At 61.0% G+C, this 57,671-nt stretch carries 51 protein-coding genes (1 of these 51 running past the window's edge); 35 read left to right on the forward strand and 16 right to left on the reverse strand.

Features of this window, described 5'->3' with window-relative positions; genetic code table 11:
* Nucleotides 1-84 precede the first annotated feature (84 nt).
* The 8 genes from FTE24_RS10500 to FTE24_RS10530 all read left to right on the forward strand — a co-directional run bounded on the left by FTE24_RS10500 (nt 85) and on the right by FTE24_RS10530 (nt 10,459).
* On the forward strand, nt 85-1,404 hold the full coding sequence (locus FTE24_RS10500) for a glycoside hydrolase family 125 protein (RefSeq protein WP_150233324.1): 1,320 nt from the start codon (nt 85-87) through the stop codon (nt 1,402-1,404).
* Nucleotides 1,401-4,757 (forward strand): beta-galactosidase, encoded by a 3,357-nt coding sequence (locus FTE24_RS10505; protein ID WP_150233326.1) that lies wholly within the window; start codon nt 1,401-1,403, stop codon nt 4,755-4,757. Before FTE24_RS10500 ends, FTE24_RS10505 begins: the two co-directional genes overlap by 4 nt.
* A gap of 321 nt (nt 4,758-5,078) precedes the next feature.
* A complete protein-coding gene (locus tag FTE24_RS10510) occupies nt 5,079-6,008 on the forward strand; it encodes a hypothetical protein (protein ID WP_150233327.1) in 930 nt (309 codons plus the stop codon).
* Between the two features lie 184 nt (nt 6,009-6,192).
* A complete protein-coding gene (locus FTE24_RS10515) occupies nt 6,193-6,717 on the forward strand; it encodes a hypothetical protein (RefSeq protein ID WP_150233329.1) in 525 nt (174 codons plus the stop codon).
* 62 nt (nt 6,718-6,779) lie between these two features.
* Entirely contained in the window at nt 6,780-7,352 is a 573-nt protein-coding gene (locus FTE24_RS10520) for an SUKH-4 family immunity protein (protein WP_150233331.1), read from the forward strand.
* Nucleotides 7,353-7,551: 199 nt separating this feature from the next.
* A complete protein-coding gene (locus FTE24_RS23010; protein ID WP_202111821.1) occupies nt 7,552-8,367 on the forward strand; it encodes a hypothetical protein in 816 nt (271 codons plus the stop codon).
* Between the two features lie 235 nt (nt 8,368-8,602).
* Nucleotides 8,603-9,895: an amino acid permease gene (locus FTE24_RS10525; RefSeq protein WP_150233570.1), complete on the forward strand. Its 1,293-nt coding sequence runs from the start codon at nt 8,603-8,605 to the stop codon at nt 9,893-9,895.
* Nucleotides 9,896-9,898: 3 nt separating this feature from the next.
* Nucleotides 9,899-10,459 carry a hypothetical protein gene (locus tag FTE24_RS10530; RefSeq protein WP_150233335.1) on the forward strand — a complete coding sequence of 187 codons (561 nt, stop codon included), beginning with the start codon at nt 9,899-9,901 and terminating at the stop codon, nt 10,457-10,459.
* Between the two features lie 141 nt (nt 10,460-10,600).
* On the opposite strand, the gene FTE24_RS10535 is transcribed toward FTE24_RS10530, so the two are convergent.
* The 7 genes from FTE24_RS10535 to FTE24_RS10565 form a co-directional block, all read right to left on the reverse strand.
* Complete coding sequence (locus FTE24_RS10535; RefSeq protein ID WP_150233337.1) at nt 10,601-11,482, reverse strand: hypothetical protein; 882 nt, start codon at nt 11,480-11,482, stop codon at nt 10,601-10,603.
* Between the two features lie 42 nt (nt 11,483-11,524).
* The gene (locus FTE24_RS10540) at nt 11,525-11,836 is read right to left on the reverse strand and encodes a type II toxin-antitoxin system VapC family toxin (RefSeq protein ID WP_160441721.1); all 312 of its coding nucleotides are present in this window, start codon (nt 11,834-11,836) and stop codon (nt 11,525-11,527) included.
* The gene (locus tag FTE24_RS10545) at nt 11,833-12,114 is read right to left on the reverse strand and encodes a hypothetical protein (RefSeq protein ID WP_141446567.1); all 282 of its coding nucleotides are present in this window, start codon (nt 12,112-12,114) and stop codon (nt 11,833-11,835) included. The genes FTE24_RS10540 and FTE24_RS10545 overlap by 4 nt, the downstream gene beginning before the upstream one ends.
* Before the next feature lie 127 nt (nt 12,115-12,241).
* Nucleotides 12,242-13,480 (reverse strand): MFS transporter, encoded by a 1,239-nt coding sequence (locus FTE24_RS10550; protein WP_150233342.1) that lies wholly within the window; start codon nt 13,478-13,480, stop codon nt 12,242-12,244.
* 284 nt (nt 13,481-13,764) lie between these two features.
* A complete protein-coding gene (locus FTE24_RS10555) occupies nt 13,765-14,208 on the reverse strand; it encodes an AAA family ATPase (RefSeq protein ID WP_150233344.1) in 444 nt (147 codons plus the stop codon).
* 2 nt (nt 14,209-14,210) lie between these two features.
* A complete protein-coding gene (locus FTE24_RS10560) occupies nt 14,211-14,954 on the reverse strand; it encodes a tRNA(His) guanylyltransferase Thg1 family protein (protein ID WP_150233346.1) in 744 nt (247 codons plus the stop codon).
* A gap of 169 nt (nt 14,955-15,123) precedes the next feature.
* The gene (locus FTE24_RS10565; protein ID WP_150233572.1) at nt 15,124-16,305 is read right to left on the reverse strand and encodes an amidohydrolase; all 1,182 of its coding nucleotides are present in this window, start codon (nt 16,303-16,305) and stop codon (nt 15,124-15,126) included.
* Nucleotides 16,306-16,565: 260 nt separating this feature from the next.
* Between FTE24_RS10565 and FTE24_RS10570 the strand changes: the two genes are divergently transcribed.
* From FTE24_RS10570 to FTE24_RS10590, 5 genes are all read left to right on the forward strand, one after another.
* A complete protein-coding gene (locus FTE24_RS10570) occupies nt 16,566-18,251 on the forward strand; it encodes a methyl-accepting chemotaxis protein (RefSeq protein ID WP_160441723.1) in 1,686 nt (561 codons plus the stop codon).
* A 356-nt stretch (nt 18,252-18,607) separates the two neighbouring features.
* Entirely contained in the window at nt 18,608-20,014 is a 1,407-nt protein-coding gene (locus FTE24_RS10575) for a methyl-accepting chemotaxis protein (protein WP_150233350.1), read from the forward strand.
* A 214-nt stretch (nt 20,015-20,228) separates the two neighbouring features.
* The gene (gene fabV, locus FTE24_RS10580) at nt 20,229-21,440 is read left to right on the forward strand and encodes an enoyl-ACP reductase FabV (RefSeq protein WP_150233352.1); all 1,212 of its coding nucleotides are present in this window, start codon (nt 20,229-20,231) and stop codon (nt 21,438-21,440) included.
* Between the two features lie 156 nt (nt 21,441-21,596).
* Nucleotides 21,597-21,980 (forward strand): hypothetical protein, encoded by a 384-nt coding sequence (locus FTE24_RS10585; RefSeq protein ID WP_150233354.1) that lies wholly within the window; start codon nt 21,597-21,599, stop codon nt 21,978-21,980.
* A 159-nt stretch (nt 21,981-22,139) separates the two neighbouring features.
* Nucleotides 22,140-23,633: an MFS transporter gene (locus tag FTE24_RS10590; protein ID WP_150233356.1), complete on the forward strand. Its 1,494-nt coding sequence runs from the start codon at nt 22,140-22,142 to the stop codon at nt 23,631-23,633.
* A 370-nt stretch (nt 23,634-24,003) separates the two neighbouring features.
* Here the strand turns inward: FTE24_RS10590 and FTE24_RS10595 are convergent, their stop codons facing one another.
* Complete coding sequence (locus FTE24_RS10595; protein WP_415663186.1) at nt 24,004-24,753, reverse strand: hypothetical protein; 750 nt, start codon at nt 24,751-24,753, stop codon at nt 24,004-24,006.
* 266 nt (nt 24,754-25,019) lie between these two features.
* Between FTE24_RS10595 and FTE24_RS10600 the strand changes: the two genes are divergently transcribed.
* The 5 genes from FTE24_RS10600 (at nt 25,020) to FTE24_RS10620 (ending at nt 30,397) form a co-directional block, all read left to right on the forward strand.
* Nucleotides 25,020-26,558 (forward strand): sensor histidine kinase, encoded by a 1,539-nt coding sequence (locus tag FTE24_RS10600; protein WP_150233358.1) that lies wholly within the window; start codon nt 25,020-25,022, stop codon nt 26,556-26,558.
* 6 nt (nt 26,559-26,564) lie between these two features.
* A complete protein-coding gene (locus FTE24_RS10605; RefSeq protein WP_150233360.1) occupies nt 26,565-27,266 on the forward strand; it encodes a response regulator transcription factor in 702 nt (233 codons plus the stop codon).
* 384 nt (nt 27,267-27,650) lie between these two features.
* A complete protein-coding gene (locus FTE24_RS10610; protein WP_150233362.1) occupies nt 27,651-28,568 on the forward strand; it encodes a hypothetical protein in 918 nt (305 codons plus the stop codon).
* A 12-nt stretch (nt 28,569-28,580) separates the two neighbouring features.
* Complete coding sequence (locus FTE24_RS10615) at nt 28,581-29,306, forward strand: ABC transporter ATP-binding protein (protein ID WP_141446555.1); 726 nt, start codon at nt 28,581-28,583, stop codon at nt 29,304-29,306.
* Nucleotides 29,303-30,397: an ABC transporter permease gene (locus tag FTE24_RS10620; RefSeq protein WP_160441724.1), complete on the forward strand. Its 1,095-nt coding sequence runs from the start codon at nt 29,303-29,305 to the stop codon at nt 30,395-30,397. The genes FTE24_RS10615 and FTE24_RS10620 overlap by 4 nt, the downstream gene beginning before the upstream one ends.
* Before the next feature lie 74 nt (nt 30,398-30,471).
* On the opposite strand, the gene FTE24_RS10625 is transcribed toward FTE24_RS10620, so the two are convergent.
* The 4 genes from FTE24_RS10625 to FTE24_RS10640 all read right to left on the reverse strand — a co-directional run bounded on the left by FTE24_RS10625 (nt 30,472) and on the right by FTE24_RS10640 (nt 34,104).
* The gene (locus FTE24_RS10625) at nt 30,472-31,005 is read right to left on the reverse strand and encodes a hypothetical protein (RefSeq protein ID WP_150233366.1); all 534 of its coding nucleotides are present in this window, start codon (nt 31,003-31,005) and stop codon (nt 30,472-30,474) included.
* A gap of 249 nt (nt 31,006-31,254) precedes the next feature.
* A complete protein-coding gene (locus FTE24_RS10630) occupies nt 31,255-32,487 on the reverse strand; it encodes an MFS transporter (protein ID WP_415663191.1) in 1,233 nt (410 codons plus the stop codon).
* Nucleotides 32,488-32,618: 131 nt separating this feature from the next.
* Nucleotides 32,619-33,128: an ArsR/SmtB family transcription factor gene (locus FTE24_RS10635; RefSeq protein ID WP_237401720.1), complete on the reverse strand. Its 510-nt coding sequence runs from the start codon at nt 33,126-33,128 to the stop codon at nt 32,619-32,621.
* A gap of 220 nt (nt 33,129-33,348) precedes the next feature.
* On the reverse strand, nt 33,349-34,104 hold the full coding sequence (locus FTE24_RS10640) for a ZIP family metal transporter (RefSeq protein WP_150233370.1): 756 nt from the start codon (nt 34,102-34,104) through the stop codon (nt 33,349-33,351).
* A gap of 196 nt (nt 34,105-34,300) precedes the next feature.
* Here FTE24_RS10640 and FTE24_RS10645 point away from each other — a divergent pair, with 196 nt between their 5' ends.
* The 3 genes from FTE24_RS10645 to FTE24_RS10655 all read left to right on the forward strand — a co-directional run bounded on the left by FTE24_RS10645 (nt 34,301) and on the right by FTE24_RS10655 (nt 36,519).
* Complete coding sequence (locus tag FTE24_RS10645; protein ID WP_150233372.1) at nt 34,301-35,635, forward strand: VWA domain-containing protein; 1,335 nt, start codon at nt 34,301-34,303, stop codon at nt 35,633-35,635.
* 61 nt (nt 35,636-35,696) lie between these two features.
* Nucleotides 35,697-35,960: a hypothetical protein gene (locus FTE24_RS10650; protein WP_141446550.1), complete on the forward strand. Its 264-nt coding sequence runs from the start codon at nt 35,697-35,699 to the stop codon at nt 35,958-35,960.
* A 112-nt stretch (nt 35,961-36,072) separates the two neighbouring features.
* Entirely contained in the window at nt 36,073-36,519 is a 447-nt protein-coding gene (locus FTE24_RS10655; protein ID WP_150233374.1) for a hypothetical protein, read from the forward strand.
* 230 nt (nt 36,520-36,749) lie between these two features.
* On the opposite strand, the gene FTE24_RS10660 is transcribed toward FTE24_RS10655, so the two are convergent.
* Nucleotides 36,750-37,475: a metallophosphoesterase family protein gene (locus FTE24_RS10660; protein WP_150233376.1), complete on the reverse strand. Its 726-nt coding sequence runs from the start codon at nt 37,473-37,475 to the stop codon at nt 36,750-36,752.
* A 198-nt stretch (nt 37,476-37,673) separates the two neighbouring features.
* Between FTE24_RS10660 and FTE24_RS10665 the strand changes: the two genes are divergently transcribed.
* Both FTE24_RS10665 and FTE24_RS10670 read left to right on the forward strand, forming a co-directional pair.
* Complete coding sequence (locus tag FTE24_RS10665; protein WP_150233378.1) at nt 37,674-38,309, forward strand: TetR/AcrR family transcriptional regulator; 636 nt, start codon at nt 37,674-37,676, stop codon at nt 38,307-38,309.
* Between the two features lie 13 nt (nt 38,310-38,322).
* The gene (locus tag FTE24_RS10670) at nt 38,323-38,838 is read left to right on the forward strand and encodes a DUF4188 domain-containing protein (RefSeq protein ID WP_150233380.1); all 516 of its coding nucleotides are present in this window, start codon (nt 38,323-38,325) and stop codon (nt 38,836-38,838) included.
* A 169-nt stretch (nt 38,839-39,007) separates the two neighbouring features.
* Here FTE24_RS10670 and FTE24_RS10675 read toward each other — a convergent pair whose 3' ends face one another.
* Nucleotides 39,008-40,009 (reverse strand): ABC transporter substrate-binding protein, encoded by a 1,002-nt coding sequence (locus tag FTE24_RS10675; RefSeq protein ID WP_150233382.1) that lies wholly within the window; start codon nt 40,007-40,009, stop codon nt 39,008-39,010.
* Between the two features lie 326 nt (nt 40,010-40,335).
* Between FTE24_RS10675 and FTE24_RS10680 the strand changes: the two genes are divergently transcribed.
* From FTE24_RS10680 to FTE24_RS10715, 8 genes are all read left to right on the forward strand, one after another.
* Nucleotides 40,336-41,715, forward strand: a complete 1,380-nt coding sequence (locus FTE24_RS10680; protein WP_150233384.1) for a sodium-dependent transporter — start codon at nt 40,336-40,338, stop codon at nt 41,713-41,715.
* 205 nt (nt 41,716-41,920) lie between these two features.
* Nucleotides 41,921-43,006: a multiple monosaccharide ABC transporter substrate-binding protein gene (gene chvE, locus FTE24_RS10685; RefSeq protein ID WP_150233578.1), complete on the forward strand. Its 1,086-nt coding sequence runs from the start codon at nt 41,921-41,923 to the stop codon at nt 43,004-43,006.
* A gap of 19 nt (nt 43,007-43,025) precedes the next feature.
* Entirely contained in the window at nt 43,026-44,585 is a 1,560-nt protein-coding gene (gene mmsA, locus FTE24_RS10690; protein WP_150233386.1) for a multiple monosaccharide ABC transporter ATP-binding protein, read from the forward strand.
* Nucleotides 44,560-45,723 (forward strand): multiple monosaccharide ABC transporter permease, encoded by a 1,164-nt coding sequence (mmsB, locus tag FTE24_RS10695; protein WP_150233387.1) that lies wholly within the window; start codon nt 44,560-44,562, stop codon nt 45,721-45,723. Before mmsA ends, mmsB begins: the two co-directional genes overlap by 26 nt.
* 211 nt (nt 45,724-45,934) lie before the next feature.
* Nucleotides 45,935-46,945 carry a substrate-binding domain-containing protein gene (locus FTE24_RS10700; RefSeq protein WP_150233389.1) on the forward strand — a complete coding sequence of 337 codons (1,011 nt, stop codon included), beginning with the start codon at nt 45,935-45,937 and terminating at the stop codon, nt 46,943-46,945.
* Nucleotides 46,935-48,815, forward strand: coding sequence for a cache domain-containing sensor histidine kinase (locus tag FTE24_RS10705; protein WP_150233391.1), 1,881 nt, complete (start codon nt 46,935-46,937; stop codon nt 48,813-48,815). Before FTE24_RS10700 ends, FTE24_RS10705 begins: the two co-directional genes overlap by 11 nt.
* Nucleotides 48,812-50,041, forward strand: a complete 1,230-nt coding sequence (locus FTE24_RS10710) for a response regulator (RefSeq protein WP_150233393.1) — start codon at nt 48,812-48,814, stop codon at nt 50,039-50,041. Before FTE24_RS10705 ends, FTE24_RS10710 begins: the two co-directional genes overlap by 4 nt.
* 147 nt (nt 50,042-50,188) lie before the next feature.
* Nucleotides 50,189-50,620 (forward strand): DUF6526 family protein, encoded by a 432-nt coding sequence (locus tag FTE24_RS10715; protein ID WP_150233395.1) that lies wholly within the window; start codon nt 50,189-50,191, stop codon nt 50,618-50,620.
* A 223-nt stretch (nt 50,621-50,843) separates the two neighbouring features.
* Here the strand turns inward: FTE24_RS10715 and gdhA are convergent, their stop codons facing one another.
* Nucleotides 50,844-52,220, reverse strand: coding sequence for an NADP-specific glutamate dehydrogenase (gdhA, locus tag FTE24_RS10720; RefSeq protein WP_150233397.1), 1,377 nt, complete (start codon nt 52,218-52,220; stop codon nt 50,844-50,846).
* 176 nt (nt 52,221-52,396) lie between these two features.
* Complete coding sequence (locus FTE24_RS10725; protein WP_150233399.1) at nt 52,397-53,383, reverse strand: diaminopimelate dehydrogenase; 987 nt, start codon at nt 53,381-53,383, stop codon at nt 52,397-52,399.
* A 380-nt stretch (nt 53,384-53,763) separates the two neighbouring features.
* Between FTE24_RS10725 and FTE24_RS10730 the strand changes: the two genes are divergently transcribed.
* The 4 genes from FTE24_RS10730 to FTE24_RS10745 all read left to right on the forward strand — a co-directional run.
* Entirely contained in the window at nt 53,764-54,474 is a 711-nt protein-coding gene (locus FTE24_RS10730) for a response regulator (protein ID WP_150233401.1), read from the forward strand.
* Entirely contained in the window at nt 54,471-55,991 is a 1,521-nt protein-coding gene (locus tag FTE24_RS10735; RefSeq protein WP_150233403.1) for a sensor histidine kinase, read from the forward strand. Before FTE24_RS10730 ends, FTE24_RS10735 begins: the two co-directional genes overlap by 4 nt.
* Nucleotides 55,988-56,980, forward strand: a complete 993-nt coding sequence (locus FTE24_RS10740; RefSeq protein WP_150233405.1) for a PepSY domain-containing protein — start codon at nt 55,988-55,990, stop codon at nt 56,978-56,980. Before FTE24_RS10735 ends, FTE24_RS10740 begins: the two co-directional genes overlap by 4 nt.
* A 206-nt stretch (nt 56,981-57,186) precedes the next feature.
* Nucleotides 57,187-57,671, forward strand: the 5' portion of a protein-coding gene (locus FTE24_RS10745) for a PepSY domain-containing protein (RefSeq protein ID WP_150233407.1). 217 nt of this gene lie beyond the right edge of the window; the window shows 485 of its 702 coding nt (coding positions 1-485); the start codon lies at nt 57,187-57,189; the stop codon falls past the right edge of the window.

Raw genomic sequence — 57,671 nt, forward strand, 5'->3', positions numbered from 1 at the left:
AAAGCAGCAGGCAAATCGCACAAACAAACGAACACGCAAATCGCACGAGCACCTTCAATCTTTTCCCAAAAAGGAGCGATTCTCTTGGAACAATTCAGACTTCCCAAAATCCCGATGCCCAAATTCGAACTGCCGCAGGCGGTGCAGGCCGTGCTGGACGAGGCGGACAAAGAGCTGGCGCACCGTCCCAAGCTGCTGCAGCTGTTCAAGAACTGTTTTCCGAACACGCTGGAGACGACGACCAAGCTGATGGACGACGGGACGACGTTCGTGATCACCGGCGATATTCCGGCCAGTTGGCTGCGGGACTCGGTTGAGCAGGTGGTGCATTACATTCCTTTTGCCAAAGAAGACAAGGATCTTCAGCGGATTATCGGCGGGCTGATCAAGCGCCATGTGCAGTACGTGCGGATCGATCCTTATGCCAACGCGTTCAACGAATCAGCCAACGATTGGCACTGGAACAAAAACGACGGCACCGAGATGTCCCCGTGGGTGTGGGAGCGCAAGTTCGAGATCGACTCGCTCTGTTTCGTCGTGCGTCTGGCTTACCTTTATTGGAAGGAAACGGAATTGACAGACATTTTCGACGAAGATTTCCGTACGGCAATGGAAGAGATCGTCAAGGTGTTCCGCACCGAGCAGTATCATATGGAGCAGTCTCCGTACCGCTTCGGCCGCGATAACGGCATTGCGCACGACACGCTGCAAAACAAAGGGCTCGGCATGCCGGTCAACTACACGGGCATGGTCTGGTCGGGCTTCCGTTCAAGCGACGACGCGTGCGATTTCCATTACAACATCCCGGGCAACATGTTCGCGGTCGTGGCGCTGCGCCAGATGCAGGAGTTTTTCGAATGGATTTTCCGGGATCAGGATTATGTGCGCGAACTCCAAAAATTGGAGCAGGAGATCGACCGGGGCATCGCGCTGTACGGCGTGTACCGCCATCCGGAGTTCGGGCCGATCTATGCGTACGAGACGGACGGCTTCGGCAACCACTGCCTGATGGACGACGCCGGCACGCCGGGCCTCATGTCGATTCCTTATCTGGGTTACACGAGCGCCGACGATCCGATTTACCAAAATACGCGGCGCTTCGCATTGAGCAAACAAAATCCGTTCTATTACGAAGGCAAGGCGGCAAAAGGAATCGGCAGTCCGCACACCCCGCCGAATTACGTCTGGCATATGGCGCTTTCGATGCAGGGGTTGACGGCGCAGACCAAGGAAGAGAAGCTTGAGTTGATTGCCATGCTGGAGAACACGGACGCGGACACCGGCTATATGCACGAAGGGTTCCATGTGGACGACCCGACGGTGTTTACGCGCAAATGGTTCGCCTGGTCGAACAGCCTGTTCTCGCAGCTTGTGTACCAATCGATGAAGGAGGGCATCCTGTGAGTGAAACTTATTTGAAAAAAGCGGCGGAGCCGGTGAACGGACGGGTGATCTTTTTCCGCGATCCGAGCTTTCCGGCTTCCGGCCCGCTGCCGAGCCTGAAAGAACTTGGCGCGTACGGCGTCGTGACGAGCGCGGCCGATCTCGGCGACGCCCTGAACGATCGCTGCGGCGACGGCAATGGCGTGCTGGTCAATCTGCATGCGCCGTATTTCCCGGAGAGCGCCTGGAGCAGCATCCTGAAGTTTCTCCAAAAAGGCGGCGGCCTGCTGAGTGTCGGCGGCGCGCCGTTCAAGCGTCCGGTACGTCAGGAAAGCGGCCGCTGGCGGATCGGCCCGGAGCAGACCGGCTATCACCAGCAGCTGCATATCCATGAAGCGCTGCCGGTGGACGCTTCCCGGGCAGTGCGCCTGGAAGCTTCGCCGGAGCGGCCGCTGCTGCGCGGCGACGAGTTCCTGTTCGGCGGGGGAACCGGCGCGGAGCCGGGCTCCGCTGCGGGCTCCGAGCCGGGCGCGGACTCGCCCGGAGCAAGCGTCGGCACCTGGAATCTGGTGCCGCATACGACCCGCGACGCCGATCTGCCGGAGCAGATGGGCTCGGCGGGCACGATGAGCACGTTCATCACGCCGCTGCTGCGGGCGTACGACGCGTCGGACCGGCCGATCGCGGCGCCGGTCGTGCTGTGGGAACAGGTACGCGGCGCCTTTGCCGGCTCGCGCTGGATCTTCGTGAACCGTCCGCTGACGGCGTCGCTGTCCGAAGGGCAGGGGCTTGAAGCGCTGGCGCGCTGGGCCGCGTTCTGCGCCCGGGAGACCGCGGAGCTGTCGCTTGCGACCCGCAGCGCGGTATACGAGCCGGGCGAGCGCGCGCGGCTGACGCTGCGCGCGCAGATCATCCGGCGCGCCGGGCTGCCGGCGAATCTGCCGGCTTTTGCGGGGCAGGAAGACGTCGGCCGGCTGATCACCGGCGGCAAAGTCGAGCGGATCGCCAAAGCCGGCGCGGGCCAAGCGCCGCAGGCGGCTGCGCGGCCGAACGGCGAAGCGGCGCAGCAGGCGCCGGGGCCGGATGCCTGGACGTTCCGCCTGAGCGTCGCGGCGCCGGACGGCTCGGAAGTATTCGCGCGCGAGATCGCGGCGCCCGTCACGTACGACTGGACCACGCTGAATATTCCGCTGGCGTTCGACGTCGGGCCGGGACTGTATCTCGTCACGTGCGCCGCCGAATCGCCGGAAGGCGAAGTGCGCGTGCTGAAGCAGGGTTTCTGGGGACAGGACGGGGAGCTGCTCTCTTCCGGCAGCCCGATCTCGGCGAACCGCGATTATTTCGTTCAGGACGGACGTCCGCTGCCGATCGTCGGCATGACGTATATGACGTCGGACGTGGCGCGCAAATTCCTGTTCCTGCCGAACGCGGCCGTCTGGGACCGCGACATGGCGGCGATGGCGCAAGCCGGCATCAACTGGATTCGGACCGGCATCTGGACCGCGTACCGCAACGTGATGCAGGCCGACGGGCATGCGTCCGAAGAAGTGCTGCGGGCGATCGACGCGTTCCTGCTGACAGCGGCCAAGCATAAGCTGCACGTGACGTTCACGTTCTTCTCGTTCACCCCGGAGACGTGGGAAGGCAAAAACCCGTACCTCGACCCGCAGAGCGTCGAAGCGCAGAAGCGCTTTATCCGCTCGATCGTCAGCCGCCATACACGGACGACGCACGTCGATTGGGACCTGATCAACGAACCTTCGATGTTCGATCCGCTGCAGATTTTCTCGAACGGGCCGCGTTCGCTGCATGACGAATACGAGCGGGCCGCTTTCGTGACCTGGCTCAAGCACCGCCACGGCTCCATTCACGAGCTGCGCGAACACTGGAACATGACGCCGGCCGAACTGCCGTCGTTCGAAGCGGCGGCCGTGCCGGAATTCGCCGACATCAATTTCGACGTGCAGGATATGCACAAAGGCAAAAAAGGCACGCGCTGGCTCGATTATTCGCTGTTCTCGGTCGAGATGCACAGCGCCTGGGCGGCCGAGCTGACGTCGTCGATCAAGCAGCTGGTCCCGGACCATCTCGTGACCGTCGGGCAGGACGAAGCGCTCGGCGCGCAGCGTCCGTCGCCGCTGTTCTACGAAGATGCCGTCGATTATACGACGGTACATTCGTGGTGGCTGAACGACAGCCTCGTCTGGGACGGCGTGTTCACGAAGACGCCGGACAAGCCGAACGTGATTCAGGAGACCGGCATCATGTACGTGGAGACGCCGGACGGCCGGGCGAAGCGCAGCGAAGCCGAGCTGCGCAACTTCCTGGAACGCAAATACGCGTACGCCTTCTCGACGGGCGGCGCGGGCGCGATCCAGTGGATCTGGAATACCAATTTCTATATGGATAACGCCAACGAATCGCATATCGGCGCGCTGCGCGCCGACGGCACGGAGAAGCCGGAAGCGGACGTCTCGTACGATTTCGGCAGCTTCATGGCGCAGGTGCGCGACCTGTTCCAGGGACGCCGCCTGGAAGAAGTGGCGGCCGTGTTCCCGTATTCGAACGATTTCTCGAACCGTTCGTTTGCGGTCGAGAGCACGAACCGGCTGACGCGGGTGCTGACGTACGGACTCAAGCTGCCTTTCCGGGCCGTGTCCGAATACCGTCTCGACAGCCTCAAGTCCCATCCGGCCAAGCTGATCCTGCTGCCGAGTCCGCACAATATGGACGAAGATTCGATGAAGAAGCTGCTGCGTATCGCCAAGACGACGCAGGCGACGCTTGTGGTGACCGGACCGGCGGGACTCGACGCCTACTGGCACGAGTCCGACCGCGCCGACAAGCTGCTCGGCATCCGTACGCTGTCGAACGTGCGGCGCGAAGAGATGCTGGAGCTTGACGGCGCACGCCTGCCGGTCTCGTTCGGCGGGCGCCGTATCGCGGAGACGCTCAAGGAAGTGCCGGCCGACGCCCAGGGCCGGGCGGACACGGTACTCGACGTGCCGAACGGCAAAGGGCGCTTGATCTGGAGCCCGCTGCCGCTTGAACTCGGATCGGGCGACGAGCCGATCGCCGCCTTGTACCGCTACGCCGCGAAGCAGGCCGGCGTCGTCGACGACCTGGACTGGCTGGCCGGCGGAGAATTGGCCGGCGTGTACGGCCGCAAGCTGAACTTTGCAGCCGGCAGCCTGTACGTATTCGTATCCGAATACGCCTGGGACACGGAGATCAAGGTCCGCGACCGCGCGACCGGCAAAGTGTACGAGTTCATGCTTGAGAGCGAACGCTCCGTGCTGTTCGCGGCGGACGCTTCGGGCGCGGTCACCGCGGTCTACCGGCCGCATGAAGTGGAGATCGAAGTCGGGGAATAGGCACGCAAGCAGACGGACAGCTGTCCGGGCATCGGCGGATGCCTCAAGACTTTCGGACTTTGCGGATCGAAGCCGTCTTCCGCCAAAACCGATTTCATCCAGGTTCGGACGCGTTTTCCCATGCGGAAAACGCGTCTTTTTTTAACGTAAAAAAAGACGTCCCCGACTGCACCCTCACCGTGTTCGAAGCCGTCGTTTTGCCTGCTTTCTGAGTCACACCGCCGTGTAAGGGTTAATTGGAGAAAGTGCGACGCAGGGGACTTTTTGTTGAAACTTTTCGGCAGGAGTCCGCGTCTATTTTGAACAGGAGGTGCTTGACCCATGAAAACCTACACTCGTGCGGCGAGCCTGCTCGGCGTACTGCTGCTGAGCGGAGCTCTCGCAGCTTGCGGTAACGATTCGGAACCCGCATCTCAGACCGAGCCGGCCGGAACAGCCGCGACTTCGGGCAGCGACAACATCGAGGAACCGGCGACGGCGCCGGCCGATGAAGCCTCGGCGGGCGACAAGGAAGCCGGCGCGGCGGACGCGTCCGATTCCAAGGAAACGGCGGCTGCGGACGGCAAAACGTCCGGTGACCCGGCTTCCGGCGACAAGGCATCCGATGACAAAGCGGCTGCCGGCGATGCGGCAGACGACAAAAAGCCGGCCGCTTCCGGCGGAACCGACTCCAAGGATGCCGACTCCAAAACTGCCGATGCCAAAGGCAGCGCGTCCGGCAGCACCGGAGCGGCAGCCCCGGACATCAAGCCGGCCGACAAAGCAAAGCAGGGCAAAAAAGGCGCCGGCGCGGATCGGCCCAAGACCGAGAATTTCGAAGTGGCCGGAGCGGCTTCGACGGATAGCGTGACCGGCACGCTGCAGCAGGGTTACGGCTACGCCTTTTACGCGATGAAGGGCTTGAAGTTCGACGCCGAGAACAATCTGCTGACGATGGCGGACAATCCGGATTATTACGCGACGATCACGCCGCTCGCCAAAGGGTACGGATTGGCCGGCCTGCGGACCGAAGGACAAACGGCGCTCAAAGGCTACGGCAAAGCGTCCGAGCTCAAAGGCTCCCAAATTCCGGCCGCGCTGTCGTCGTCCCGCCTGTTCATGTCGGCCGAAGGCAACGGCGGAACCGGACAATTCGCGCTGTGGGAAACGCAGAGCAAAGGCTACAAGCTTGCGATTCATATGCCGGAAGGCGCCGACGCCGACAAGTTCGCGCCGCTCGTGTACGCTTCGCTGTCCACGCTGGCGGATTGAGCCCGGCCTTCTTTTTCGGACAAGGACTTCGCAAACCAAATCGCCGCGGAGCGGGCTCCTGCCGCCCGCTTCCGCGCTTTCCGACGAACCGTGCCGCCCGGCACGGTTTTTGCTTGCCGCCGTATGGGGTATGATATACATGCGCGAAGAAATAATTCAGAAGCGAAAGCGGGGGCGATTGCCGATGCCGGACCGAAAACTGCTGGACGAGCTGTACCGCATGCGCGACATGAACGGAAACGACGACGATCTGGCCCGGTTTACCGATATTTTGAGCGAAATTTGCGAGACCGCCGCGGCGGACGTCATCCCGGACTTGTGCCGGATGCTGGAAGACGACGTGATCGAACCGAGCGCCGCCGGCGACCTGCTGGAGACGATTTTCTATATTTCGGAACGCTGCGGTATCGACGAAAGCATGCGTTATTTGGCGCTTGGCGTTCCGGGGCTGTTCCCCCGGGCGGAAGGCTGGGCAGTGCGGCTGCACCGGATGCTGCTGCACGCGGACCGGCCGGACGCCCCGTATATCGCCGCTTACGGCTCGGCTGTTTCTGGCCTGCCGTCGCGGATGGTCCGCCGGATCGTCAACGCGCTGCTTGAGATCAAGCGTGTGCAGCCTGATCTGTACGCGGGCCGGGTAGACCGGTTCACGGACGCTTTGATGCGCGGCGAAGCGAGCGGCGGCCCCTGGGCCTGCACGCGGCGTTAAGCCGCAGGATCGGGCAAGAAGCAAGAAGCAAGAAGCAAGAGGCAAGAGGCAAGAGGCAAAAGATGGAGGTGGCGGACGTGACGATGACTCCCGAACAATTTAGAGCCGCCTGGAACGAGGCCGCGGACGGTCCTCTCCTGCGTTTCGATGCCGAAGCTCTGGAATCGGTGCCGATCACGGAAGAGGCCGGGCGGTTTTTGCGCGAAGCGGGCCTGCCCGGCGATTCGGCTCCGTATTTGGAATTCCGGTCCGGCGAAGGACGCCTGTCCGATTTGAAGACGGCGTTCGGCATGCCGAAACAATATTCGGCTTATTGGCTGCTCGGCTCGACGGGTTACGGCGATCCGGTCTGCCTGAAGGCGGGCAGCTCGCAGGTCGTCTGCATCCGTATGGACCGGGGCGGCACCGAATGGTTCATCAATTCGTCGGTGCCGAAATTCGCGGAATTTCTGCTCGTCTATGCGCAGCTCGTCCAGCGGACGGTTCGCGCGGGCGGCCCGGACGCTTTTCTGGAAAATGAAATTCCGCAGGAAGAGTTGAAATGGGTCGTGCGGGAATTCGGCCGGATCGATCCGGCAGCGTTCGCGCAGGGAACGTTTTGGCGGGACGAGGTCGAAGAGCGGCTGCAGCGCTGAGCGGCGGTGCTACATAACGGAAAACCGTTTTCCCGGCATGCAACCAAAGCCCGACGGTGTGCGTCTATGTCTAAAACCCTTTCGACCCGGGCATTTGGCGGGGAACGAATGGACAGGAGGGCTTTGGATGGGCTTGTCGGGGCAAAAGAAAAGAAAATGCGGATTTGCGCGAAAAAAAACGGGTGGTTGGGCCGTAATCTTGTTGTTGGGTGCGTTGACGGCGGGATGCGGCAGTTCGGGAGAACCCCATTCTTCTTCCGCAGCGGAACCGGCTGCGGCGAAAGGAGAAACGCAAGCCGCTGCGGACAGCGTACGTCCGGCAGGCGAGCGGGCGGCCGGTTCCGGGGACGATTCCGGATCAGGCGCCGCGCGGCTGATCGATCCCGCCCTTTACGCGGGGACTGCGATCGGACGCGAGCAGATCGACCTGCTGAACGATCTGCTCGCGGCGCAAAATGCGGGTGACGCGAGAGGTTATGCGGCGCTGTTTGCGACAGATACGCCTGAAACCGAGACGAAGATTGAGTTTGGGGTCGAGCGGATCGGGCTGTATGCCGGCAGTGCCGAATCGAACGGGACGGCGCGGGTGGAAGGAGCCGTTCGGGAAACGGCGCAGGGCAGCGATCATCCGATCGTCTATACGCTCGAACGCGAGACGGACGGTTGGCGGATCGGCGGCATCAAGCGGGCGCAGGGCCCTTACGCGGACGAGACCGGTTATGCCGGCGAGTCGGCGGAGATCGTCAAGCTGATCAATGCCGGCACCCGGTACCGGAACGCGGGCGACGCGCGGGCGTATGCGAAGCTGTTCCGACCGGACGCGTCTATGCGCAGTCTGGACGAGCATCCCGGCAAGGTCGAAGAAACGCTCATTCCCGATATCGGCTTTCCGAACGGGGACGGAACCCTGATCGTCAACGTGCTTCAGCGTTACGAAGGGCAGACGGACGTCCACGTCCGGGCATTTGCCCTCGGCAAAGAAGGAAGCCGATGGATCATACTGGATATCGATTGACGGCAGGATCGAAAGAGTCACATTCCTTCACCGACGGACGTTTTGCGTCTGTTCGGTGATTTTTTGCGCGAGGGCATGCGGATCGGCTCGTTTTGTTGTAGGATAGAGTGTGCGTCTCGCGAACGCGGGACTGCATGACTGCATCACAGAATCGGAGGAACATCAAGTGGAGTCTGCACACAAGCCGGAAGGCGACAAGCTTCAGAAAAAATTGCTGCCCCGGCATATCAGTTTTATGGCCATGGGCGGCGTCATCGGCACGGGGATTTTCAAAGGCAGCGCCGAGACGATCGGGCTGGCGGGCCCGGGCGTCGTCTTGACGTATCTGTTCGGCGGACTGCTGCTGCTGATCGTCATGGGCGCGATCGCGGAACTTGCGAGCGTCTACCCGAACCGCAATATGAAAGATTTCGTCCGGCAGGCATTCGGCCCCCGGCCCGCTTTTATCGTCGGCTGGCTGTACGCGTTCCTTATGCTGACCGTCTGCGTGATCGAAGTGACGGCGGCGGGGTCGTTCCTGCAATACTGGATGCCCGGCGTGCCGCTCTGGGTACTCAGTCTGGCCAGCGCCGCACTCATTCTCGGCATTAACCGCATGAGCGTCGAGAGCTTCGGCGAGACCGAGTTTTGGCTGGCCGGCATCAAAATCGTCATGATCGTCGTCTTCGTTCTGCTGGGCGCGGGCCTGCTGTTCGGCCTGATCCCCGGAGCGAGCGGCGAAGCGCCTGGGCTGCGGAATTACACGGCGCACGGCGGCTTCCTGCCGAACGGCTGGCTGTCGGTCTTCTCCGCGCTGCTCGTCGTCATGTTTTCGTACGGAGGCTCCGAATTGATCGGCCTGACGCTTACCGAAGCCAAAGACGCGGAGAAAGTCATGCCCAAAGTCGTCAAAAGCTTTATCCTGCGCGTCGTCCTGTTCTATACGCTGCCGATCCTGGTCATCTGCGGATTGATTCCGTGGAACCAGCTGGCCGGCCAGAACAGCCCGTTCGTGCAGGTGCTCGAAGCGACCGGCCTGAGCGGCGCGGCGCATATCATCAATTTCATTCTCGTGACGGCGGTGCTGTCGGCGGCGAATTCCAGCATCTACGGCGCAACCCGGATGCTGCATTCGATGGCGGCGGCCGGCGAAGCGCCCAAGCTGCTCGGCACGACGACGAGCAAGGGCGTGCCGGTCGGCAGCCTGCGCCTGTGCGCGGCGGTGCTCGTGCTCGGCGCCTTGGCCGCCTTCTTCATGGGCAACAGTCTGTTCTCGTTCCTGCTGGCGGTACCGGGCTTCGTCGTCCTGATCGTCTGGGGCTCGATCTGCCTCGCCCAGCTCAAGCTGCGTCCCGCTTATCCCACAGCGCCGACGTTCCGCATCTGGGGTTATCCGTACCTGACCGCGGCAACCGCGGTCATTCTGGTGGTCATCGCGGCGGGCTTCCTGCTCGATCCGCAGAACCGGCTCAGCATCGGGGTATGCGTCGGCGTGCTGGCGCTGCTGATCGTGTGGTCGATCTTCAAGTTCAAGCGATCGGAGGCGTAAAAGATGACGATGCAGATCCCGGACCGCTTCGATTACGACGCATTCTTGGACTGGGATCTGCTCGGCATGCAGCCGGGGCCGCTGTTTGATCCTGCCGCTTACGGCCTGCGGCCGCAGGGCGGATTTACGGCATGCGAGCGCGGCTATGTATGCCGCTTCGGCGTAGACGGGGAACGCCGGCTGAAGCTGGAGGAGCTTCTGCTGCTCGGCGGCGCCGAATCCGACGATCCGCCGCCGCTTAGCGGCGTGCGGGCGGAACGAACCCGTTCTTCCGGCCCGTTCCACCGGTACGCGAACCTGAATCTTGCGCTGGAGTACAGCGGTACGATCTGGCTGGGACGTGACGCCGCAGTGGAGGCCGGCAGGAGCGCAGGCGGAGAAACGCGGCTGGTCGATTACGGCGATCTGCGGGCGCTGACTTTCGAGCACGGCGAGTTGAAGCGTGTCGAAGCCTACGGCAGCCTGATGGCGGAGATCCGCTCGGCGGAAGGGCTAAGTTCCGCCGAGCAAATCGAGCTGGCCTGCGAGCTGACGCTGCCGCGCAGCGAGCGGCTGACGTATTGAGCGCTTCGCCGGAAGATGGCGGAAGCCGCCGGAAGTTACGTTCAAAGTGCTGTGCACCGAAAAGTCATACGCGAAAAAAATGCACCAAAAAAGCCTGTCCGCGACATCGGTCGAGAACAGGCTTTTTTTTCGTGCGGAGCCCTACAGATAGGGCCCGAAGCAGGTCTTCGCCCGCTCCCAATCGACGCCAAGCCGGCCGCGCCAGCCGGCCCACGGCATCTCCAGGTCCGAGCGTCCCTGCGTCGTATCGAATTCCATGCCGGCTTCGATGATGTCTTCGTAATCGGTCCAGACCCCGTGCTCCATGTCCAATCCCATATTCGGGATGACGCCGAGCCAGGCCAGCACGTCGAGCAGGCTGCGCCGCGTGCCGCCGTTGCCGCGCAGCACTTTGTCGGCGCTGAGCCGCTTCTCCAGCTTGCCCGGCGTCTCGTCCGGCTCGGCCCGGGACAGCGCTTCGAGCAGGCGCTTGAGCGCGTCCGCGTCTTCGGCGGTCGGCATCACCGGCGGCAGGTCGACGCGCTCGCTCAGATCGGCGTAGATACCTTCCGGCGAATACCAGCTGTAGCCGAGCCAGAGCGATTCGCGGATGCGCGACAGCGTAATGGGCCGGCCCAGCGCATGTTCGGAATGGCCGCAGACGCCGCAGGCGAGCAATTTGCGCGCCCGGCGATATTCATGCGGGGGAGCAAGCCGCGCGAAGCGCAGCGAGACCGGTCCGTTCGCCCCGCGCCGGTAGCTTCCGCCGACGGCCGCGACGAATTCGCCGGCGAGGCGGTCTTCATTCAGCCGTTCGTCCTGACCGAGCTCCGCGATTGCCTCGATCAGCCGGTCGTGCTCCAGCGTGACCAGCTCGTTGGCCGTCCAGCCGATCTCCGCCATAAACGCCTGTTCATCGGCGGACAATACCGATTCGTCGTACAGGCTCGCGCCGAGCTGCAGATCGTAAGTGCCGTTGTCGTAGGCGTACAGTTTTTTGAACAAGGCGACGCGCTTTTTGTAAATCTGATCGATAGGGGGCATGGGAGTCTCCTTGGCAAGCAAAATGTGCACCATGGCGATTTGTCAGATTCCTTCTATACCGGCGGCAGGTTTGAAAATAAAGGTCTCCACACCCATTATTTTGGAAAACCTGAAATCCGCGTCGGCAGTCACCAATACAAGATCATGCGTGATGGCTGTCGCCAGAATTAAAGCATCCGGCATTTTGATTTTTATAGGCTGATCCATCGTAGACAGCTTATCTCTAAGATTTCCGGCGGTTTTTGCGATTATCGGAGTAACGGACAGAAATTCTTCGGCCTCTTCGTTTTCGTCAGGCTCTTTGTACACTTTGGAAAGTTCGATGGCCGCGTTGGTATCGAATAGGTAGTTCAATCCCACTCCTCCCGCATCTTTTTGGTATGGACGGATAAGGATTCCGCTTCTTCCAAAGATAAAGTTCCGGCCCATTTCGCCATTCTTTGCATGCTTGGATGCAGATTGGCCTGTCGTTCGGGAGCATTCAAAAGCGTTTTAAAATGTGCGGGTTCTTGTTGGAATTCGGACTTCTGTATCAGCTCAATAATTTTATTTTCGGACATGCCCAACTGTTTGGCCGTATCTCTGACAACGCTGCGTACATGCAAAATAGCCTCGATTTCGCGCTGCTCCATATCCGCTTCCTCCTTCGATCACTTGGACTCGATTCTGCGCCTTCCGCATCTCCGTTACATTTCGAGTATAGCACAACCCAAAACACCCGAGATCGCAAGGTCGCGAGCACGGGTGTCTGGACGGCGGTCAAGCCGCGAGCTCGCCTTTTCGGACGCGGCTCAGATAGATCATGAGGAAGACGAACGCGGCTGCGAACGACGCCGTAATGATCCAGATCGGAATGCGCGGATCGAGCGTGTACGCCCAGCCGCCGACGATGCCGGCCGGGGACGTGAGCAGCAGAATGACGACAGACAGCATGGAGAACACTTTGGCCCGTTTCTCGTCGTCGATCGCATTCTGCACGGCCGCTTCGAGGTACGGCGAGCTGATCATCAGACCGACCGCGGCGAGCACGGTGCTCAGACCGACCCAGAGCAGGTTCGGCGTCGGCCACAGCACCAGCATGACGTTCGACAGCACCGACAGCGCGAAGCCCGCCATCATCGAGCGCGTCTCGCCTTCGGCCGGAATCTTCGGCATGATGAACCAGAGCGCGAGCAGCATGATGACCGACGAGACGGCCGGCACGAGCGAGATCAGCCAGCTTTCGATATGCAGAAAATCGGCCAGATACAGCGACAGATACGTCGTTTTGAGCGTCATCTGGAAATTGAACAGGATGTACACGACGAAGATCAGCATCAGGCTGCGGCTGGCGAACAGGTCGCGAATCGCGCCGCTGTAGTCGATCAGGCTCGCTTTGAGGCCGAGGGCTTTCGTTTCCTTCATCTTGCGGTAGCCCATTTCCGTTTCCCTCGTCGTCAAGTGGCGCCCGATAAACTGGAACGTCATGAGCACCGAGCAGAGCACGTACATGATCCGCGTGCCGTCGACCAGTCCGTAATGGCTGACCAGCAGGCCGCCGAGCGGGGCGAACAGGCCGCCGACGACGCCGATGATTTGCAGCAGCGTGAACACGTACGTCCGGTCTTTTTTCGGCGTGTCTTCGACGATCAGACAGTAGAACGCGACGTGCGGCACCCGCTGCAGACCGTTAATGCACGTGGCGAGGACGAAAAACCAGACGTTTTGCGAAAATGCGAAGATCAGCATCGCCACGCTCCAACTGAGCACGTCGAAGATCAGAATCGCGCGCTTGCGGCCCAGCCGGTCGGTCAGGTAGCCGCTCATAAAAGCCGCCAGCACCTGCACGAGCAGCCCGAGCGTGGTAATCCAGCCGATGTTCGTCTCGGTGACGCCCAGCTCGTACATATACAGCGTCGCATACGTCGCCATCATGCTGTACGGAATGAGGAAAAAAGGCTCGAAAGCCAGGCAGCCCCGGCTGTTGCCGCGGAGCCTCGGGAAAAACGTGCTTGCCATGCGATACTTCCTCCGGTGTCTGTAAGTTGATTTGGGTTAAAGCGTTTTCGGTTCTGCTAAAACACCTGCTAAAATATAGGGTACTATAGAAGAAACGAAAAATATAGGCGAACAGCGAAAAAGGAAACGGAGGAAAAAAGCATGGCTGAACGTACGTCTATTATCGAAGTGGTTCCGTACGATCCGAATTGAAAAAACGAATTCGAGACCATCGCGGCCGCCGTCGACGGGTGGATCGGCGACCTCGACGCCGTCATGAAAAATCCGGACGGGCTCCAATCCTGTCAGACGTCCGCCGTCTTTTCCAATGTAAAAGTCCCGCCTGCCGCAGTAACCGTGTACAGCTCGTCGAAGCCTTCCCCGATCGAAGGCCGGACGAGCTTGTTCAGCACGCTCCGAATACCGATTTCGCGCACGAACGCCTTGCCGGTCCGCTGCGCGTTGCGCCGAATACTTTCTGCGTAATCCGGTTCGAAGTAACAGCCGACGACGGAAAACCGATGTTTTTTGGCGGCCTCGATATAAGTCATCCGGTCTTCCGGCAGCGGATTCGTGTTGTCCACGACGAACGGCTGCTTCGCTTCGAGCAGGGCGTTCAGCAGCAGCTTTTCCCGGTGGCGCGTCTTGAGCATGTCCATGTTGAGGCGCAAATGGGTATCGACATACCGCTCTTTGTAAAAAGTCGATTTGCCCGAAGCCTGAATCCCGATCAGAATGACGCATTCCATCGTTACACGTCCTTTTCGCGGTCCGAATAAACGAAGCGGTTGATATAGGCGCGATCCTGCGAGAAAACGGGGGTGTCGAGATCGACTTCCCATCTGCGGCGGACGGCCGTGCCTTTGAGGAACTCCCGTTTGACGACGCAGGCGCCGCGTTTTTGCCAGGCGGGCAGGTCGTTCCAATTCAATCCTTTTTCCGCAAACAGTTTCTCCTGCAGCGAGCTGCCGTCCAGGCCCTGCAGTTCGCGGTGGGCAAAATGGGCTTGGGCGAACATGGAGATACTGTTTTTGGTCGCGTCCATCTGTCTCCACAGAAAATAATTCGTCACTTCGTCCAGCGGCAGCACCCAGGCGCGCGCATCGAACGTGGCGAGCGGCCGGTCGGGGTAAAAGGCGCGAATCTCTTCGTTGAACTTGGCGGTGGCGATTGAAGAGGCGACAGAGACCATTTTCTGCAAGTTGTTCTCGAACCACGAAGAGGTCGTCAATTTGTCGTAGTTCGTCAGCAGGATCGAGATTTCGTCGCTTTGATGGTAGACCAGCTTGCAGCCCATGAGGTTCAGGGCAAGATATTTGCACGTTTCCCAAAAAGCCCGGATCAGCGGTTCGTCGAACGGTTTGTCCATGCCTTTGGTAAACGAGTGGAAATGGCAGCCGTCGATTCGGATCACGACAGGCATGCGGCCGGGCAGGTAATGGCGGAACGCATTTTCGTAATTTTTCATGCGTGCGCCGAAGTCGTCGATATGCATGGGCGGCAGGCTCCTTTATCTTTTTCGAATGCAGGGCAGGGCGAATCGTGGAACAGTAAAACCGGAAAAAGCCGACGATGCGGAAAACCCGCAGCCGTCGGCTTTCGATTCGGGCGACGAGCGCGCCGGGCGCATACCGCAATCGGTACGGCCGAAGCGAGCCCGAAGATTAGCTTTCGCCCAGCAGTTTGTCCGCCGCGATCGCGAGGAACGCCTGCGCGGCGATCAGCAGTGCGCGTTCGTCGATATCGAAGCGCGGGTGGTGATGCGGGAACGCGGTGTCTTCGCTGTCGTTTTGCGAGCCGACGTTGAAAAAATGGCCCGGTCTATGCTGGAGATAGTAGGCGAAGTCTTCCGCGCCCATCGAAGCGTCGAGGCCGAACAGCGATTGTTCGCCGAAGCGGCGAACGAAAAGGTCGCGCACCTGTTCCGCCTGCTCGGGCGGATTGACGAGCGCCGGATAACCGTTCACGTAATCCAGTGTATACGTGGCATGCTCGGCGAGCGTGATGCCGTGCACCATATCGCGGATATCGCGTTCGAGCTGCTTCCGCACGTCCGGATCGAAGCTGCGCACCGTGCCTTCGATCTTCGCTTTGTCGGCGATGACGTTAAAAGCCGAGCCGGCCTGGAACACGCCCACGGTCACGACGGCGGGATGCAGCGGGTTGATATGGCGGGCGACGATATGCTGGAGCGACGTGACGAGCTGGCTGCCGACGACGATCGCGTCGACCGTCTGGTGCGGCTTGGCTCCGTGTCCGCCTTTGCCCTGCACCGTAATGACGAACGAGTCGACCGCCGCCATCGACGGGCCCGACGAGACGGACAGCTTGCCAAGCGGCATGTAGCTTGCCAGATGCGCGCCGTACACTTCGTCGACGCCGTCGAGCGCTCCGGCTTCGATCATCGAGATCGCGCCGCCCGGCAGTTTCTCTTCGGCATGCTGGAAAATAAAGCGCAGGCTGCCGCGGAGTTCGCCCTGCCGGTCCGCCAGCACTTTGGCGACCCCGAGCAGCGTCGAAGTATGGCCGTCGTGGCCGCAGGCGTGCATGACGCCCGGCGTCTGCGACTTGTACGGCACGTCGTTCTCTTCGTCGATCGGCAGGGCGTCGAAGTCGGCGCGAAACGCGATCGTCGGGCCCGGCAGGGCGCCTGTCAAATCTGCCAGAATGCCGTTGCCGCCGACACCGGTCCGCACGTCGTAGCCGAAACTTTTGAGCGTATCCGCGATAAAGCGCGCCGTATTCGTCTCCACGAACGATAGCTCCGGGTTGGCGTGCATATGACGGCGCCACTGCACGATTTGTTCATACTCGCCTTCAAGGCGGTCGATCCACTGCTGCTGAATAGTCGTCATGTGAAGCTGGCCTCCTCTTTATCGTGATAAGGTCCGAATCTCGCTCTGAAGCGATCGGCCGGGTTGATCTGGTTTCCAAATTATCACTTTCACCGGAACGCGTCAAATGAACGGGGTTTGCACGCGGTGAACGACTTTTTTCGACAAAAAGCGTTACATAATGAAGAGTGCCTTCCGATAATAAAATGGAAGATCTGCAAGTTCAAGATGTAATCTTGGACAAACCCCATACACCAGAGAGCAGGATGCACATGAAGGTTAGAACGAAATTATTCGCGATCATACTGCTATTGGTAGCGGTATTGGTCGGAAGCGGCGCGCTGGCGTTGAACGCCATCGACCAAAGCGTGCGCAACGGCGAACGGCTGGAAGACAAACTGGAAACGCAAAAGTTTCTGAAGCAGATGCAGTACCGCATGACCGGACTTGCCAACGACGAGCGGGGTTACCTGCTGACCGGCGATCCCGAATATGCGGAAGGCATGGGCAAAAAAACGGAAGAGATCCGGCAGCTGCTGAGCGGCGGAGCGGAGAAGCTCGAAGGCAGCGATGCCGCGGCGCTGCAAAAGATCGACGAAGCGCTGGAGCGGATGCTCGCGCTGAACGCCCAAGTGGTCGGGCTTGTCGCGGACGGCAGCCGGGCCCAGGCGCAGGCGCTGCATTTCGGGGAAGAGCGGACGCTGCGCAAGCAGGAAGTCGATCCCGCCGTTAACACGTTCGTGGAAGCGCTGGACACGGAAGTGTCGCAGCTCAAAGCGGATAACGCCGCCCAGGCGCGCAGCAATCAGAGCATTTTGCTCTATGTCGTGATCGTCTCCGGCCTGGTCGGGGTCGGTCTAGGCTTCTGGCTGCTGCGCACGATCATGAAGCCGCTGACGCTTATGAACCGTCAAATGCGGGAGATCGCGGAAGGCGACGCCGATCTGACGAGCCGGATCGAGCTGCGGCAAAAAGACGAATTCGGCGCGCTGGCCGGCAGCTTCAACCTGTTCGTCGGGTCGCTGCGCGACATGATGTCCCGGATCGGCGACGCTTCTCAGCAGCTTGCGGCGGCTTCCGAACAGTTCTCGGCCAGCGCCGAGCAGTCCAAATCGACTTCGCTTCAGGTCGCGGCTGCGATGCAGCAAATCGCGGAGCGTTCGGTCGACCAGGCCCAAATTGCCAAAAGCAGCACCGATTCCGCCCACCTCACCTTGGAAAAGATTACGCAAATCGCTTCGGCGACGTCCGAAGTGTCTTCGGTGTCCAAAGAGATGAGCCGGCAGGCGGCCGAAGGCGAACAGGCGGTTATCCGTATCGACGAACAGATGTCGGATATCGGCACGGCGGTCGGCGAAGCCGACGACCGTATCCGCAAGCTTGCGCTGCACGCGCAGCAGATCGACGAGATCACCACGCTGATCAACGAGATTTCGGCGCAGACGCATCTGCTCTCGCTGAACGCTTCGATCGAAGCGGCGCGAGCCGGCGAAGCGGGCCGCGGCTTCACGATCGTCGCAAGCGAAGTGAAGAAGCTGGCGGATCGCTCGGCGGATTCGACGCGCGAGATCAAAGAGCGGGTCGTCAGCATCCAGCACGAGACGCGGGCGGCAATGGACACGATGGACGACGTGAAGCTGCGGGTGCATGCAGGCGCGCAAGCGAGCCGCGAAGGCGCGCAGCGCTTCGGCGGAATCCTGAACGCGATCGGGGAAGTGTCCGGCCGGACCGAAGCGATGGCGGCTTCGACCGGAGGCGTGCATGACAGCTTCGCCGAGGTGTCCGGTTCGATGGAGCGCGTCAGCGCAAGCACCCAGGACATTTCCGGCGGAACGCAGGAGATCGCCGCGGCGACCGAAGAACAGCTCGCGGCCGGCGAAGAGATGCTGAGCGGGGCGTCGTCGCTGAACCGGTTGGCGGAAGACTTGCAGATGCTGGTGTCGCGCTTCAAGGTATAACGGCGGGGCATATTTGGAAAAGCGAAAAGCGAAAAGCGAAAAGCGAAAAGCGAAAAGCGGAAGGCGGCGGCCGCCCGGATCGGGCGATTGCCGCTTTTTGTGCGCGGTACGCCGCTGATCGGAAGTATACCGAATCGCTCATTTAATTGTGGAAAATAAAATTTTTAAAAATTTTCTCATAAAAGGTTTTAAAACTCGCTAACTTGGATATAATACCTAATAGACAGTAAGAACTAGACCCGAAGGCCTTGAAGAGAAGGAAAATGAGCTAATACACAGAGAAAAGCAGCATTTTCAGCAGTTAATTAGGTCTAAAGTCCCTTTTTACTCCAAAATGATAAAAGAGGTGCAATTCAATGGATAACCGTCTGAAAATGCTGTTCGGAAGCTTGCTTACCCGGGTATTGGCCGCTGCCGTGTTGGGCATGCTGCTTCCCGCTCTTTTGAACGTCGTGCTGATGAGCGATTTCGTGCAGCAGGCCAACGTCTGGAAAGTCGGTCCCTTCGTCGTGTCGATCGCGGGCTTTGTTATCTCGTTCGTGCTGCTGTTTTTCATCGTAAAAGGGATCGTGCGTCCGATTCGGGCGGCGGCGTCCCAGCTGGATCGGATGGCGGACGGCGATTTCACCCAACGCCTGGATGAAAAGGATCTGCGGCGGACCGACGAGACCGGCACGCTGACCCGCGCGGTTGATCGGATGCAGACGGCGTCGTACGGTATGCTGTCGATCGTTTCCCGGGAAGCGGAAGAACTCAAAAGCGCGACACGAATTGCGCAGGACAAATTTTTCGTCATGGAGAACGGGCTGCGCGAAGTATCGGCCACGACCGAATTGATGTCGGCGGGCATGCAGCAGACGGCAGCGTCCGCCGAAGAGATCGACGCGTCGACCCAGGAGTTCGAACGGGCGCTCGGCTCGATCGCCAAGCGGGCCGAACAAGGCGCGGAAGAAGCCGGCGAGGTAAGCGCGCGGGCGATGGAAATTCAGGAAAATCTGGCGCAGGCCATGGAAAAAACGACGAAAGTCTATACCGAAGTCAAACAGGGACTCGATTCGGCGCTTGAAGAGTCGCATTCCGTCAACATGATCCGGGCGCTGGCCGATTCTATTCTCCAAATCGCGCAGCAGACCAACCTGCTCGCGCTCAACGCTTCGATTGAAGCGGCCAGAGCCGGCGAAGCGGGCAAAGGCTTCGCGGTCGTCGCCGACGAGATCCGCAAGCTTGCCGACGCGTCGAAGCGTTCGGTCGAGCAGATCCACGGCGTCACGGAAAAAGTCGTCGGCTCGGTCGACAATCTGCAGCGTCATTCCGGACGCCTGCTGGACCTGATGACGACAGAGATCGCCGCCGATTACCAGATGATGCAGAGCAACGCGGATTCCTATTTGCAGGATGCGCTCAATATCGAGAACATGGTCGCCGATTTCAGCGCGACGAGCGAACAGCTCAACGCGTCGGTGCAGAACCTGTCCAAAGCGATCAGCGAGATCGCGGCGGCGAACGGCGAAGCGGCCGAAGGCACGCAGACGATCTTCTCGCAGGCGGCGGACGTGCTCGAAGCTTCCGAAGAAGTGGTCGTGCAGGCACGCCGCACAGGCGAAAGTTCAGAGCGGCTGGACGGAATCGTCAATCATTTCCGCTTCATGCACGAGACGCAGAGCCCGCAGTCGCAGCTGCTGCAAGCCGATTTCCCGGCTTCCGCGGACGGCTCGGCCGGCGCCCAGGCGGCGCGCAAACTGCCGGCTTCGCGGCCGGCCTGAACCGACTCCGCCGCGTCCTGGAATCCCATTCCGCCACGCGGCAAGGCTGAATGATCAAGTGAAGTTCCAAGCGAAGTTCCCCGCGGGGAACTTCGCTTTTTTGCTGCGAAAAGTGCCTTATCGCCAAAAAGTTGGTACACTGTTACGGATGGACGGTTCGCGCGCAAGCGAAGAACTCCGTCCAAAGAACCGAAAAAAGCGAGGGACAACAACCATGATTATCAAACCGAGAACGCGCGGATTCATCTGCACGACCGCCCACCCGGACGGCTGCGCCGCGCAGGTTCAACAGCAAATCGACTATATCGCGTCCAAGCCGCGGCTCGAAGGACCGAAGAACGTGCTCGTTATCGGCGCATCGACCGGCTACGGATTGTCGGCCCGTATCGCGGCCGCTTTCGGCGCCGGCGCGGCGACGGTCGGCGTCTACCGCCCAAGCAAAAGCACCGCGACCCGTACCGCGTCCGCGGGCTGGTACAATTCGGCCGCGTTCGAGCGCAAAGCCGCCGAAGCGGGACTGCGTTCGTTCAGCGTGACGGGCGACGCTTTCTCGGACGAGACGAAGGCCGCAGCGGTCAAAGTGATCCGCGAAGAACTCGGCCAGGTCGATCTGGTCGTCTACAGCGTCGCTTCGGCGCGCCGGGTCAACCCGAAGACGGGCGAAGCGGTCAATTCCGTGCTCAAGCCGATCGGCGCTTCGTACACGAACAAGACGGTCAATTTCCACACCGGCGAAGTGAGCGAAGTGACGATTGACCCGGCGACCGAAGAAGAAGTGGCGGCGACCGTCGAAGTGATGGGCGGCGAAGACTGGCAGCTGTGGATCGACGCGCTGAGCGAAGGCGGCGTGCTGGCCGAAGACGCGACGACGATCGCGTATTCGTATATCGGCCCCGACCTCACCCAGCCGATCTACCGCGAAGGATCGATCGGCCGGGCGAAAGACCATCTGGAAGACACCGCGCTGCGGATCGGCGAACGACTCTCGCCGGGCGGCGGCCGCGCTTTCGTCTCGGTCAGCAAAGCGCTGGTCACGCAGTCCAGCTCGGCTATTCCGGTCGTGCCGCTGTACGTGTCCGTCCTGTACAAGATCATGCAAGAAAAAGGGCTGCATGAAGGCTGCATCGAGCAGACGCATCGGCTGTTCGCGGATCGCCTGTACGGCGGCGGCGAAGTGCCGGTCGACGAGCAGGGCCGTATCCGTATCGACGATTGGGAGATGCGCGGCGACGTGCAGCAGGAAGTGGCCGACATCTGGGCGCGCATCTCGTCGGACAACATCGACGAACTGAGCGATCTGGCCGGCTACCGCAAAGAGTTTTTCCAGCTGTTCGGCTTCGAGACGGAAGGCGTCGATTACGAAGCCGATTCCGATCCGCAGGCGGGCATGCCGGAAAGCAGCCTGCGCCGGGTCGATTCGGAGTAGGTTTCGGGCGGGAAGCGGCCGGCTGCGGGCTGCCGGGTGAACCGGCGATCCACCGGCAGGCGGCCGCAACAACGATCATGCAGGCAAATCGGATGCATCGGATACAAGCGAGGGACTCGATTCGGGCGGATTGATCGACGAGAGGAGGTTTTGACTTTGCGCGTATTGGATCGTTATTACCCGACGATAAGCTGGGTGCTGCTCGCCTTGATGGCGGTCAGTTTGTTCATTCTCGATAATGCGTACACGATGCCGCTGCTGCTTGCGCATCTGCTGCTGACGGCGCTGCGCAACCGGCGCGGAATCGCCGGCGTGTTCCGGCAGTCCACGTCCGGCCAGAAAGTGGTCGTGCTGCTGTCTTTTGTCGCCGCGGTCGCGGGTTCGTTCCTGCTGATCGGGTATGGCGGCCGGTTCCTGATCTCCCAGGGCATCGGACCGGTGTTCCAGTATATCTGGATCGCGGTCGTGATTGCCGCTGCGGTTGCCGCGCTGCGGGCCGTCGCTATTCGCTCGGGGCTGCGCCTGGGGCAGCGGGATTAAGGCAGCGCGGGCACGGCGGCGCCCACGAAGACCGGATCGATTCGCGCAGGCGGACCGATCCGGTCTTTTGGCCTGCGCTGGGAAGAGGAGCGGCGCCGCGGTTGGACAGACCCGGAAGCGGTTAAAAAGCTGCATACGCAGCGCAAAAGGGGTGGAAGCATGAAGCCGGCTTTTTCTTCGTATCAGGACGACCCGCAGGTGCAGCAGCGCCGTTGGCGTATCCTGATCATACTTAATCTGTTCACCTTCATGGCGACGCTCGACGGCAGCATCGTCAACGTGGCGCTGCCTTCGATCTCCAGCAGCCTCGGCCTGGAGCTGGGGCACGCGCAGTGGGTATCGAGCATCTATCTGATGGCGATCTGCTCGTTCATTCTGCTGTTCGGGCGCCTGGGCGACATTTTCGGCAAAATCCGCATATTCCGGATCGGCACGATCGTGTTCGTGGTCGGGTCCTTACTGTGCGGCCTGAGCGGTTCGCTCGCCACGCTGATCGCCGCGCGCGTCGTTCAGGCGATCGGCGCGTCGATGACGATGGCGAACAGCCAGGGCATCGTCACCGACATTTTCCCTTCGACCGAACGAGGCAAAGCGCTCGGCCTCGTCGGCACGTTCGTCTCGCTCGGCAGTATTGCCGGGCCCGGCGTCGGCGGCCTGATGGTCGGCTCGTTGGGATGGGAATCGATCTTCTGGATCAACGTGCCGCTCGGCCTGCTCGCGATCCTGCTCGGCGCCAAGCTGCTGCCCCGGGATCTGCAGACCGCCAAACGGTCGATCGACGGCGGAGGCAGCCTGCTGTTCGCCGGCTTTATCGTGTCGCTCGTCGCGGCGATCCTGCTCGGACAGGAGATCGGCTACGGCGATTGGCGCATCCTGGCGCTGTTCGCGTTCGCGGCGGTCTCGTTCGCGCTGTTTCTGCGCCGGGAGTCGCGTATCGACGAGCCGATGCTGAATCTGGGATTGTTCCGCAATCCGCTGTTCTCGCTCAGCATTCTGTGCGGCTTCCTCGTGTTCGTCAGCATGTTCTGCTATAACATCATCGCGCCGTTCTACCTGCAATCGATCCTCGGCCTGTCGCCGAGCAGCGCGGGCTGGACGATGATGCTCTATCCGCTCGTCATGGTCGTCGTCGCTCCGCTGAGCGGCGCGATGTCCGACCGCTTCGGCTCGGAATGGCTGACGTTTATCGGCCTGCTGCTCATGGTGGGCGCGCAGGCCGGACTCGCTTCGCTGCACGCCGGCAGCCCGCTGGTCGTCGTCGGCGGCTGTATCGCGCTGCTCGGCCTCGGCGGCGGACTGTTCCAGTCACCGAACAATTCGCTCGTCATGTCCACCGTGCCGCGCCCGCAGCTCGGCATCGCCGGCAGCGTCAATTCGCTGATCCGCAACCTCGGCATGGTGACCGGCATCGCCGTCGCCACGACGACGCTGTTCGGCGTCATGAGCGGGAAGGCGGGCTACCGCGTCACCGGCCTGATCCCGGACCGGCCGGATATTTTCCTGAGCGGCATGCACGTCGTGTTCACCGTCTCGGCCTGCATCTGCGTCGTCGGCGTCCTGCTGACCGGCTGGCGGCTGTTCGGACGCAAAAGCCGGCGCGGAGAAGGCGGACAGCCGGAGCCGCAGACTCGGCCTAAGCCGAAAGAAGCTTGATTTTTGCGTGTTCGCGGGGCGCGCTGTAGCGGCTGTGGCGATAAAAGGATGAAATTGTTGGAATTGTCGAGCGCCTGAAATAAAATGTTGCCGTATTGAACACATTTTCTCCGTAAAAGACTATTTTGGAGGAAAAAGTGATCACCGCGGCAACATTTTTTGCATATTAAGCTTTTTTTCTTATAAACCCGCTTAAAAAGTGATCGTATTGAACACATTTTTGCCGAAAAGCGAAAAAAAGCGGTGAAATGTGATCATTTTGCATACATTGCTAAACGGCTGTTCCGAAGCACGAAGTCGACGTTCCAAACGGCTTGTTCTAAAAGATTTTTTTCCAAAACTGCATGTAATCAAGCAGTAAGTATGGCGATCACAGCAGCTGTTCCGGAAAATGCCCGACCGTTTCGTAGCGGCACGCATATTTTCCTTCGGAAGCGGAATGCAGCAGCTGCCGATCGACCAGACTTCGCAGCAGTCCGTTCGCTTTGCGATGGCCGAACCGGTACGTGTCTTTGAGGTCTTTGGGCCGGATCGGACGTCCCAGACGCCAGGCAAAGCGGAGCACTTCTTTTTCCTCGGGCGTAAGGGTTGGCGAAGTTTTTCGACTATCGAACAGCAAAGGCCCCACACTCAACTGAAGCAGCATCCGGCAGACGTCGGGGCGGGTGCGGATCTCGTCGAAGGAGAAGTGCAGCATTTTCCAGTTCATGCCAGTGAGAAAAGAATCGCGGTTCAGCGCATAGCCGAATTTCTCGCGGTCCATGTCTTTGATATGGCTCTGGAAGCCGTCGCATTCGATGCCGATCCGTCCGCCGCTCTCCGGCAGGAAAGCGAAATCGAGAAACTGCGAGCGGCGGTTCCAGTCGTGGATCTCGTACTCCGGGTGCAGATGGTCGAAGCTGCCGATCAGCGGCCACCACACCTGTTCGAGAAACAGTTTCTCCGCGTACTGATGTCCCCGCTCCAGCCGGCCGCGCCGTTCGCCGGAGCGCGCATCCAGATGCCGCCGCATGAAAAGGGAGTGGGCCAGCTCGAATTCGCGTGAAGCTGCGACTGCGGCCGGACGGCGAACAGGCGGCGGAGTGGGCGTTGTGGTCTTATGTGTGTTTGGCTGGGACAAGGGAATACCTCCTTCGAAAAATAGCGCCGGGCGCAAAAAAACGTCCTCTCCGCCGCTTGGGCCGGGAGGACGTTCTTCGTCGCTCGATCGCTTCTTCGGGAAAAGTATAGCACGCGGAAGCCGCCCGCTGCACGTTCGCTCCCCGGTTTAACTTTTGTTAATGTTCCGTTTAGCCGACGGTTAACGCGCCATGCTATGATGAGACAGCATTCAGGCACACATGAAGCGAACACATAGACAGATCCAACCGGACGGGAGATTCAGATATGACGATCAAACGCAGGCTTTTCATCTCCAATATCCTCATGATTGCGATTCCGATCGTGCTGGCGATCATGCTGTCGGCGCTGCTTGCGCTGCTGCTGTGGAGAGAGTTCGATTTCCGGTTCGAAAGCAGCGAAGATTATTACGGGGTGCGGGATTCCGTCATGCAGGCGTCGCTCGATCTGCTGGGCAGTCCGGACCCCGAAGCGGAAAAATTGAGTTTTATGATCAGCCGGGTCGACCGCATGCTGACCAACAACGATATGGCGCTGCGGATCTATGAGACGTCCGGCCGGGCGGCTGATCTCACTTCCGATCTGACTTCCGTTCAAGTCTCCGATCCGTCGTCCGATCCGAAGCAGCTCGGCACCGGCCGGCTGGCGTATTCGCTGGGCGGCGAGCCGTTTGCCGATCCGCGCCTGGCCGAAGCGCTGGGCGCGCTCGGCGGCACCGGCCTCGTCGGCGAAGACGGCCGCGAGCTGTACGTGTCCGAGACGAGCGCCGGCAGCGAGAGCTACCGGATCGAGCTGTACAGCACACGCGACGATTCGGTGGAAGCCGAAGCCGGTCATCCCGGCGGAGGCTTGTGGGTGCCGGTCTCGATCCTGCTTGGCATGGTCGCGGTCGTCGCGTTGACCAGCCGGTTCCTGACCCGGTTCGTGTTCCAGAAAATCCGGCAGCCGCTGGAGATTCTGGCGGACGGCGTAAACGAGATCCGCGACGGCAACCTGAATTACCGGATCGACTACACGCGCAAAGACGAATTCCGGCCGGTATGCGAAGCGTTCAACGAGATGGCGGGCCGGCTCAAAGAGTCTGTCTGGGCCGTGCAGAAGCAGGAGATGAACCGCAAAGAACTGCTGGCCGGCATCTCGCACGACCTGCGCTCGCCGCTGACTTCGATCAAAGCGTACGCCGAAGGGCTGCTCGACGGAGTCGCGGCGACGGAAGAAGCGCGGCATCGCTACGCGGCCATGATCCGGACCAAAGCGGGCGATATCGACCATATGGTGTCCCGGCTGTTCCTTTTTTCCAAAATGGATCTGGGCGATTATCCGAATTATCCCGAGGATCTCGATCCGCGCGAAGAATTGGAGAGCTTTTTCCGTGCGGTGGACGACGAATATGCGCATCAGGGTCTTCGCGTGAAGCTCGGCGCCATGGAGCAGGGGCTGATGCTGCACGTCGATCCCGTTCAGTTCCGCCGCGTGCTGTCGAACGTCGTGGAGAACAGCCTGAAGTACAAAGAACGTCCCGAAGTGACCGTGTCCGTCGAGATGTACCGGGCCGGCACGACGCTTACGATCGCGGTATCGGACGACGGGCCGGGCGTGACGGACGAGGCGCTGCCGAAGCTGTTCGACGTCTTTTACCGCAGCGACGCTTCCCGCAGCAGTCCGAACCGGGGCAGCGGACTCGGTCTGGCCATCTCGGAAAAAGCGATCACGTTCATGCACGGCACGATCAAAGCGGAACATGCGGACGGCGGCGGGCTGCGAATCGTGATCGAACTGCCGCTCCGTCCAATCAAGGAGGCATAGACAAACATGAAGAACGGCAAAAAGATATTGATCGTCGAAGACGACAGCGCGATCGCGGAGATCGAGCGGGATTATCTGGAGATCGACGGATTCGGCGTGGAGCTCGTCGATAACGGTACGGACGGGATTGCGCGCGGAAGCAGCGGGGAGTTTGATTTGATCCTGCTCGACGTGATGCTGCCGGGTGCGGACGGGTTCGCGGTCTGCCGCAAACTGCGCGAGACGATGGATATTCCGATTCTGATGGTGACGGCGCGGCAGGAAGACATCGACAAGATCCGGGGGCTGGGACTTGGGGCGGACGATTATATTGTGAAGCCTTTTTCGCCGGGGGAGCTGGTCGCGCGCGTCAAATCGAACCTCGCCCAGTACGAACGTCTGCGCAGCCGCAGCGCCATGCCCGCGGACGGCGAGCTGAAGGTCGGTCAGATCGCGATCCGTCCGCAGTCGCGGCGCGTCTATGTGCGGGGCGAAGAGCTGACGCTCAAAAACAAAGAGTACGAGCTGCTGCTGTTCATGCTCGAACATGCCGACATGGTGCTCAGCAAAGAGACGCTGTACGAGAAAATCTGGGGCTACGACGCGATCGGCGACAGCGCCACGGTGGCCGTCCATATCAATCGCCTGCGGGAAAAGATCGAAGACAATCCGGGCGATCCGAAAGTGATCCAGACGGTGTGGGGAGCGGGATACCGGTTCAAGGCGTAATAGGCAAAAAGGGAGCGGCGGTGCCCGAGTCGGTGTAGGAATCGGTATCGGAGCCGGTGCCGGATTCAGGCGTCGGACGTTCTCCGTTCGGCAGGCGGTTCGTCGTCCGGCAACTCGGCAAGCGGCCGGCAAGCCGACCTGCCCTTCGCGTTCCCGTTAGCCGTCCGTTCATCTCGCAAGCCGTCCGTTTATCGGAAAAGAGTCCGCAGGCGCGTTCGTGCCCGGGCTCTTTTTTTGGCGGAAACTATTTAAGAACGGTTTAAGGTTTGTTTAGAAAGTTCGCGCAAGCCGTTTATTTCCCCGCGGTACGATAAGGGTGCGACAAGGAAGTCCTTCACCGGACCTCCACCCAGCCATTCAAATCGAAAACGGGGAGAGAATAACATGAAAAAAAGTATGCGCACCAAAACGATCGGCGTCATGGCGGCAGGCATGGTCTTAACGGCAAGTCTCGGAGCGGCGGCTTATGCGAACGGCAATGCGTACGACAATTTCCGGGACGCGGCGATCAAGACGGCGGAGAACGACAACTCGACCCTGACGTCGAATATCGAAATTCGCCAAAACGGAGCGGTGACGGCAAGCGGACGGTTGAACGTGCAGTCGGCGGGCGAAGAAAGCTATTCCTCGGGGCAGTTCAAGATCGGCGGCAAAACGCTTGACGTCGAGCAGTCTACCGAAGACGGCAAAGTGATTCTGCGCAAAGGCGGCGAATATTATTCGCTCGACGCGCAGCCGCAGGACCTGCAGGAGAAGCCGTTCGAATCTTCGCCGAGCGCGGAGCGCCTCATGGAAGCGGCGAGCGACCTGCTGCTGGGCGACATCAAGAAAAGCTTCACCGAAAGCGGCGATACGATCACGCTCGATCTGACGGACGCGCAAATTCCGGAACTCGCGAACCTCGCGATGAACGCGATGCTGGAAGCGGGCGCGCAGCGCGGAGAAGAAGCGTTGGCAGGCGAAGCGCAGTGGCACTCGGATTCGGAGTGGGCGGACTTCGATCAGGCGTCGCTGCTGCCGATCAAATCGGACGGACGGATCGAGCGCGTACGACTGGAAGCTACGCTTGCAAACGGAGCGATCGCGACGTTGAAAGCGACGATCGGCGTATCGGGCCTTGACGCGGACGGCCAGAAAACCGAAGCGGAAGCGTCGATCGACAGCGCGTTCAGCCAAATCGGCAGCACCGTTCCGCAGGATATCGACGTAACGGGCCAGACGGTAAAGCCGCTCGAACTGCCTGAAGGCGCGGAACACGGACGCTTCGGTCACGGGCCTTTCGGTCCGGACCGTTCCGAATAAGGAGGACTGAACATGACCGTCGTTCGTATCGAAAACCTGACGAAGAAGTATGCCAACCGTCGCGGCGTGGACAATCTGTCGTTCGAAGTGCGGGCCGGGGAAGTGCTCGGCCTGCTCGGTCCGAACGGCAGCGGCAAGACGACCGCGATGAAAGCGATGACCGGGCTGATCCGCCCCGATTCGGGACGAATCGAGCTGCTGGGCATGGACCCGGCCGAACGGCTGCCGGCCATTTTGGAACGGACGGGCTGCATGATCGAGACGCCCGGCCTGTATCCGTACCTGACGGCGGAGCGGAATCTCCGGCTGACCGGCCGCTTCTATCCCGGTTTCGATACGGGCACGGTCGAAGACCTGCTCGACCGGGTCGGCCTGCTGCCGTACCGCCGGGAGAAAGTCCGGCGGTTCTCCGTCGGCATGAAGCAGCGTCTGGCGCTGGCCTGTGCGCTGCTGCCGCGGCCCGACCTGCTCGTGCTCGACGAGCCGACGAACGGCATGGACATCGAAGGCACCGCGATGTTCCGCGAACTGCTGCTGCAAGAGCGCGCACGCGGCTGCGCCGTCGTGTTGTCCAGCCATCTGGCACACGAGATGGAGCAGCTCTGCACGCATGCGGCCGTGCTGCGCGAAGGCGTGCTGGTCGACCGCGCTTCGGTATCCGAAGCGCTGGACCGGTATGGCAGTCTTGAGCAGTATTACCTGAGCGTGACGCAGGAGAATGGGAGGAATGCGGGATGAGTACGCGAATCGAAAGCGTGGACGGAAGCCGGCCCGCTTCGGGCGGCCCGGTCGGGGCTGCCGAAGCGGGGAGAGCGGACGACCCGGTCGGAGCTAACGAAGCGGGCAGAGAGGACGGACGGATTGGCGCTGCCGGAGCGGGTAGAGCGGCCGAGCGGATTGGCGCTGTCGAAGCGGGTAGAGCGGACGAGCGGATTGGCGCTGCCGAAGCGGGGAGAGCGGACGACCCGGTCGGAGCTAACGAAGCGGGCAGAGCGGACGGACGGATCGGCGCTGCCGGAGGAAGCGAAGTTTCCGTCGCGCCAAGCGCGAACCGCGCCGGGCATGTGGGCAGCGCGGGGCCGACGTTCGGCGCGATGATCGCCCGCTCCGCCGAAGTCGAACTGGGCAAGATTGCGGCCCAGTTCAAGTATCGGGCGCTGCCTCTGCTGATGGCGCTTGCGCCGCTGGCTCTGCTGCTGCTCAACCGCACCGAAGGAAGCTTCATTCGCTTTTCGCCCGAGAATCTGCCGTTCACGCTGCTGTCGCTGGCGGCTTACGTGCTGCTTCCGCTAGTCGCGTGCATGCTCGCGGCGGATCTGTTCGCCGGGGAACGGGAGCGCGGCGAACTGAAAATCCCGCTTACCCGCCCGGTCAGCCGCAGCGCTCTTGCGCTCGGCAAAATCGGCGCCATGCTCGCCTACCAGGCCGGATTGCTGCTGCTCCTGCTGGTGCTGTCGCTGGCGGCGGCGCTGCTGTCCGGCGCCGGATTAAGCGATCTGAACGTGCCGGGCATCGTCGGCGCCTACGTGCTGACGCTGCTGCCCGCAGCCGTCTTGACGGCGTTGGCGGCGTTCGCTTCGACGCTTGCCCGCAGCGCGACTCTCGGTTTCATGCTGGGCGTCGCCCTGATCGCCGTCATGAACGGCGCCGGCCTGCTATTTCCTTCGGCAGCCCCGCTGCTTGCGGCCGATTACGTGACGCTGTACAAAACGGTCATCGGCTCCGGCATCGCCTATGCGCAGCTCGGTCTGGGCGCCGGCATCCTGCTCGGCTGGGGTGCGATATTCACAGCCGCTCAGCTGCTGGTGTTTGACGGACAGGAAGTGTGAGCGAGCGGCTGGGCGAGCGCGAAGGCGGCGCTGCCCGGCGGTGGCAAGCCTAACAAAAAACGTTCCGACCGGCGTCAGCGGTCGGAACGTTTTTTGGGGGTTTTGCCGCGGCTGCTTGGCGTGGAGGGAGCCGGCGGCTGCGGCAGAACCTTGCTCTGGGCAGTGCTGCAGCTTCGGAAGCGCTGCGACCTTCGATCGTGCCTCGCCCACGGCAGAATCCGAATCTCTGGCAATACCTTATCTTGTGGCAGCGACTGACCGGTGGCGGCGCCACTCCATTCGGCAATGCCTCTCCCCGGCAGCCCCGCGATCTTAGGCAGCCCCGCCCCTCCAATATGATCGAATGTGATCAAAATGCGCACTTTTTGCCCGTAAATCGAGGGCAAACCAGAAAATGTGATCATTCCGATCACATTTTCCCGCATCCAACGGCTAAATCTCGAATTTTGCCCGAAAATGTGATCAAAAAGGCAACATTTATTGGCGAAACTGCGATATAGGCGGAAAATGTGATCAAAAAGCTCACTTTTCAGCTTGCGTTTCTTTTCGCAGCCATGCAGCTTCGCCCCCTTGCAACTCTGCAACTCTGCAACTCTGCAACTCTGCAACTCTGCAGCTCCCAGTCCGCAGCTCCGCAATCCTCGAACCCTGCTCAGTCTCGAACCCTGCTCAGTCTCGAACCCCGCTCAGTCTCGAACCCTGCTCAGTCTCGAACCCTGCTCAGCGTCGAACCCTGCTCAGCGTCGAACCCTGCTCAGCGTCGATTCCCACTAAGCGTCGAACCCCTCGCAGCGCCCACTCCCGCTCAGCACTTTCCCCCGCCTGCGATCCAGCCACCCAGCCAGCCCCCCCAAAAACTAGTTAAACCGCCGGATATGCGGCGAGCACAGCGCGGTCAGCAAAATGACGATGCCGGCGCTTGCGAAGATCGCGATCGTCGGCAGGCCGCCGATCGTATCGGCCAGATGACCGACGATCAGGTAGCCGACCGGCAGCAGCGCGAACGAGCCGAGCATGTCGAGGCTGGCGACGCGGCCGAAGCTTTCGGCGGGGACGAGTTCCTGCAGGCTGATCTCCCAGATGATCATGAACATCATCATGCCGAAGCCTTCGAGGACCATCGCCATGACGAGTCCCGGTACCCACGTAATGACGGACAGCAGCAGCAGGGCGACGCCGCCGAGCAGCGCGCCGCCGTAGGCGACCAGACCGCGGCGTTTCCAGTCGCGCTTGGAGCCGAACAGCACGGCGGCCAGGATCGCGCCTACGGCCGTGCCGGCCATGGCGATTCCGTACACGGAAGGCGGCAGTCCATGGTGGACTTTGAACAGCCACGGCACGAGCACGGCCACGATGCCGGTATAGCAAATATTGAGCAGCGAAAAAGCGAGAATCGTAATCCACAGCCACGGCAGCTTGCGCAGCACATGGACGCCTTCCATGAACTCCGCGCCGAAGCCGGAGAGTACGGACGACGTTCGCGGCGCAGACGCAGCCGCGTCGACCGGCGCAACGCTGCCGACCGACGCTACCGTTTCGGTCGGCATGCCGCCGCCGGAACGCCCTTTTTGCCGGGCCAGCACCCGGCCGAGCATCAGGAAGCACAGCAGCGAGATGAAATACGTGATCGAATCGAGCGCAAATCCGGCGCCCGGAGACGCGGCGGTGACGAGCATGCCGCCGAGCGCGGGGCCGAGCAGCCGCACGCCCTGGATGCTGATCTGGCTCAGCGCGTTGGCGGCGTTGCGGATGTCCGGCGTGAACACTTCGGCGCGCAGGGCGGAGTAGGCGGGGTTGAACACGCCTTCCATCATGCCGTAGAAGACGAGCCCGATATACAGCCGTTCCAGCGTCAGGCTGCCGTTGAAGATCGAGATCGCCGCCAGCAGCATGATGCACAGCCGCGCCGCGTTGCTCAGCATGACGAGCCGCAGCCGGTCCGTCTTGTCCACGATCCATCCGGCAAAAGGCAGCGCAATAATGTTCGGCAGCATGTAGCAGGTCATGGCAAGGCCCAGCGCCGTCGACGAATCGGTCAGCGAATAGACGACGAGCGGCAGGATCAGCACAGAGACGGAGCTGCCCAGCATGGCGATCCATTGACCGAGCCACAGGTAGGTAAAAGCTTTCGATTTGCGAATCGGCGACAGGAAAATCGACAGCCGCGAAGCGTGCGACTCTGCGCCGTCCGCGGCTTTTTTGCCGGAATCGGTCAGCATGCTCAGTCGTCCCCTTTCTCGTCGATTCGCCCGATCCGGATACTGATGCCGTATTCCCGGCCGCCTTCGGTATGAAGTTCCCACTTTTCCAGCAGCGTCTTGAGTTCTTCCGAGAAGCGTGCCGCTTCTTCGTCCGACAGGTCGAGCCGCGTCGCATGGTATTCGGAAAAAGGAGCGCCGCCTGTCCAGCCTTCGTCGTCTTTTTGCCAAAGTTCGCCTTCGGCCGCTCCGGGAAAATGGAACTGCGAAGCCGGCGCGGCATAATATTTCTCTACGATGCCTGCGACGCTGCGCGTCTCGGCCAATTCAAGCAGCCCGCCTTCGTACAGCCGCTGGATATGGTAATGGATATTGCCCGGCGTCTGGCGCAGCCGGTCGGCGACCTGCTTCGACGTCATCGCTTCCCGCGACAGCGCGTGCATGATTTTGATTCGCAGGGCGCTTTGCAGCAGTTTGTTCTGTTTGGCGTCGATGATGAGCGAGCCGTTCGGCGTCATCGGTCTGTCCGTCAACGAAATCTCCTCCTTGTCGGAACCGGATCGATGTTGCATCCTGATAATCTGGAGTCAGATCATTCTGGAAACAGATCAATCTGGATTCCAGATCATGACGCTAATATAGCATCGCCTGCGGCCGGTGTAAACAAGAAATGAAGGGGGTAAAAGAAAAAGCCCGTCACGGATCAAAGATCCGTTAACGGGCCGAACTTCCCTGCCCAAATAGGGGAGGGGATTACGAGAAGGTATCAAGCAAAATAGCGGTCAGCAGCCCCATCGAAGCGATGAAGCCTACGGCCGGGCCGCCTTCTTCGAAAGCTTCCGGCATCATGGTCGAACACAGCATGGCGATGATGCCGCCGCCGGCGAAAGCGCCGATCGCGGCTTTCATTTCGCCGGAGAGCTGCTCCAGGAACAGGTAGCCGCCCATCGCGGCCAGCGCCGACACGAGCAGGACCGCGCCCCACATGACGAATATCTTTTTGCGCGAGTAGCCGTTTTTTTGCAGGCCGACGGTGCTCGACAATCCTTCCGGGATATTGCTGACGAAAATCGAGACGACGAGCACGACGCTGATGCCGTTGCCCGCGATCAGACTCGCGCCGAGCATGATCGACTCCGGAATGGCGTCCATCACCGTGCCGGCGAAAATACCGAGGCCGCTCTGGTCGGCTTCGCCGCCGGCGCCTTTGGAACCCGATTCGTCCGTGCCCGAACGTTTGCGGTTCGAGCCGCCGCGCCGGGATACGATCAGGTCGAACACCGTATACACGAGCGCGCCCGCCGTAAATCCGATCCCCGTCGCCAGCACGCCGCCGTCTTCCAGCGCGTCGCCGAGCAGCTCGAACGCGGCCGCGCCGATCAGCGTGCCGACGCCGAACGCCATGATCCAGCCGATATACCGCTTTTTAATCCGTAAAAACAAAGCCGCCAATGCGCCCAGCACGACGGCCGACGCGGAAATGCCGCCCCACAACAATGCGCTCCACATGCCCAGTTCTCCTCTCGCTTTGCGCTTTTCGGTATGTTTAAAGTGTCTTATGTAAGCACTCCTGCTCGTTCATTAACCTGCGGCGGGGCGAAGCAAACGTTTCGGGCTGTTTCGCAATGGAGAAAAGGCGATGGTATAATTTGGCGTATAGGCAGGCGAAAGGGCCGTGTCAGGCCACATTTTGGGAGGCGATGCAATGGGAACACCGCAAACGGTTTTGACGACAGGAGCCAACGCTCCGATCGGGCAGACGGACGAACTTCGCGTACGGGTCGAATGGGACGCCGCGCCGGCGGATCTCGACGTCAGCTGCTTCATGGTCGGAGAGAACGGTAAAGTGCCTTCGGACGATTATTTTATTTTTTACAATCAAGACCGCAGTCCGGGCGGGCAGGTACGGTACGAGCGAACAGGGCCCAGCGGCGTCGTCTTCGTTATCCGCACGAACGAGCTGGACGCCGGCCTGATCGCCAAATGCGTCTTTTCCGCGACGCTTGACGGAGCCGGGACGTTTGCCGACGTGACCGGCTGCCGGATCGTGGCGGAAACGGGCAGCGGCGAGATTCTGTACGAGATCCGGGAAGCGACGCAGGAGCGTTCGCTCGTCTTCATGGAACTGTACCGGCACGCGTCGGGATTGAAGCTGCGCGCGGTCGGACGGGGCTTCAACGGCGGACTCAAGCCGCTGGCGGAAGCGCATGGCGTCGAGATCGAAGACGAAGAGGCGCCCGCGGCGCAGAGCACGCCGAAGCCGCCCGAGAGCACGCCGGCCGCTTCGCTGCCCTCTAAGTCGGCCGCCGCTGCCGGGCTTCCCGCGCAGCCGGCGAAGCCGGAGCCGTCGCGGCCGCTCGGCAAGATCGACCTGCTCAAGCGCAAAGTCGGCATCTCGCTGGAGAAGAAAAATATCGCGCACGAAAAAGCCCGCGTCGCCGTCGTATTCGACGCTTCGGGCTCGATGACGCAGCTGTACAAGCAAGGCACCGTCCAGCGCGCGTTCGAACGGATTCTCGCCGTGTCTGCCCAAATGGACGACGACGGCATTATGGACGTCTGGTTTTTTGCCAGCAAGATGATGCGCGCGCCGAGCGTGACGGAGTACCAATACGAGAATTACGTGCAGAAGACGTACCCGGGACCGAGCATGAAGAGCAAACTCGGTTTTGGCAACAACGAGCCTGTCGTCATGGAAGACGTCGTCCGCAAGTACACGGAAGAAGACCCGGACGACCGGACGCCGACCTATATTATCTTTTTCAGCGACGGCGGCATCTACGAGACGAAGAAAATCTCCAAACTGCTGATCAAACACGCGGACAAGCCGATCTTCTGGCAGTTCGTCGGTCTCGGCAGAGCGAACTTCGGTGTGCTGGAGCAGTTGGACGACCTGCGCGGGCGTATCGTCGACAACGCCGATTTTTTCGCGCTCGACGATCTGGACTCGGTCAGCGACGAAGAGTTGTACGACCGGCTGCTGAACGAATTTCCGGGCTGGCTGAAGGAAGTCCGCTCGCGCGGCATTTTGAAAAGCTGAACGCCCAAGCAATCAGGGAATCAGTGAATTAGCGAATCGAAAAACGAAGGAGGACAACAACATGAGTTCGCATCCGGAATCTTCCGTCGAAACGTCTCCGTCTGCGATGACGCTGGGACAATGTCTGAACCTGCTGCACAAAGACCTGGTGCTCGTCGATATGGCCAGCCCGGGCAAGCCGACCCATCCGGTATCGAAGTGGAAAAAGCTGCTTGCGCTGGACGCGCCCGGCTACGAACTGCGCACGATGAGCTTCAACCACGGGCGCACGCAAAAAAAGTCGATCGTGCAGATCGACGGGCCGCGCGCGTGGCACGAGTGGTAAGCGGGTAATGAATGGCGTAAGCGAATTTGTTTGCTGCGCACAGCTGTCCCGAACCGCCGTTTCGATCTGCCATTTCGATCCGTTCGATCCTAGATAGGGGAGGCGACTTACTATGATGAGACAAGATATCGGAGAACATCAGGATTTCTATATCGTCCGCGTGTCCGATGCGCCGGAGCCCCAGACCCCGCCCGGCACGCAGCCGGGTTCCGATCCGGAGATTCAGCCGGCCGGTCCGCTGGACGTCCAGCCCGGGCAGCCGCCGGAAGTGACGCCGGGCGAAGTACCCGGCGTGCAGCCGGGAAGCGACCCGGAGATTACGCCGAGCGGTCCGCCGGACGTCCAGCCCGGACAGCCGCCGGAATTCGACCCGGACGACATGCCGGGCGTGCGGCCGCACCAGCCGGAGATCACGCCGCAGGAACCGCCGGGCATCCAGCCGGGACAGGCACCGGAGATCCAGCCGGTCGATCCGCCCGACGTGCAGCCGGTGCAGCCGCCGGAGATTCAGCCGATCGACCCGCCGGACATGCAGCCGAACCCGCCCAGAGAATTCTAGGCGGCCGGCTGCTCGATCCATGGATCCGCGGCGGCGCCAACCGAATAACCTGACAAAAAGCTTCTCTGCCCCGATGGGCGGAGAAGCTTTTTTGGGCCTGTGGCGCGCGGCGGCCGACGCCTGCGCCGTCCAAGCCTGCCGTCAAGGCCGCACCCGCCCGTCTCACCCGCGGTCTGTGCCGCTCCGCACGCCGATTCGATTCCCCGGCGGGAACCGGAGCGGCGCTCTCGCTAAGCCGGCGAATCGCTTTTTACGTAAAACACCTGTCCGCTCTGCGTATCGAGCGCGTTGAGCTGGCCGCCGAACACGGCACCGCCGTCGATGCCGATAATGCGGTTGGCGCCGTAATACAGGTTGTTGTTGTCTTCGTCGCCGTGCAGGCCCTGCGTCGGGGTATGGCCGAACACGACCGTCTTGCTTCCGTCGTAGCCGCGGTGAAACGGCTCGCGTATCCAGATCAGATCGGACGGATCGGCTTCGGCCGCGGTCAGGCCCGGCGGGATGCCGGCATGCACGAATACGAAATCGTCCGTCTCATAAAAAAGGCCCAGACCGCGCACGAAATCGAGATGTCGCTCCAGCGTCTCCGATCTCAGCTCGGGCCGCCGGTAGTTCGCGCCCAGCTCGACCCGCAGCTCTTTGTCGGAGAAGCCGTAGCTCTCGAGCGTGGCGCAGCCGCCGTTGCGCACGATCCAGCGTTTCCAGTCTTCTTCGTCTCCGCCGTCGAGCGCGCGCAGCATCAGGTCTTCGTGGTTGCCTTTGAGCGCGATCGCCCCTTCGGCGCACAGGTCGATGACACGGTCAAGCGTCTGCATGGACAGCGGGCCGCGGTCGATATAATCGCCGAGCAGCACCAGCTGGTCGGCAGCCGGATCGTAGCTTATTTGCTGCAGCAGGCGGTTCAGCAGATGCAGTTCGCCGTGGATATCGCTGATGGCCAACGTTCTTTTTGACATGGGAGGAGCCTCTCTTTCGGGGGAGGAGTCGGGATTCTAAACTCTCCCCATTCTAGACGTCGTTCAAGCTTCAAGCAAGAACGCGGACAATAAGGCGGGCCGGGCGGCGAACCAAACTCAAATTTTGATTGCAATTTAAGTTAACTTGAGTTAACTTATTTACGAGAGTTAATTTAAAATGCGGTAAGGAGGAGTCATTTGCCGGAACCGAACTATTCGCTGCGCGAGATCAAGAAAGCAAGAACGCGCATCAAGCTGTACGAAGCCGGGCTGGACTTGATGCGAACACGCAAGTTCAGCGAGATCATGGTAGACGATATCTGCCGCGAGGCGGAAACGTCGAAAGTGACTTTTTTTAAATGTTTTCCGCAAAAGGAAGCGCTGCTCGTCTATTTCATGCGAGCGTGGCTGACCGAACGGATGCTGGAGATCGACGACGGCGGCCGGCGCGGCTTCGCTTCGATCCGCCATCTGCTGGCCGGCGTGGCGGACGGATACGAAGCAAGGCCCGGCGTCATGCCGGGATTGATCGCTTTTTTGGCCGAAAAAGATATGCACCCGTGTATGCCCGATCTGAGCGCGGCGGAGATTCACCTGCTATTTCCCGGCCGGGAAGAAGAGGCGGCGGCGACGCCCGACCTGTCCGATCTGTTCGAACGCTGCATGCTCGAAGCGCGAAGCGACGGAACGCTTGACCCCGATCTGCCGATCGACGAAGCGGTCAAGCTGCTGTGGACGATTTTTTACGGAGCGTTTCTGACGGCGCGCTTGTACGCCTCGGACGATATCCGCGGATTTTACGACCTGCATCTGAGAGTAATGGAACGAGGCTGAGGAGGCGAACAAAATGGCGAAAGTCATTCCGGGCAGACAGACGGCACAGATCGAAGGACCGTTTGTCGTATTCATTATCGGAACGCGCGTGAACAAATGGTATGCGGTGCACAAATGGCTGCCCGTGCTGCGTGCGATGGGACCGATGATTCAGGAATTGTACAGCAACAAAGAACTGGGCTTTCTCGATGCTTCGGTGTTCCTGACGGGACGCGGCGTCTCCCTCGTCCAATATTGGCGCTCGTATGATCAGTTGGAACAGTATGCCCGCGGCGGCGAACATCATCTCAAAGCGTGGAAAACGTTCAACCGCAAACTGCGCGCGAGCAACGCCGTCGGCATCTACCACGAGACGTACCTGGTCGAGAACGGCGCGCACGAATCGATCTACGTGAACATGCCGCCGACCGGCCTCGGCCGCGCCAGCGAACTGCATCCGGTCGGCGCGGGCGGAGAAACGTCGCGGCAGCGGGCCGGTCTCGGCGGCGCCGGACAGGGCGAGCCTTCTGCGGACCTGCCGCCAAGCTGAGCTCAATCTTGACCTGGCAACCTCGACCGGAACGCATCCGCCGTCGATCGGAATTCAAAAAAAAGGAGCGGGGGTGATCCCGCTCCTTTTTGCGTTCCGCGTATGATTTCGGTCGACCTGCCGTATCCGGTGCATCTGTTCGTTTACGCCTTGCGGTCGATCCATACGTTCATTTTCCGGTCAAAACCCGTTCCACTTCTTCCACGGACTTTTGCTTGATCAACGGCGCTTCGCTGATGACCCACTGCGGCATTTCGTACACATGTCCGGCCCGGACCGCTTTGAGATTTTTCCAAATGGAAGTCTGCTCGATCCGCTTCCGGTTGTCCGCGGCGTCGCGATCGCCGTCCGCGCCCGGAGCGCCGACTTCCACGAACAGATAATCGGCGTCGTAATCCGGCAGCACTTCCAGCGAGATCGGGACGATGTCTTCGAGCTGCTCGACGCCGCGCGCCGGGGTCAGACCGAGATCGGCATAGAGGACGTCGGACAGCGCCTGCTTGGGCCCGTGCACGCGCACTTCCTTGGGCATGATGCGCACGTACAGAAAAGTCGATCCTTCCGGCACGGCGGCGGCGATCGCCTGCCGGGCCGCTTCGGCCTGCTTGGCGTAGCCGTCCAGCCAGGTCTCGGCCTGATCTTCGCGCCCGAACATGCGGCCGTAAGCCCGAAGTTCTTCTTTCCAGTTCGCCGAAGGCGAATCAGCAATGACGGTCGGCGCGACGGCTTGCAGCTGATCGTATAGATCGGCCTGCGCTTTGCGGCCCAGAATGACGTCGGGAGCGGCCTGCAGCACCGCTTCGACGTTGACTTCGTCGCCGAGCGGCTGCACGCCTTCAAGCGCGGCGGCATCGAGATAAGGCGGCATGACGCCGCCCGGATACGTGACGGTGGCGTAAGGCTTGAGGCCGAGCGCCAGCAGGTAATCGGTCAGCCGGTAATCGAGCGAAGCGATGCGCGCCGGCTCGGCCGGAATGGCGCTGTCGCCTTTGAGGTGATGGACGGTGCGCACGGCAGGTTCGGCGGTCTTGGCGGCATCGGCCGTAGGCCCGTCGGCGGCGCTGCCCGTTCCCGCAGCGCCGCCGGACGAGCTGCAGCCCGCAATCAGCAGGGCGCCTCCCAGCAGCAGCGAAGCGGACCCGGATAAGGCGGATCGGAAAATAAAGGGCATAGGTCAAACTCCTTCTACGAAAATGATAATCATTATCATATATAAAACCAACTTAATCGTCAAACTGATCCGATCGCCAAACCGTCCGTGCATCCCGATCCGTCCCTAATACTCTTTTACAAAACCTTCAATTCTTACAATATGGATAGGAAATAAGGAATATCAATACGAAATGAAGGGCAATAATCGAACTTTTTTACGCTTTGGCATTGAAAAAAGCAATTGATCGACAAAAAGATGGACAACCTTATACAGATTCGCTAACATAGGAAAATGCAAAACCGCAGTACAGCGGAACCGAATTAAACTTGGAAAGAGGTAGAGACATGAGCGGGTTGGATAAAAAAACCGGAAAGACCGTCGAAAGACCCGGAGAGGGCGCGGCCGGATTTTCCAAAAACGGATTTATCCTGGCGGCGATCGGCAGTTCCGTCGGCTTGGGCAACATGTGGAAGTTTCCTTACATCACGGGCGAGAACGGAGGCGCCGCCTTCTTCCTGCTGTTCATCGTCTGCCTGGTCGTGGTCGGCCTGCCGATCCTGCTGGCGGAAATGACGATCGGCCGCGGCGGGCGCGGCAACGCGTCGTCGTCGCTGTTCAATCTGACGAACAAGAAGCATTGGAAATGGTTCGGCCTGATCTCGATCATTACCGCTTTCCTCATCATGTCGTACTACAGCGTCGTGGCGGGTTGGACGCTGCATTACATGATCCAGTCGTTCGCCGGCGCGCTGTCGGACGTCAACATGGACTACGCGGGAGCGTTCCTCGGCTTCGCGGGCGGCTATATGCCGATCTTCTGGAGCGCGGTCGTCATGGTCATCACGGGCTATGTCATCGCCAAGGGCGTATCGGGCGGCATCGAGAAGTTCAACAAGATCCTCATTCCGGGCTTCCTCATCCTGCTGCTGATCATGATGGTCCGCGCGTTGACGCTGCCGGGCGCCATGGAAGGGGCGGAATTTTTCCTCAAGCCCGACTTCTCGAAGCTGAACGAAGAATCGGTGCTGATCGCGCTGGGCCACTCGTTCTTCTCGCTCTCGCTCGGCATGGGCTGTATGCTGACGTACGGTTCGTACGTACGCAAAGACCAGTCGCTCGGCAAAGCGACGCTCGCGATCGGCGCGGGCGACCTGCTGTACGCGTTCATCGCCGGCCTGGTCATCTTCCCGACCGTATTCGCTTACGGCATGGAGCCGTCCAGCGGCGTCGGCCTCGCGTTCATCGCGCTGCCGGCCGCGTTCGCGCAGATGCCACTCGGCTTCCTGTTCGGTGGCGTGTTCTTCCTGCTGCTGGCGATCGCCGCGCTGACTTCGGCCGTCTCGATCCTCGAAGTTCCGGTCGCCTACGCGATGGAGCAGTGGAAATGGAGCCGCAAAAAAACGGCGACGATCATGGCGACGCTCGCGTTCCTGCTCGGCGTGCCGTCGGCGCTGTCCGTCGAAGGGGCCAACGGCCCGCTCAGCAATGTGTTCCTGTTCGGCAAAACGATCTTCGACCTGTTCGACTTCTCGACCTCGTACATCCTTATGCCGGTCGGCGGCCTGATCATTACGCTGTTCACGGGCTATGCGTGGAAACGCGCGGGCGAAGAAGCGGGACTTACGGGCGGCATCTACCGCACCTGGATGTTCCTGCTGCGCTACGTCTGCCCGCTGTTGATCATCCTGATCTTCCTGTATTCGGTCGGCTTGTTGAAATTCTAGTTCATGTCTTGAGATGCAGGCGTTCCGCTTCGGCGGAACGTCTTTTTTGTTTGACGGCGACAAAAGTTAAAATTTTATAAAAAACGTTCGGTTTCGTATAAAGACCCTCTTCCCGGGCAATGCTATGCTGAAACACGTAAACGACAAGACGGCGCCGACAAATTGGAAGCGCTATCTATAACGGAATGCGGGAGGGAATTCGGTGATGAGAAGAATAACGGCACTTCTGCTCGCGCTGATGCTGACGGTAGTCCTCGGCGGCTGCAATTTGGCGGAAAGCAGCGCAGGAAGCGCGGAGAAAGGGTATATCGGCCTGTCCATGCCGACCAAATCGTCGGAGCGCTGGGTAGCCGACGGCAGCAATATGCGGGAACTGTTCGAGCGGCAGGGTTACAAGACCGATCTGCAGTACGCGGAAGACGTGGTCGAGAACCAGATCGCGCAGATCGAGAACATGATCACGAAGGGCGTGGACGTTATCGTTATCGCGGCGGTCGACGGCAACACGCTGACGGACGTCATCGGCAAAGCGCACGATCGCGGCATCCGCGTCATCGCCTACGACCGGCTGATCCGCAACACGCCCCATATCAGCTATTATTCCACGTTCGACAACTTCAAGGTCGGCGTGCTGCAGGCGTCGTACATCGAGCAGGCGCTCGGCCTCGAGGAAGGCAAAGGGCCGTTCAACATCGAGCTGTTCGCCGGCTCTCCGGACGACAATAACGCCTACTTTTTCTATGACGGCGCGATGTCGATCCTGCAGCCGTACATCGACTCGGGCAAGCTCGTCGTACGCAGCAAGCAGACGACGATGGCCCAGATCGCCACGCTGCGCTGGGACGGATCGCTGGCCCAGTCGCGGATGGACAATCTGCTCAGCGCGTATTACTCCGACGCCCATCTGGACGCGGTGCTCTCGCCGTACGACGGTATCAGCATCGGCATCCTGTCTTCGCTCAAAGGCATCGGATACGGCACTTCGTCCAAGCCGCTGCCGGTCATTACCGGACAGGACGCCGAGCTCGCTTCGATCAAATCGATCGTAGCCGGCGAACAGACCCAGACCGTGTTCAAAGACACCCGGAAGCTGGCGCAGCAGACCGTCAACATGGTGGAGAGCGTGCTCAAGGGCGAAGAAGCGGAAGTGAACGATACCGAATCGTACGACAACGGCGTCAAAGTCGTGCCGGCGTACCTGCTCGATCCGGTCTCGGTCGACAAAAACAACGTGGAACAGGAAATCGTGGAACAGGATTATTATACGAAAGAAGAAATCGGCCTCAAATAGCAGAAAGGAGGGTTCGGCCATGTCGGAATATCTTTTGGAAATGCGCGGTATCGTCAAAGCGTTTCCCGGCGTCAAAGCGCTGGACGACGTAAATATCCGGGTGCGCCCGGGCGAGATTCATTCGCTGTGCGGCGAGAACGGCGCGGGCAAATCGACGCTGATGAAAGTGCTTAGCGGCGTCTATCCGCACGGCAGCTATGAAGGCGACATTTTGTTCGAAGGCCAGACGTGCGAATTCAGGGACATCAAGCAGAGCGAAGAAAAAGGAATCGTGATCATCCATCAGGAGCTGGCGCTCATTCCGTACCTGTCGATCGCGGAAAATATTTTTCTCGGCAACGAACGTTCCAAAAAAGGGATTATCGACTGGAACGAGACGACGGTGCGCACGGTCGAGCTGCTCAAGAAAGTCGGGCTGAACGAAAATCCGCATACGCTCGTCGGCAATATCGGCGTCGGCAAGCAGCAGTTGGTCGAGATCGCCAAAGCGCTGTCCAAAAAGGTCAAACTGCTCATTCTGGACGAACCGACCGCGGCGCTCAACGAACACGACAGCGAGAACCTGATGCGGCTGATGCTGGAATTCAAGCGCGAAGGCATGACCTGTATCCTGATCTCGCACAAACTGAACGAGGTGACCCGGGTCTCGGACTCGATTACCATTTTGCGCGACGGCCATACGATCGAGACGATGGACGTCCGCGAAGGAGCAGTGACGGAAGACCGGATCATCAGCGGCATGGTCGGCCGGGACATGACGCAGCGCTATCCCGAACGCAAGCCGGATATCGGCGAAGTGGCGCTCGAAGTCCGCGGCTGGACGGTCTACCACGAACATCACCCGGACCGCAAAGCGCTGGACGATATCAACCTGACGCTGCGCCGCGGAGAAATCGTCGGCATCGCCGGACTGATGGGCGCGGGCCGGACCGAACTTGCGATGAGCATTTTCGGCAAAGCGTACGGACGCGGCATTACCGGGCAGCTGATCAAGGACGGGCAGGAGATCCGCAACGATTCGGTCAGCCAGGCGATCCGCAACGGATTTGCCTACGTCACCGAAGACCGCAAAGAGTACGGGCTGATCCTGATGGACGATATCAAGCGCAACATCTCGCTGACGGGTCTCGGCAAGCTGACCAGGCGGGCCGTCGTCAACGAGCAGGAAGAAGTGCTGGTGGCCGAAGACATGCGCAAGCGGATGAATATCAAAACGCCGAGCATCCTGCAAAAAACGGGCAATTTGAGCGGCGGCAACCAGCAGAAAGTCGTGCTCGGCAAATGGATCTTCGCCGGACCGGACATTCTCATTTTGGACGAACCGACAAGAGGGATCGACGTCGGCGCCAAATACGAAATCTATACGATCATCCAGCAGTTGGCCGCGCAGGGCAAAGCGGTGCTCGTCATCTCGTCGGAGCTGCCGGAAGTGATCGGGCTCAGCGATCGGATCTACGTCATGAACGCCGGCCGGATTACCGGCGAAGTGAGCCGCGAGAACGCGTCGCAGGAGACGCTGATGAAATATATGACCCATACAGGAGGCGTTAAGCGTGGAAGCGATCACCAAACTGTTTAAAAATAATGTCCGGCAGTACGGCATGATCATTGCCCTGGTCGTCATCATGATTCTGTTTACGGCTTTGACGGGAGGCCTGCTCGTCAAGCCGATCAATATCACCAACCTGATTTTGCAAAACAGCTATATTCTCGTGCTCGCGATCGGCATGGTGCTCGTCATCATCACCGGGCATATCGATTTGTCTGTCGGCTCGGTGGCCGCTTTCGTCGGCGCCCTGTCGGCGATCATGATGGTGGACTGGGGACTGCCGGCCTGGATCGCGGTCATCGCGTCGCTGGCAGCCGGAGCGCTGATCGGCGCCTGGCAGGGATTCTGGGTCGCCTACGTCAAAATTCCAGCCTTTATCGTGACGCTGGCCGGGATGCTGCTGTTCCGCGGCTTGACCATGATCGTGCTGGAAGGCCAGTCGATCTCCCCGTTCCCGGACGGATTCACGAAGATCAGTTCCGGCTTCGTGCCGAATCTGGCCGATACGGCGACGAACCTGGTCGCGATCCTCGCCGGAATCGTCTTCACGGTGCTGTTCATCCTGAACGAGCTGCGCGCACGCCGCGAGCAGACCCGGTACAAGTTTGAAGTATCCTCGACCGGACTGTTCGTACTCAAGCTTGCGGTCATCGCGATCGTGATCAACGCGTTCACCTTCATGCTGGCCAGCTACGCGGGCATCCCGAACATTCTCGTGCTGCTGTTCGTGCTCGTGCTCGCCTACTCGTTCATGATGAGCAAGACGGTCATGGGCCGCCATATCTACGCGCTCGGCGGCAGCGAGAAAGCGGCCGGCCTGTCGGGCGTCAAGACCAAAAAAGTAACGTTTTGGGTATTCGTCAACATGGGCGTGCTGGCCGCTGTGAGCGGTCTGATCTTCGCGGCCCGTCTGGATGCGGCGACGCCGAGAGCCGGTACCAACTTCGAGCTGGACGCGATCGCGGCCTGCTTCATCGGAGGCGCTTCGGCCGCGGGCGGCATCGGCACGGTGTTCGGCGCGATCATCGGCGGTCTCGTCATGGGCGTGCTCAACAACGGCATGTCGCTGATCGGGCTCGGCATCGACTGGCAGCAGGGCATCAAAGGTCTGGTGCTGCTGCTTGCGGTCGCGTTCGACATCTACAACAAAAACAAAAGAGTCGTGTAACGCCCGGATCTTCGGCGCGATCACATGACCCGGCCGTCCAGCCGTATCCGCCCCGCGGCTTTGTCGCAGGCGCGGATACGGCTTCGCGGCGCTTCGGCGTTTGTGCGCGGAAGACCCTTTTTTTCGCTGCGGGATTTGGATACACTTAGCCTAAACGGACAGCGGCGCAGGCCGCATGCGCCGATGCACAGAAGAAGGAGGACGAAGGTCCTTGAAAAAGACGGCTCTGCTCTATGCGCTGCTGATCGCGGCTTTTCTCGCTTATGCCGCGCAGCATCTCTACATGAACAAAATCGACGAGCGTTCGTTCCGTCCGGACGAACTGCGGGGCGAGCTTGGCGAAAATTACGTCATGGTCACTTTTTTGTCGGGCATGGAATATTGGAAAAGCTGTCTCAAAGGATTCGAGGACGCGGCCGAAGCGCTGAACGTGTCGATCGAATACCGGGGCGCCACGCAGTACGATGCCCGGGAGCAGATCACCGTGCTGGAGCAGATCATCGCCAAAAAGCCCGCGGGCATCGCGATCTCGGCGCTTGATCCGAATTCGCTGACCGAGGCGATCGACAAAGCGGTAGACGCCGGCATTCCTGTCGTGCTGTTCGATTCCGGCGCGCCGGGCAGCGCCGCGTATTCGTTTCTCGGCACGGACAATTACGCGGCGGGCAGGGCGGCGGCGGACCGGATGGCCGAGCTGGTCGGCGGGCAGGGCGAAGTGGCGGTTATCACCGTTCCTGCCCAGCAGAACCACGTGGAACGTACGCGCGGGTTTCGCGAGACGATCGAACGGTCGCATCCCGGCATGAAAGTGATCGCGGTCGAAGACGACAGGGGCGATGCGATGGAAGCGCGCGAACTTACCGAAGAGCTGCTGCGCAAGCACCCGGATCTGGCCGGCGTATTCGTGACCGAAGCGGCCGGAGGCAAAGGCGCCGGGCAGGCCGCCGCGGAGCTTGAACGCGATCGGCCGCTGCGGGTCATCGCGTTCGACACCGACAAAGACACGCTCGACATGATCCGCGAAGGCAGCATCTCGGCTACGATCGCGCAGGGTACGTGGAATATGGGCTACTGGTCGCTTCAGTACCTGTTCCATCTGCATCACGATTTGACGATCCCTTCGCCGGCGTCCGCCGGAGACGTGTCGCCGCTGCCGGTCGAAGTGAATACCGGCATTTCGATCGTGACGTCGGGCAATGTGGACGATTATTATGCCCAGTAAGCGCCGCAGATTTTCAAAGTCCGCGCTCGCGCAGGGAATGAGCCGTCTCCAGCCGCCGCGCCTGCACGATTTGCGCCTGCGCTACCAGCTCATGATCCTGTTTCTGCTCATCAGCCTGCTGCCGTCGATCGGCCTCGGCTACCTCGTGAACTGGACCGTCAGCCGGGTACTGGAAACGCAGGCTGTCGACCATACGCTCCAGCTGATCGGCAAAGTGAACCAGACGCTCGACAACGATATGGAAAATTTGCAAAACATGACGTATCTGATCGGCTTCGACGAACAGGTGCGGTCGTTTATGCAGGAAGGCGCCGTGTCCGATACGCAGACGTACCGGCTCAAGCAGTATTTGCAGCGCTATACGACGCTCTACCCGGAAATCGCGGGACTGCTGATCGTCGGCCGGGACGGGGAGTACGTCAGCAACGAATTGTACGCCCGCACGCCCAAGAACCTGACCGAAGAAGGCTGGTACAAGCAGGCCGTGGACAGCGAAGGACTGTTCCAGGTGCTGGGGCAGCCGGTCGGTCGGAATTTGACCTCGCACGTCAATTACCGCGACGACGAAGTCGTGACGGTCGTGCGCGCGGTCGTCGATCCCGACACGGAGCAGGCGATCGGCGCGGTGCTGATCGACCTCAAGCTGTGGACCGTGTCCAAAGCGGCGCGGGACGTCAAGCTTGGCCGAACCGGTTATTTGACCGTCGTCGACCGAAACGGCAAAGACGTCTACGCCCCCGGCGATCCTTACGTGGACCGGCTGCCGTCTTCGTGGTTCGAAGGCGGAGAGACCGGCGCGGTCACGCAAACGGTGGACGGCCGGGAGCTGCAGCTGATCTACGCCGAATCTTCGTTTACGGGCTGGCGCACCGTAGGCGTATTCCTGAAGCGGGAATCGGTCTACGAAGTGGGCCGGATTCATTTCTACGTCATGTGCTTCCTGTTCCTCGTCTGCCTGCTCGGCCTGACCGCCGCGCTGCGGCTGTCGGCATCGATCTCCGATCCGATCCGCGCGCTGATGGCGTCCATGCGCAGAGCCGAATCCGGCGATCTGTCCGTCCCGCCGTACAGCGGGCAGCGCGGCGACGAAGTCGGCATGCTGGGCCGCAGCTTCGACCATATGCTGATCCGGCTGCGGCAGCAGATCGGGCTCGTCGAGCGCAAGGAACGGCAGAAGCGGGAAGCGGAACTGCGCAGTCTGCAGGACAATATCAAGCCGCATTTTCTGTATAACACGCTGGACACGATCCACTGGATGGCACGCAAAAAAAACGCCGGCGAAGTGTCCGAGATGGTCGAGTCGCTGTCCAAGCTGTTCCGGATCGGACTGAGCAAAGGCGGCGACATTATTCCGCTGACGGACGAGATCGAGCATATCCGCAGTTATTTGCTGATCCAGCAGACCCGGTACGCCGGCCGGCTGTCGGTCGAGATCGAGACCGATCCCCGCGCGGACGAATGGTTCGTTCTGAAGCTGCTGCTTCAGCCGCTCGTGGAGAACGCGATTTACCACGGCATCAAAGCGCGCCGGGGACCGGGCCGGATCCGTATCCGGATCGAGGCCGAGGCCGGTGCGCTGCATCTGGAAGTGACGGACGACGGAGCGGGCATGGAGCCGGAAGGGCTCGCGCAGCTGCGGGCGAAGTTGGAGCATCCGCTGGAAGCGCTGGAGCGGCAGGCGTCGGAACGCGAGCGCAGCGGCCGGAGTTACGGCATGCTGAACGTGCAGGCGCGGCTGAAGCTTGCCTTCGGCGAACAGTACGGAATCCGGATCGGAAGCGCGGCCGGCGAAGGCACGACCGTGACGGTCGTGCATCCGCTGCTGCTGGAGCCGCCCCCGGTCCAAAGCGACGAGGAGGAGACAGGATGAAAGAATCGAAATACCGGGTGCTGATCGCGGACGACGAGCCGATTATCCGCGAAGGGCTGCGCGAAGCGGTAGATTGGGCGCAGCTCGGCATGGAAGTGGCCGGGGAAGCGGAAGATGGGGAAGAAGCGCTTGAGCTTGCCCTGCGCCTGAACGTGCATCTCGTGCTGGTCGACATGAACATGCCGTTCCTGAACGGCATCGCGCTGATGCGCCGGCTGCGCGAGCAGCTGCCGGACTGCCGGTTCGTGATCATTACCGGGCACGACGAATTCGATTACGCCCGCGAAGGCATCCGGCTCGGCGTCGAAGATTATATGCTCAAGCCCGTCAATCCCGACCTGCTGCAGGGCATTTTGCGGCGGGTCAAGGAAAGTCTCGACAACCAGGCGAAGCAGGCCGGTTATCTGAAGCTGGCTTCCGAACAGATTCGCCGGAATATTCCGCTGCTCAAAGCCCGGTTCGGCCAGGAATGGGCGGAAGGGCGGCTCGGCGAGGAAGAGATCGAAGAACGGCTCGCTTTTCTGGAGCTGCCTTCGGCAAGTCCCGCGCAGCTGTGCGTCGTCCGCTGGGCCGAGCGGGAATCGGCGCAGTCGATGCTGCGCGAAAGCGACCGGCAGCTGTACGCGTTCGCGATCGAGAACATCGCGTCCGAGCTGGCCGGAGACCGCCGGAACCTGCTCGTGCGGGACTCGGCGGGTCTGCTGCTGCTGTTTCTGTGGGATGCGGCGGAAGACGACCTGGCGGCGTCGATCGAGCGCAGCGTCCGGCGATTTCTCAAAATCGCCGTCAACGCGCATGCGCAGCCGCTGCGGGGCGGCGCGTTGAGCGTCCCCGACGCGTACCGGCAGTGCCGGGACGCCGTGTACAAAGACGCTCAGCTGTCGCCGCTCGTGCGCCGCGCGCGCGAATATGTGGGCGACTGCTACGGGGACCCGGAGCTGACGCTGGAATCCGCTGCCCGCGCGCTTCAGGTGTCGCCCGTCTATCTGAGCCGCATTTTGAAAAAAGAACTCGGCGATTCGTTCGTGGCGCTGCTCACCCATACGCGTATCCGCAAATCGATCGAGCTGCTGAACGCGACCGATCTGTCGATCTGCGAAATCGCGGAACGCAGCGGTTACGACAGCCAGCATTACTTCAGCACCTCGTTCAAAAAGGTGATCGGTGTCTCGCCGAACCAATATCGGCGGGGAGCCGCTTTCCCCGATCAGCCGGCAAATCGCTGAGCGCGCGCAGCGATTGTGGGGGATGCTCCGGGCTTGGCACGGCCGGCCTGCGGTTCGCATGGTTGCGAATCGTGCCGGGCGTGTAATAGAACTTAGCGGCCGGGCATGCATGCCCGGCCGGAAAGCCTGGAGAAAAGAGGGGAAAAGATGGAACAGCCCAAAAAATTCAGCGTACGCTTCGACTGGCCTTATCATTTCGTAACCCTGCCGCTTGCGCTTGCCGTCTTGATCGCTTCGATCGTGAACCTGACACGGGTGTCCGGCGAAGGCGGAGCGACGCTGCCCGCATGGATCCTCGTCGTGATCGGGGTCTGCCTGATCTTCGCGGCGAGCCGCATCCGCGTCTATGCCACCAAAACGCAGGACCGGATCGTCCGGGTCGAGGAAGGCTTCCGGTATTACCGCCTGACCGGACGCGAGATCGACCGCCGGCTGAGCCTCGCGCAGGTGATCGCGCTGCGCAACGCCGGCGACAAGGAATTCCCGGCGCTCTGCTCCCGTGCGGCCGAAGAGAATTGGGACGCCAAGCGAATCCGCTCGGCAATCAAGGAATTCCGGCCCGATACGATGCGGATCTGAAGCGCAAGCCGTCTCCAAGGCCGCCGGTCGCAGAAGCCGAATGGGCAGGCACGCCGGCGGGAAGACAAGCTTGAAAAAGCGGGATCGGGTGTAATCCGCTCCGCTCTCGAAAGACAGGGAAAAGCGGCTCTCCGCCTTGGAGAGCCGCTTTAATCTTTTTGCCGGCAGACCGGCACTTCCGACACGCTGTAGAGCGGCCCGAATCCCCCTGCCGTGCGGCCTTTTAGACGACGCCCTGCGCGATCATCGCGTCGGCCACTTTCAGGAAGCCGGCGATATTGGCGCCGACGACAAGATTGCCCGGGTAGCCGTATTCTTCGGCCGCCCGCATACAGTCGGCGTGAATCCGTTCCATGATCCGGTGCAGCTGCGTATCGACTTCTTCGAACGTCCACGAGACGCGCGCGCTGTTCTGCGCCATTTCCAGTGCCGATACCGCCACGCCGCCGGCGTTTGCCGCTTTGGCGGGGCCGAACAGGACGCCGGCCTGCAGGAAACGTTCGATCGCGCCGAGCGTCGACGGCATGTTGGCGCCTTCGCCGACCGCTTTGACGCCGCCTTCGATCAAGCGCTCCGCCGCTTCGACATCGATTTCGTTTTGCGTGGCGCACGGCAGCGCGATATCGCAGGCAAGGCTCCAGATGCCTTCGCAGCCTTCCGTATATACGGCATGCGGATGGGCCGCGACGTATTCGGAGATGCGCCCGCGTCCCGCTTCCTTGATCCGTTTGATCGCCGCCAGGTCCAGTCCGTCGGGATCATGGATATAGCCGGAGGAGTCGCTGCACGCGATGACCGTCGCGCCGAGCGACTGCGCTTTTTCGATCGCGTAGATAGACACGTTGCCCGAACCGGAGACGACGACGCGGCTGCCCGCAAAGCCGAGGCCGGCGCTGCCAAGCATCTCCTGCACGAAGTAGACGCAGCCGTAGCCGGTCGCTTCGGTACGGGCCAGGCTGCCGCCGTACAGTGGGTTTTTGCCGGTCAGCACGCCTGCTTCACTTGCGCCGCGAATCCGTTTGTACTGGCCGTACATATAGCCGATTTCGCGCGCGCCGACGCCGATATCCCCGGCCGGCACATCGGTATCCGGGCCGATATGGCGGTACAGTTCGGTCATGAAGCTCTGCGTGAAGCGCATAACTTCCAGGTCCGATTTGCCTTTGGGATCGAAGTCGGAACCGCCTTTGCCGCCGCCGATCGGTTGGCCGGTCAGCGAATTTTTGAGCACCTGCTCGAATCCGAGAAACTTGATGATGCTCGCGTTGACCGACGGATGGAAGCGCAGGCCGCCTTTGTACGGGCCGATCGCGCTGTTAAACTGGACGCGGAAGCCGCGGTTGACCTGCACGCGTCCGGAATCGTCTACCCACGGCACGCGGAAAGCGATCAGCCGCTCCGGTTCGGACAAGCGTTCCAGCAGGCCGTGTTCGCGGTAGCGGGGATGCTTGGCGAATACGGGCACGAGGGAATCGAAAATTTCGCGCACGGCCTGATGGAATTCCTCTTCGTGCGGATTGCGCTTGACGACGGTATCAAAAACGTGTTCGACATAAGCCTTCGCTTCGGTATGGGCGGTCTCGCTATAGGTTTCGATCATGGGTACACGCTCCTTTTGCGTAATGGGTCGGACTTTTTCGGGATACCGGGGACAAGCGTTAATCGGATAAAGGCACAGGTTGAAAAGAACGCCGGCAAACGGCCGCCGGGCCGTTTGTCGGCGGAGGTGAATTGGACTATAACAATTCTCTTCGCAGTTCTGCAAAGTGAATCGGATTACAACAATTCACTTCGCAGTTCTGCAGCTGATTTCGGGGACAGGTGGCCGAGCGGAATGTCGAACACGGTACGGGCGCCGCTCTGGCCTTCGGCGGCCAGGCGGACGGCGGCACGGGCGTAGGCGACGAGCACGCTTGCGGTGAATTCCGGGTTGCTCTCCAGCTCCAGCCCGAATTCGATACGCTGCTTGCTGCCCGCTCCGGTCACTCCGCTGCGGATAACGAAGCCGCCGTGCGGCATGCCGGAATGTTCGCGTTCCAGCTCCTCCTGCGTAATGAAGGTGACGCTCGTGTCATAGTCGGCAAAATAGTTCGGCATGGAGACGATCGCTTCGCGAATGGCGTTCTCGTCCGCGCCGTCTTCCGCGACGACGTAGCAGTTGCGCGCATGCTTCTCGCGCGTTTCGAACTCCGGCGTCTCGCCCGAGCGGATTGCGTCGATCGCGGCCTGGACCGGCACGGTGTACTGCACGCCCGCGCGCACGCCCGGCACGCGCCGGATCGCGTCGGAGTGTCCCTGGCTGACGCCGCTGCCCCAGAACGTGTATTCTTTGCCTTCCGGCAGAATCGACTGCGCCAGCAGGCGGTTCATCGAGAACAAGCCCGGGTCCCAGCCGGTCGAGATGACGCTAAGCTTGCCGCCCAGCAGCGCCGCCGTATGGACCCGATCGTAGAACTCGGGGATTTTGGCGTGCGTATCGAAGCTGTCCACCGTGTGGAACAGCGCCGCGAGCTGCGGCGTCTGCTCCGGCAGGTCCGTGGCGGACCCGCCGCAGAGAATCATGACGTCGATCTCTTCCTTATAGCGTTCAACGTCCGACATATGTACGAAACGGAGCGATTCTCCGCGCTGCTCCAGCGACTTGGGATCGCGCCGGCTGAATACGGCCACAAGCTCCATGTCCGGATTTTGCGCAATCGCGCTGCGTACGCCGCGGCCGAGATTGCCGTAACCGGCGATACCGATTCTGATTTTTTGCTGCATGTAAGAATCCCCCCTGATCTAGACGAATGATAGAAATATCTGAATATCCGTTAAGTATAGAAAAAGATAACACCCCGTGTAAACTGTTCGGCAGTACTTTTACAGAAAATGCAACCAAAGACCTATGATTTTCCGTCAAATTCCGGACGCAACCGTTCAGGACTTCATCGCAAGCTCCGATAAGCGTTCCCGCTTCTTTCTGGCGGAGTCGACCGGTTTCGCTTAGAATATGGAGCAAGACGTCCCGATAACAAGCAACAAGCAACAAGCGGCGAAGGTTGAATACGCATAATTCCATCATCGAACGAACGCCGAAGCGGACAGCCGTCCGATCCCGGAGATCGGCAGGCGAAGAAGCGACGGACAAAGGAGGACCGGCTGTGACCGGAACGATACTGATCATTGAAGACGAAGAGAAAATCGCGCGGCTGCTCGAACTGGAGCTGGGCTACGAAGGATACCGGACCGGGCGGGCCGGATCGGGCGCGGAAGGACTGGACAAATACAGGGAGCAGAGCTGGGACCTGATTTTGCTGGACGTCATGCTGCCCGGATTCAGCGGCATCGAAGTACTGCGGCGCATTCGCGCGACCGACTCGCTGACGCCCGTCATTTTGCTGACTGCCAAAGACTCCGTGGAAGACAAAGTGTCGGGCCTTGATCTCGGCGCAAGCGACTACGTGACCAAGCCGTTCCAGATCGAAGAACTGCTCGCGCGGATCCGTTCGGCGCTGCGCGCACGGGCGGCGGCGGGCAATGGGCGGGAAGAAGAAGCGCTGCTGCGCGAAGACGGCCTGAGCGCAGGCAGTCTCAGATTGAACGAACAGACGCGGGAAGTGTACCGCGGCGAACGCCGGATCGATCTGACGCCGCGCGAGTTCGACCTGCTCGTCTTCCTGCTGCGCAACCAGCGCCAGGTGCTGAGCCGGGAGCAGATCATCCGCGAAGTGTGGGGCTACGATTATGCCGGCGACACGAATGTGGTGGACGTCTATATCCGCTACGTGCGCAAAAAAATCGACGAAGACGGCCTGCCCGAACTGATCTATACCGTTCGGGGGGTCGGCTACGTACTCAAGGAAGCTCCATGAAGCTGAAAAGCAAAATTTATTTGTATTCGTCCGTTCTGTTCGCGGCGCTGCTGGCGGCGGCCTGCATCTCGATCTATCTGCTGTTCGAGAAAATGTCGCTGGACGCGGAGAGCCACCGGTTCGAGATGGAAGCCGAACTGACCGCCGAGCGGATCAGCGAATCGGCTTCGAGGACCGCGCCGGACGACCTGCTGCGCGCGTATGCGCCGGCCGACGGGATGCTGCGCGTCGTCGAGCCCGACGGCACCAGCCTGGCCCGCCCCGTGACAGCCAGCGAAGACACGCAGCTGAGCGAGCGGCTCAGCAGCGAACCGTACGCGTACACGGCCGCGCACGCCGCCGAGCGGCTGCGCAGCGGCGGAGAAGGCTATATCCGCGTCTCCGTGCCGGTCATCTGGTCCGACGGCGAAGTGCTGAGCGTGCAGATCAGCCGCAGCATCGCCGATATCGAAGACCGGTTCAACGTGCTCAAGACCGTGCTCGTCATCGTGGCGCTGCTGGCGCTTATTCCGGCCATACTGGCCAGCACGGTGCTGGCGAACCGGATCGTCAAGCCGATTGCCGTCCTGACCGGCACGATGGGCGATATCCGGCGAAGCGGCCGCTTCCAGCAGATCGAGACCGGCCAGCAGCCGGGCGACGAACTGGCGGAGATGGGCCGGACGTTCAACGAGATGATCGGGCTGCTGGAAGGCAACTTCGCCCGTCAGGAGCGGTTCGTCTCAGACGCTTCCCATGAGCTGAAGACGCCGCTTACCATTATCGAGAGCTATGCCAGCCTGCTCAAACGCCGGGGCAAAGAACGTCCCGAAGTGTTCGACGAAGCGGTCGATGCCATTTTGTCGGAATCGGTCAGGATGCGCGAGCTGACGGAACGGCTGCTTCATCTGGCCCGCAGTCCCGAAGCGGACAGCCTGGAATTCACCGACGCCGATCTGGCGGAATCGGCGCAGGACTCCGCGCGCGCGTTCGTGCGGGCTTACGGACGGGACATCGAAGTGCGGGCGCCCGAGCCGGTATTCGTACGGACCGATCCGGCCAAAGTCCGGCAGCTGCTGTTTATTCTGCTGGACAACGCGCGCAAATACAGCGAAGACCGGATCACGCTCGAAGCGAGCGGCGGAGGCGGACAGCCGGCCGAACTGAAAGTCATCGACCGGGGCATCGGCATCTCCGCCGAAGAACTGCCCAAAGTGTTCGACCGCTTCTACCGCGTCGATTCTTCCCGTACCCGCAGCACGGGTGCGGGCGGCTCGGGACTCGGCTTGTCGCTGGCGCAGGATTTGGCGCAGGCGCTCGATATTCGCATCGGGATCCGAAGCGAAGAAGGGACGGGCACGACCGTCACCTTGCAGTTTCCCTGCGCCGGCGCAAATGCAGGCGCCAGCGAACGGGGCCTGCGCGACAAGCTGCCGGCGCGCGGCCGGCGGGCGCGGAGCGAAGACGAGCCAGAGAACGGCCGGCGGACGGCCCGGACTGACGGGTTGGATACCGGCGAAGGAGGCGAAGGCAAATGAGACGAAGAACGGCGGGCATGGCGGCGACGGCGTTGGCCGCGGCAGGTGCGGCCGGTCTGCTGCTGTGGAGCCCGTGGAGTTCCGCGGAGCCGTCTTTGACCCAGGCGCAGGCGCAGAGCAAGCTGCTCAAGCTGTACACGGGCCAGATCGAATCCGCGAGCCGCAGCGGCGACCTGTACGAGATGACGCTGAGAACCGATACCGGGCTGTACACGGTGAATCTGTACGTGGAAGACGGACGGGTGGAATCGATCCGCCGGCTGGAAGCGACGACCGCTCCGACGCGCGAAATCGTAAGCCGGGACCGGATCAAGACCCGGCTGGAGCAGCAGGCCGGGGTGCGGGTCGAGCGCCTGGAGCTTGAGAACGCCGACGGAGGCGAAGAACGCCTCTACGTGGCCGATCTGACCGAAGCTTCGGGAGAGCGGCGCAGGCTGCGGATCGACGCGTACACTGGAGAGACGCTGCAGGACGCGGCGCTGCCCGGCGGCGCTCCGGTCGCCGGCGGCGATAGCGGCGGCGCAAACGGCGGGGACGCCGGCGCTGCGCCGCCGGATCCGTCTCCGGATGCGCCGGGCGGAACCGGCGGCGAAGATCCGCCTGCAAACGGCGGCTCTCCCGAACCGGGAACGCCCGGGAATCCGGGCGGCGGCGCGGCGTCCGGCGGCACGAACGCGCGGCTGCTGGGCGAACGCCAGGCGAGAGCCGCAGCCGCGGCCGCGCTTGGCGTCGAAGTCGGCGCCGTCGAGGAGAGCGACGCCGAACTGCGCAGCGAGGAAGACGGACAGGCGTATTACCTCGTCGACGTCGAATTGAAAAACGGACGCAAAGCCGAAGTGCAGATCAATGCCGTATCCGGCGCGATGCAGACGATTACGTGGGACGAAGACGAGGAAGAAGCTTCGCAGCCGTCTCCGCCGGAGTCGCCGGGTGCGCCCGGCGATACGGACGACGAGGACGGGGACGACGATGCGGACGACGATACGTAGAGCCGTTCGTCTGCCGTTCCGGGCACGAGCCGTTCACGGGATAACTTCCTGTGAACGGTTTTCTTTTTTTCTCATCGAATTCTAATGAAGCTCTCCACGCATTCTCAGACGTGGGGGTTAATCTGATTATGCGGCAGGGAAGAACAGACGCCCTGCAAGTTATAACCGAACGACAACCCACACAGAAGAAAGAGGAGGAGATTAACATGGTAAAACGTAAAGTGATGATCGGAGCGGTAGCGGCTGCATTGACACTCGGAGGAACGGCGGCATTCGCGAACGGAGCGGGTACGACAGGCAGCGCAGCCGGGTCCACGCAGGCAGAAACGGTCAATACCGCGTCAACTTCCAAAAAGATGATCTCGAAAACCCAGGCCAAAGCGATCGCGCTCAAAGCGCAAAAAGGCAAAGTCGACGATATCGAACTGAAAAAACGCGGCGGCAAAGCGTATTACGAAGTCGATATCGACCGTCAACGGGGCGACGTGGACGTCTGGGTCGACGCGTACACCGGAGCCGTGCTCAAAGTCGTCAAAGACGACGATCTCACGGACAACAACAGCGACGACGACCGCGATGATGACCGCGACGACGATGACGACGATGACCGCGTCGGATCGGCCGCCGGGCAAAATGCGGCAGCCGCGGTGAAATATACGGCCGCCCAGGCTTCGGCTATCGCCGTTAAGCA

Origin of the sequence: Saccharibacillus sp. WB 17, from assembly GCF_008634075.2 — a bacterium.
Taxonomy (GTDB): domain Bacteria; phylum Bacillota; class Bacilli; order Paenibacillales; family Paenibacillaceae; genus Saccharibacillus; species Saccharibacillus brassicae.

Coding starts and splice junctions, on each gene's coding strand:
- FTE24_RS10610 (WP_150233362.1), top strand. CDS start 27,651: ATGAAAAAAAGTATGCGCACCAAAACGATCGGCGTCATGGCGGCAGGC.
- FTE24_RS10705 (WP_150233391.1), top strand. CDS start 46,935: ATGCCCAGTAAGCGCCGCAGATTTTCAAAGTCCGCGCTCGCGCAGGGA.
- FTE24_RS10650 (WP_141446550.1), top strand. CDS start 35,697: ATGAGTTCGCATCCGGAATCTTCCGTCGAAACGTCTCCGTCTGCGATG.
- FTE24_RS10545 (WP_141446567.1), bottom strand. CDS start 12,114: ATGGAGCAGCGCGAAATCGAGGCTATTTTGCATGTACGCAGCGTTGTC.
- chvE (WP_150233578.1), top strand. CDS start 41,921: ATGAGAAGAATAACGGCACTTCTGCTCGCGCTGATGCTGACGGTAGTC.
- gdhA (WP_150233397.1), bottom strand. CDS start 52,220: ATGATCGAAACCTATAGCGAGACCGCCCATACCGAAGCGAAGGCTTAT.
- FTE24_RS10510 (WP_150233327.1), top strand. CDS start 5,079: ATGAAAACCTACACTCGTGCGGCGAGCCTGCTCGGCGTACTGCTGCTG.
- FTE24_RS10550 (WP_150233342.1), bottom strand. CDS start 13,480: ATGGCAAGCACGTTTTTCCCGAGGCTCCGCGGCAACAGCCGGGGCTGC.
- FTE24_RS10640 (WP_150233370.1), bottom strand. CDS start 34,104: ATGTGGAGCGCATTGTTGTGGGGCGGCATTTCCGCGTCGGCCGTCGTG.
- FTE24_RS10670 (WP_150233380.1), top strand. CDS start 38,323: ATGGCGAAAGTCATTCCGGGCAGACAGACGGCACAGATCGAAGGACCG.
- FTE24_RS10675 (WP_150233382.1), bottom strand. CDS start 40,009: ATGCCCTTTATTTTCCGATCCGCCTTATCCGGGTCCGCTTCGCTGCTG.
- FTE24_RS10535 (WP_150233337.1), bottom strand. CDS start 11,482: ATGCCCCCTATCGATCAGATTTACAAAAAGCGCGTCGCCTTGTTCAAA.
- FTE24_RS10710 (WP_150233393.1), top strand. CDS start 48,812: ATGAAAGAATCGAAATACCGGGTGCTGATCGCGGACGACGAGCCGATT.
- FTE24_RS10630 (WP_415663191.1), bottom strand. CDS start 32,487: ATGCTGGGCAGCTCCGTCTCTGTGCTGATCCTGCCGCTCGTCGTCTAT.
- FTE24_RS10645 (WP_150233372.1), top strand. CDS start 34,301: ATGGGAACACCGCAAACGGTTTTGACGACAGGAGCCAACGCTCCGATC.
- FTE24_RS10570 (WP_160441723.1), top strand. CDS start 16,566: ATGAAGGTTAGAACGAAATTATTCGCGATCATACTGCTATTGGTAGCG.
- FTE24_RS10555 (WP_150233344.1), bottom strand. CDS start 14,208: ATGGAATGCGTCATTCTGATCGGGATTCAGGCTTCGGGCAAATCGACT.
- FTE24_RS10575 (WP_150233350.1), top strand. CDS start 18,608: ATGGATAACCGTCTGAAAATGCTGTTCGGAAGCTTGCTTACCCGGGTA.
- FTE24_RS10680 (WP_150233384.1), top strand. CDS start 40,336: ATGAGCGGGTTGGATAAAAAAACCGGAAAGACCGTCGAAAGACCCGGA.
- FTE24_RS10655 (WP_150233374.1), top strand. CDS start 36,073: ATGATGAGACAAGATATCGGAGAACATCAGGATTTCTATATCGTCCGC.
- fabV (WP_150233352.1), top strand. CDS start 20,229: ATGATTATCAAACCGAGAACGCGCGGATTCATCTGCACGACCGCCCAC.
- FTE24_RS10615 (WP_141446555.1), top strand. CDS start 28,581: ATGACCGTCGTTCGTATCGAAAACCTGACGAAGAAGTATGCCAACCGT.
- FTE24_RS10620 (WP_160441724.1), top strand. CDS start 29,303: ATGAGTACGCGAATCGAAAGCGTGGACGGAAGCCGGCCCGCTTCGGGC.
- FTE24_RS10590 (WP_150233356.1), top strand. CDS start 22,140: ATGAAGCCGGCTTTTTCTTCGTATCAGGACGACCCGCAGGTGCAGCAG.
- FTE24_RS10605 (WP_150233360.1), top strand. CDS start 26,565: ATGAAGAACGGCAAAAAGATATTGATCGTCGAAGACGACAGCGCGATC.
- FTE24_RS10740 (WP_150233405.1), top strand. CDS start 55,988: ATGAGACGAAGAACGGCGGGCATGGCGGCGACGGCGTTGGCCGCGGCA.
- mmsA (WP_150233386.1), top strand. CDS start 43,026: ATGTCGGAATATCTTTTGGAAATGCGCGGTATCGTCAAAGCGTTTCCC.
- FTE24_RS10530 (WP_150233335.1), top strand. CDS start 9,899: ATGACGATGCAGATCCCGGACCGCTTCGATTACGACGCATTCTTGGAC.
- FTE24_RS10735 (WP_150233403.1), top strand. CDS start 54,471: ATGAAGCTGAAAAGCAAAATTTATTTGTATTCGTCCGTTCTGTTCGCG.
- FTE24_RS10600 (WP_150233358.1), top strand. CDS start 25,020: ATGACGATCAAACGCAGGCTTTTCATCTCCAATATCCTCATGATTGCG.
- FTE24_RS10660 (WP_150233376.1), bottom strand. CDS start 37,475: ATGTCAAAAAGAACGTTGGCCATCAGCGATATCCACGGCGAACTGCAT.
- FTE24_RS10715 (WP_150233395.1), top strand. CDS start 50,189: ATGGAACAGCCCAAAAAATTCAGCGTACGCTTCGACTGGCCTTATCAT.
- FTE24_RS10560 (WP_150233346.1), bottom strand. CDS start 14,954: ATGCATATCGACGACTTCGGCGCACGCATGAAAAATTACGAAAATGCG.
- FTE24_RS10525 (WP_150233570.1), top strand. CDS start 8,603: ATGGCCATGGGCGGCGTCATCGGCACGGGGATTTTCAAAGGCAGCGCC.
- FTE24_RS10515 (WP_150233329.1), top strand. CDS start 6,193: ATGCCGGACCGAAAACTGCTGGACGAGCTGTACCGCATGCGCGACATG.
- FTE24_RS10725 (WP_150233399.1), bottom strand. CDS start 53,383: ATGCAGCAAAAAATCAGAATCGGTATCGCCGGTTACGGCAATCTCGGC.
- FTE24_RS10520 (WP_150233331.1), top strand. CDS start 6,780: ATGGAGGTGGCGGACGTGACGATGACTCCCGAACAATTTAGAGCCGCC.